Annotated in this window: 49 protein-coding genes and 3 tRNA genes (1 of these 52 running past the window's edge); 15 read left to right on the forward strand and 37 right to left on the reverse strand. The window is 59.4% G+C overall.

Annotated features, from left to right (window positions below; all coding sequences use genetic code 11):
- Positions 1–839: 839 nt before the first annotated feature.
- Entirely contained in the window at positions 840–1,385 is a 546-nt protein-coding gene (locus C0V97_RS10180) for a TetR/AcrR family transcriptional regulator (protein WP_158625352.1), read from the reverse strand.
- A 209-nt stretch (positions 1,386–1,594) separates the two neighbouring features.
- Here C0V97_RS10180 and C0V97_RS10185 point away from each other — a divergent pair, with 209 nt between their 5' ends.
- Complete coding sequence (locus C0V97_RS10185; RefSeq protein ID WP_127102491.1) at positions 1,595–3,199, forward strand: Hint domain-containing protein; 1,605 nt, start codon at positions 1,595–1,597, stop codon at positions 3,197–3,199.
- A 1,750-nt stretch (positions 3,200–4,949) separates the two neighbouring features.
- Here the strand turns inward: C0V97_RS10185 and C0V97_RS10190 are convergent.
- From C0V97_RS10190 to gatC, 5 genes are all read right to left on the reverse strand, one after another.
- A complete protein-coding gene (locus tag C0V97_RS10190) occupies positions 4,950–5,618 on the reverse strand; it encodes a hypothetical protein (RefSeq protein WP_127102492.1) in 669 nt (222 codons plus the stop codon).
- A gap of 1,260 nt (positions 5,619–6,878) precedes the next feature.
- A tRNA-Ser gene (locus C0V97_RS10195) sits at positions 6,879–6,971 on the reverse strand.
- An 88-nt stretch (positions 6,972–7,059) separates the two neighbouring features.
- The gene (gatB, locus tag C0V97_RS10200; RefSeq protein WP_127102493.1) at positions 7,060–8,517 is read right to left on the reverse strand and encodes an Asp-tRNA(Asn)/Glu-tRNA(Gln) amidotransferase subunit GatB; all 1,458 of its coding nucleotides are present in this window, start codon (positions 8,515–8,517) and stop codon (positions 7,060–7,062) included.
- A complete protein-coding gene (gene gatA / locus C0V97_RS10205; protein WP_127102494.1) occupies positions 8,514–9,992 on the reverse strand; it encodes an Asp-tRNA(Asn)/Glu-tRNA(Gln) amidotransferase subunit GatA in 1,479 nt (492 codons plus the stop codon). The genes gatB and gatA overlap by 4 nt, the downstream gene beginning before the upstream one ends.
- A complete protein-coding gene (gene gatC / locus C0V97_RS10210) occupies positions 9,992–10,279 on the reverse strand; it encodes an Asp-tRNA(Asn)/Glu-tRNA(Gln) amidotransferase subunit GatC (RefSeq protein ID WP_127102495.1) in 288 nt (95 codons plus the stop codon). Before gatC ends, gatA begins: the two co-directional genes overlap by 1 nt.
- A 74-nt stretch (positions 10,280–10,353) precedes the next feature.
- Here gatC and ruvX point away from each other — a divergent pair, with 74 nt between their 5' ends.
- Entirely contained in the window at positions 10,354–10,821 is a 468-nt protein-coding gene (gene ruvX / locus C0V97_RS10215) for a Holliday junction resolvase RuvX (protein ID WP_127102496.1), read from the forward strand.
- On the opposite strand, the gene C0V97_RS10220 is transcribed toward ruvX, so the two are convergent.
- The 8 genes from C0V97_RS10220 to C0V97_RS10255 form a co-directional block, all read right to left on the reverse strand.
- The gene (locus C0V97_RS10220) at positions 10,779–11,873 is read right to left on the reverse strand and encodes a LacI family DNA-binding transcriptional regulator (RefSeq protein WP_199751820.1); all 1,095 of its coding nucleotides are present in this window, start codon (positions 11,871–11,873) and stop codon (positions 10,779–10,781) included. The two genes, ruvX and C0V97_RS10220, sit on opposite strands and share 43 nt — an antisense overlap.
- Before the next feature lie 58 nt (positions 11,874–11,931).
- Positions 11,932–12,957: a rhamnose ABC transporter substrate-binding protein gene (locus C0V97_RS10225; RefSeq protein ID WP_199751823.1), complete on the reverse strand. Its 1,026-nt coding sequence runs from the start codon at positions 12,955–12,957 to the stop codon at positions 11,932–11,934.
- A 108-nt stretch (positions 12,958–13,065) separates the two neighbouring features.
- Complete coding sequence (locus C0V97_RS10230) at positions 13,066–14,127, reverse strand: ABC transporter permease (protein ID WP_127102497.1); 1,062 nt, start codon at positions 14,125–14,127, stop codon at positions 13,066–13,068.
- On the reverse strand, positions 14,124–16,928 hold the full coding sequence (locus tag C0V97_RS10235) for an ATP-binding cassette domain-containing protein (RefSeq protein ID WP_199751826.1): 2,805 nt from the start codon (positions 16,926–16,928) through the stop codon (positions 14,124–14,126). The genes C0V97_RS10230 and C0V97_RS10235 overlap by 4 nt, the downstream gene beginning before the upstream one ends.
- 980 nt (positions 16,929–17,908) lie before the next feature.
- The gene (locus C0V97_RS10240) at positions 17,909–18,679 is read right to left on the reverse strand and encodes a CDP-diacylglycerol diphosphatase (RefSeq protein ID WP_127102498.1); all 771 of its coding nucleotides are present in this window, start codon (positions 18,677–18,679) and stop codon (positions 17,909–17,911) included.
- Entirely contained in the window at positions 18,673–20,166 is a 1,494-nt protein-coding gene (locus tag C0V97_RS10245) for a Ppx/GppA family phosphatase (protein WP_233582098.1), read from the reverse strand. Before C0V97_RS10245 ends, C0V97_RS10240 begins: the two co-directional genes overlap by 7 nt.
- A 13-nt stretch (positions 20,167–20,179) precedes the next feature.
- Complete coding sequence (locus C0V97_RS10250) at positions 20,180–22,474, reverse strand: RNA degradosome polyphosphate kinase (RefSeq protein ID WP_127102500.1); 2,295 nt, start codon at positions 22,472–22,474, stop codon at positions 20,180–20,182.
- A 101-nt stretch (positions 22,475–22,575) separates the two neighbouring features.
- A complete protein-coding gene (locus tag C0V97_RS10255; RefSeq protein ID WP_127102501.1) occupies positions 22,576–23,307 on the reverse strand; it encodes an HdaA/DnaA family protein in 732 nt (243 codons plus the stop codon).
- Positions 23,308–23,402: 95 nt separating this feature from the next.
- Here C0V97_RS10255 and purM point away from each other — a divergent pair, with 95 nt between their 5' ends.
- Both purM and purN read left to right on the forward strand, forming a co-directional pair.
- Entirely contained in the window at positions 23,403–24,461 is a 1,059-nt protein-coding gene (gene purM / locus C0V97_RS10260; protein WP_127102502.1) for a phosphoribosylformylglycinamidine cyclo-ligase, read from the forward strand.
- Complete coding sequence (gene purN / locus C0V97_RS10265) at positions 24,458–25,030, forward strand: phosphoribosylglycinamide formyltransferase (RefSeq protein WP_127102503.1); 573 nt, start codon at positions 24,458–24,460, stop codon at positions 25,028–25,030. The genes purM and purN overlap by 4 nt, the downstream gene beginning before the upstream one ends.
- A gap of 59 nt (positions 25,031–25,089) precedes the next feature.
- Here purN and C0V97_RS10270 read toward each other — a convergent pair whose 3' ends face one another.
- The 3 genes from C0V97_RS10270 to C0V97_RS10280 all read right to left on the reverse strand — a co-directional run bounded on the left by C0V97_RS10270 (position 25,090) and on the right by C0V97_RS10280 (position 28,509).
- Entirely contained in the window at positions 25,090–26,481 is a 1,392-nt protein-coding gene (locus tag C0V97_RS10270) for a DUF2142 domain-containing protein (RefSeq protein ID WP_127102504.1), read from the reverse strand.
- A gap of 56 nt (positions 26,482–26,537) precedes the next feature.
- Positions 26,538–27,524 carry a glycosyltransferase gene (locus tag C0V97_RS10275; protein WP_127102505.1) on the reverse strand — a complete coding sequence of 329 codons (987 nt, stop codon included), beginning with the start codon at positions 27,522–27,524 and terminating at the stop codon, positions 26,538–26,540.
- Positions 27,525–27,678: 154 nt separating this feature from the next.
- The gene (locus tag C0V97_RS10280; protein ID WP_127102506.1) at positions 27,679–28,509 is read right to left on the reverse strand and encodes a sugar phosphate isomerase/epimerase; all 831 of its coding nucleotides are present in this window, start codon (positions 28,507–28,509) and stop codon (positions 27,679–27,681) included.
- A gap of 307 nt (positions 28,510–28,816) precedes the next feature.
- Between C0V97_RS10280 and C0V97_RS10285 the strand changes: the two genes are divergently transcribed.
- Positions 28,817–30,292: a sugar porter family MFS transporter gene (locus tag C0V97_RS10285; protein WP_127102507.1), complete on the forward strand. Its 1,476-nt coding sequence runs from the start codon at positions 28,817–28,819 to the stop codon at positions 30,290–30,292.
- Here C0V97_RS10285 and C0V97_RS10290 read toward each other — a convergent pair.
- The gene (locus C0V97_RS10290; RefSeq protein WP_127102508.1) at positions 30,252–30,845 is read right to left on the reverse strand and encodes an AAA family ATPase; all 594 of its coding nucleotides are present in this window, start codon (positions 30,843–30,845) and stop codon (positions 30,252–30,254) included. The two genes, C0V97_RS10285 and C0V97_RS10290, sit on opposite strands and share 41 nt — an antisense overlap.
- Positions 30,846–31,028: 183 nt before the next feature.
- Here C0V97_RS10290 and C0V97_RS10295 point away from each other — a divergent pair, with 183 nt between their 5' ends.
- Positions 31,029–31,973: a DMT family transporter gene (locus C0V97_RS10295; RefSeq protein ID WP_127102509.1), complete on the forward strand. Its 945-nt coding sequence runs from the start codon at positions 31,029–31,031 to the stop codon at positions 31,971–31,973.
- A 76-nt stretch (positions 31,974–32,049) separates the two neighbouring features.
- Here C0V97_RS10295 and C0V97_RS10300 read toward each other — a convergent pair whose 3' ends face one another.
- Together C0V97_RS10300 and ndk are read right to left on the reverse strand one after the other, a co-directional pair.
- Complete coding sequence (locus tag C0V97_RS10300; protein ID WP_127102510.1) at positions 32,050–32,535, reverse strand: hypothetical protein; 486 nt, start codon at positions 32,533–32,535, stop codon at positions 32,050–32,052.
- 296 nt (positions 32,536–32,831) lie between these two features.
- Positions 32,832–33,254, reverse strand: coding sequence for a nucleoside-diphosphate kinase (ndk, locus tag C0V97_RS10305; RefSeq protein ID WP_127102511.1), 423 nt, complete (start codon positions 33,252–33,254; stop codon positions 32,832–32,834).
- 117 nt (positions 33,255–33,371) lie between these two features.
- On the opposite strand from ndk, the gene C0V97_RS10310 reads away from it, so the two are divergent.
- Together C0V97_RS10310 and C0V97_RS10315 are read left to right on the forward strand one after the other, a co-directional pair.
- Complete coding sequence (locus tag C0V97_RS10310) at positions 33,372–35,264, forward strand: ABC-F family ATP-binding cassette domain-containing protein (protein WP_127102512.1); 1,893 nt, start codon at positions 33,372–33,374, stop codon at positions 35,262–35,264.
- Positions 35,265–35,305: 41 nt separating this feature from the next.
- Positions 35,306–36,427, forward strand: a complete 1,122-nt coding sequence (locus C0V97_RS10315; RefSeq protein WP_233582099.1) for an AI-2E family transporter — start codon at positions 35,306–35,308, stop codon at positions 36,425–36,427.
- Positions 36,428–36,493: 66 nt separating this feature from the next.
- Here C0V97_RS10315 and mqo read toward each other — a convergent pair whose 3' ends face one another.
- Both mqo and C0V97_RS10325 read right to left on the reverse strand, forming a co-directional pair.
- Positions 36,494–37,972 (reverse strand): malate dehydrogenase (quinone), encoded by a 1,479-nt coding sequence (mqo, locus tag C0V97_RS10320; RefSeq protein WP_127102601.1) that lies wholly within the window; start codon positions 37,970–37,972, stop codon positions 36,494–36,496.
- A 157-nt stretch (positions 37,973–38,129) separates the two neighbouring features.
- Positions 38,130–39,026: an N-formylglutamate amidohydrolase gene (locus C0V97_RS10325; protein ID WP_127102513.1), complete on the reverse strand. Its 897-nt coding sequence runs from the start codon at positions 39,024–39,026 to the stop codon at positions 38,130–38,132.
- Positions 39,027–39,111: 85 nt separating this feature from the next.
- On the opposite strand from C0V97_RS10325, the gene C0V97_RS10330 reads away from it, so the two are divergent.
- The 3 genes from C0V97_RS10330 to C0V97_RS10340 all read left to right on the forward strand — a co-directional run bounded on the left by C0V97_RS10330 (position 39,112) and on the right by C0V97_RS10340 (position 41,611).
- Positions 39,112–39,186 (forward strand) — tRNA-Val (locus C0V97_RS10330).
- Between the two features lie 792 nt (positions 39,187–39,978).
- Positions 39,979–40,191, forward strand: a complete 213-nt coding sequence (locus C0V97_RS10335; RefSeq protein WP_127102514.1) for a hypothetical protein — start codon at positions 39,979–39,981, stop codon at positions 40,189–40,191.
- A gap of 448 nt (positions 40,192–40,639) precedes the next feature.
- Positions 40,640–41,611, forward strand: coding sequence for a bifunctional enoyl-CoA hydratase/phosphate acetyltransferase (locus C0V97_RS10340; RefSeq protein ID WP_127102515.1), 972 nt, complete (start codon positions 40,640–40,642; stop codon positions 41,609–41,611).
- 86 nt (positions 41,612–41,697) lie between these two features.
- Here C0V97_RS10340 and C0V97_RS10345 read toward each other — a convergent pair whose 3' ends face one another.
- Positions 41,698–41,985, reverse strand: a complete 288-nt coding sequence (locus C0V97_RS10345; protein WP_127102516.1) for a hypothetical protein — start codon at positions 41,983–41,985, stop codon at positions 41,698–41,700.
- A gap of 214 nt (positions 41,986–42,199) precedes the next feature.
- Complete coding sequence (locus C0V97_RS10350) at positions 42,200–43,408, reverse strand: mechanosensitive ion channel family protein (protein WP_127102517.1); 1,209 nt, start codon at positions 43,406–43,408, stop codon at positions 42,200–42,202.
- Between the two features lie 188 nt (positions 43,409–43,596).
- Here C0V97_RS10350 and C0V97_RS10355 point away from each other — a divergent pair.
- A tRNA-Met gene (locus C0V97_RS10355) sits at positions 43,597–43,671 on the forward strand.
- Between the two features lie 54 nt (positions 43,672–43,725).
- A complete protein-coding gene (locus C0V97_RS10360; RefSeq protein WP_127102518.1) occupies positions 43,726–44,589 on the forward strand; it encodes a glycosyltransferase family 2 protein in 864 nt (287 codons plus the stop codon).
- Between the two features lie 16 nt (positions 44,590–44,605).
- Here the strand turns inward: C0V97_RS10360 and C0V97_RS10365 are convergent, their stop codons facing one another.
- Together C0V97_RS10365 and prmC are read right to left on the reverse strand one after the other, a co-directional pair.
- Entirely contained in the window at positions 44,606–45,010 is a 405-nt protein-coding gene (locus tag C0V97_RS10365; protein ID WP_127102519.1) for a DUF4167 domain-containing protein, read from the reverse strand.
- A gap of 253 nt (positions 45,011–45,263) precedes the next feature.
- Positions 45,264–46,145 carry a peptide chain release factor N(5)-glutamine methyltransferase gene (gene prmC / locus C0V97_RS10370; RefSeq protein ID WP_127102520.1) on the reverse strand — a complete coding sequence of 294 codons (882 nt, stop codon included), beginning with the start codon at positions 46,143–46,145 and terminating at the stop codon, positions 45,264–45,266.
- Positions 46,146–46,177: 32 nt separating this feature from the next.
- On the opposite strand from prmC, the gene C0V97_RS10375 reads away from it, so the two are divergent.
- The gene (locus C0V97_RS10375; RefSeq protein ID WP_127102521.1) at positions 46,178–46,618 is read left to right on the forward strand and encodes a hypothetical protein; all 441 of its coding nucleotides are present in this window, start codon (positions 46,178–46,180) and stop codon (positions 46,616–46,618) included.
- A gap of 20 nt (positions 46,619–46,638) precedes the next feature.
- Here the strand turns inward: C0V97_RS10375 and prfA are convergent, their stop codons facing one another.
- The 6 genes from prfA to C0V97_RS10405 form a co-directional block, all read right to left on the reverse strand.
- Positions 46,639–47,703 carry a peptide chain release factor 1 gene (gene prfA / locus C0V97_RS10380; RefSeq protein ID WP_127102522.1) on the reverse strand — a complete coding sequence of 355 codons (1,065 nt, stop codon included), beginning with the start codon at positions 47,701–47,703 and terminating at the stop codon, positions 46,639–46,641.
- Positions 47,704–47,705: 2 nt separating this feature from the next.
- Positions 47,706–48,950, reverse strand: coding sequence for a histidine--tRNA ligase (gene hisS / locus C0V97_RS10385; RefSeq protein WP_127102523.1), 1,245 nt, complete (start codon positions 48,948–48,950; stop codon positions 47,706–47,708).
- Between the two features lie 4 nt (positions 48,951–48,954).
- Positions 48,955–50,109 (reverse strand): flavodoxin-dependent (E)-4-hydroxy-3-methylbut-2-enyl-diphosphate synthase, encoded by a 1,155-nt coding sequence (gene ispG / locus C0V97_RS10390; RefSeq protein WP_127102524.1) that lies wholly within the window; start codon positions 50,107–50,109, stop codon positions 48,955–48,957.
- 146 nt (positions 50,110–50,255) lie between these two features.
- The gene (locus tag C0V97_RS10395) at positions 50,256–51,641 is read right to left on the reverse strand and encodes a helix-turn-helix domain-containing protein (RefSeq protein ID WP_127102525.1); all 1,386 of its coding nucleotides are present in this window, start codon (positions 51,639–51,641) and stop codon (positions 50,256–50,258) included.
- A 2-nt stretch (positions 51,642–51,643) separates the two neighbouring features.
- The gene (locus C0V97_RS10400; RefSeq protein ID WP_127102526.1) at positions 51,644–52,732 is read right to left on the reverse strand and encodes a nitronate monooxygenase family protein; all 1,089 of its coding nucleotides are present in this window, start codon (positions 52,730–52,732) and stop codon (positions 51,644–51,646) included.
- 2 nt (positions 52,733–52,734) lie between these two features.
- Positions 52,735–53,982, reverse strand: coding sequence for an aspartate kinase (locus C0V97_RS10405; protein ID WP_127102527.1), 1,248 nt, complete (start codon positions 53,980–53,982; stop codon positions 52,735–52,737).
- 157 nt (positions 53,983–54,139) lie between these two features.
- On the opposite strand from C0V97_RS10405, the gene ubiG reads away from it, so the two are divergent.
- The gene (gene ubiG, locus C0V97_RS10410) at positions 54,140–54,889 is read left to right on the forward strand and encodes a bifunctional 2-polyprenyl-6-hydroxyphenol methylase/3-demethylubiquinol 3-O-methyltransferase UbiG (protein WP_127102528.1); all 750 of its coding nucleotides are present in this window, start codon (positions 54,140–54,142) and stop codon (positions 54,887–54,889) included.
- A 94-nt stretch (positions 54,890–54,983) separates the two neighbouring features.
- Here ubiG and C0V97_RS10415 read toward each other — a convergent pair whose 3' ends face one another.
- The 5 genes in view from C0V97_RS10415 to C0V97_RS10435 are tightly spaced (at most 37 nt apart) and all read right to left on the reverse strand, a layout consistent with a single transcriptional unit that may run on beyond the window.
- Positions 54,984–56,246, reverse strand: coding sequence for a lactonase family protein (locus tag C0V97_RS10415; protein WP_127102529.1), 1,263 nt, complete (start codon positions 56,244–56,246; stop codon positions 54,984–54,986).
- 35 nt (positions 56,247–56,281) lie between these two features.
- On the reverse strand, positions 56,282–56,755 hold the full coding sequence (locus C0V97_RS10420; protein ID WP_233582101.1) for a DUF2147 domain-containing protein: 474 nt from the start codon (positions 56,753–56,755) through the stop codon (positions 56,282–56,284).
- A gap of 37 nt (positions 56,756–56,792) precedes the next feature.
- Complete coding sequence (locus C0V97_RS10425) at positions 56,793–57,230, reverse strand: DUF1178 family protein (protein ID WP_127102531.1); 438 nt, start codon at positions 57,228–57,230, stop codon at positions 56,793–56,795.
- Entirely contained in the window at positions 57,227–57,487 is a 261-nt protein-coding gene (gene grxC, locus C0V97_RS10430; protein ID WP_127102532.1) for a glutaredoxin 3, read from the reverse strand. Before grxC ends, C0V97_RS10425 begins: the two co-directional genes overlap by 4 nt.
- Before the next feature lie 9 nt (positions 57,488–57,496).
- Positions 57,497–57,671: the 3' portion of a ComF family protein gene (locus C0V97_RS10435; protein WP_127102533.1), read on the reverse strand. It continues 605 nt past the right edge of the window; only the last 175 of its 780 coding nucleotides appear in the window; its start codon lies beyond the right edge, outside the window; its stop codon occupies positions 57,497–57,499.

The raw sequence follows: 57,671 nt of genomic DNA on the forward strand, positions 1-57,671 counted from the left end.
GTTTTTCACAATATTCGGGGCATTCCTATCCTATCCCGTATTTCATTTCCTTCTATGGTTTTCTGCAAAGAGAAGAGCGCGCGCTGCGCCTGAACAGAAAATGAGATATTACGTAAAAGACACAAATAACGTTTTCGCCAACACAAAGGGCGAGAAATCGTTTATACTTCGCCTAGCCATCAGTATATGCGTCATATCTATGTTGTCTTACTTGCTATTCTTTCGCAAGATAGACAATAATTATCACATTCTTTTAATGTCATCATATGTATTTGTAACTGGATTTCTGTTCGTTGTTTTTACCAACGCTTGTTTTGATAGTGAAAGCAAGGAATTCAAATCTCGATCTTTCCTGTTTATACCATTACTACCTCTAGCAATACTGCCGGTGTTAATGTTTGTGAATTCAGCGTATCTGACCATGATCGGGCTCAGACCACGCCCGGACACTAAATTTTTCCTCAACGAAGAAGCTGCCCATATTGTGCGTCTTACCTATCACGCAGTAGATACTGCCGACGACGAATGCACAATCGAAGTCGACGGGCAAAAGGAATCGTATTTCCCTAAGCTGCACGCCATACTTTACGGGATAGGCGATTTTACTTTTTTCGAAACAGATGCATCAAACCTTCCTGGTTCGATGACTATTCGTCTGCCTACGAAGGATCTTTACTCAATAAACGGACTAAGGTCGGTGTCATGTCGAAAATAGACCGCCCGGCCGGGCAGATATCCTCGCGGATACTGGGGGCGGTTCCTATACCAGGTCGCGTTGACAAAAGATCTGATCCAATGTCTGTAGACATATCGCAAGGCCTTCACAGCGAATACGCCTTCTATAGACGTCCCTCAGCGAGGCTTTGAATATCGGCGTAAATCTCGTTCCACTCTTCGGTATCCATGTCGAATAGCCCGAGAAACTTCATATAGAACATACCCTCGCTTGCGATGAAGGCGAGACGCGCCTTCTTATTGTCCTGCGTATTTGCGGCAAGCGTCTCATATCTCTGCCGGTACCATTGGCGCGCTCTACCGTTGGACTGTTCCTGTGCGAGAAGACCGGCGAGAACACTGCATATCTTGCTATCTGGCTCCGAAAGCAGATTCCTGGCTGTCTCGACATGCGCCCTTATCTTGTCACTCTCCGTGCCATTTTCGCCAGCCATACTAGCGAAGGCGGTCTCTTCACGGGAAAACCATCTGTCGACGAGCGCCTCCGTCAATTCTTCTTTCGAACCAAAGCAGGATTGCACGCCCCCCTTGGTGATTCCTGCCTCTTTCGCGACGGCTCCTATCGAGAAGGCGCCAATGCCTGCTGTCACGATGACCCGCTCAGCCGCCTCAAGGACCTCGTTCCTGTCTATGGTTTTCGGGCGTCCCACGATTGCTCCTTGCAATTAAAATACGATCGTATTAGAACTCTCTCAACAATCTCCTGATCCTTCCCGGCCCGCGAGCTCAGTGCCGGTATCGAGCCAAGAGGAAATCCACGTTTCATCATTCGATCGAATCGAATGATGAAACGTGGAGAGAAGAAACGCGAATAAAAATCAGGTCATCCCCAACAAGCATTTTCGTGATGGAGTAAGCCATGCCCTATCTGAATGTCACTCCCGGCGTCCCTGCACCTTATAAGGACGGGGGCGGCATGTACATGCTGAATGGCGGTACAATTACTGTTGACACAGATCAGGGCCTTCTTGGTCTTCGTGATACGACCTCAACAAATTATGGCCATGTGGCCTCCGTGGCAGGGAATATTTATGTCCATTTCGACGAGCGCGCATTCTACGCCAATCCTGTAAACAAGATATTCAAGCTCGAAATAGAAAATACGAAACCAGTCGATAACGTCACAATCAATTATCTGCTCTCCGGAACGGAGAAATCCGTAACTGCCCAGTGGAACGGAACAAAGACGATCATTACCTTTGTTCTGAGTGATGGACGTGGTCATTCAGTCACATTGACTATCGGCACCCGCTTCAACTCACTGGGCCTCCCAGTTGGCAAGACAGTCTCTTTCCCGACTGACAACAATAGCGGCACAATTAAAATTGTCTGCTATGCTCGGGGGACCCGGATAGAAACACCGACCGGTGAGCGCCTCATCGAAGATCTCCGCATTGGAGACGAGGTCATTACATTTAAAGGTCAAGGCAGAACGCCAGCTACCATTACGTGGGTCGGAACGCGTCGTGTGATCGCCACAAAAGAAGCTGAAAAACTCGTTTGCGTACGCAAGGATGCACTTCAATCCGGAATACCGAACAGGGATCTTCTGATCACACCGGAGCATTGCCTCTTCATTGATGGCAAGCTCTTTCCTGTGCGCACGCTCGTCAATGGTCGTTCAATCGCGATTAGTAATGAGCCAGATTTTGAGGTTTTCCATCTTGAGCTGGAAGAGCACTCGATTATTTTCGCTAATGGTACGCGCTCCGAAAGCTTCCTTGATACAGGAAATAAACATCTCATGTTTGGCGAGAATGCGAGATCGTTGACTCTGGGCAACTCAGAAACGGCGTGCCGAATCTCTGCGGCGCCCATCTGCACTGCGCCGGAACAAATCAAACCTGTGCACGACGCTCTTGCCATGCGCGCCACTATGCAGGGCTACGCTCCACCCGAGGCTCCGCCTCCTTTCACTCTCTATCCTGACCTTCACCTTGTTTTGGATGACCACACGAAAATAGCGCCTGCCAGAGTAAAGGATAGGCAATATATATTCTTTGTCCCCAGTACCGTCGAAACGTTCTGGATCGGATCAAATACTTTCACACCCAGCCAGTCTTATGGACCATGGAATGACGATCGGAGAATACTTGGCGTTCTCGTGGGAAGCATCAACCTTTTTACCAGCACAACGCATATCAATTACATCGACCATCTCAACCATCCTGAAAAAGAGGGCTGGCATACCATCGAAAACGCGGCATATCGTTGGACGGACGGTCATGCCAAGCTGGATATTGGTAAAGATCTTTTGGGTGAGAGGATGATAGACGCGATGATGGTCATCTCAGTCGAAATTGTTGCGACGGGTGCTTATCTTGCGCGCCCAAGGCCCGCAGAACGCAACCTAATCCGCTCCCCTCATTCGAGAGGTTTTCAGACACAACAAGCGTCGCCTGCTGCCGTTGCATCCCTTGGGAATCTGGGCATCCATCATGAGAGCCTGAATAGGTCACGTTGACGAGAGACCTATTGGTTTAGGACAAGATCTGTCTCAGTTCCTGACTGAAAGTGGTAGGCAGTCGGCACGGAATGTTCAAAAAAATAGATATTATTATGATTGTGATGACTTCCGGCAACGCTGCGCGCAGCAAGCGGATCTGCGCTCGAATCATCGATCAAACGTGCATCGAGTTCCCTGCAAAGCAGAGTGGCTCGTTGAGGCGCTGAGCGACGGGGGCAAGGCTGCATCAACGGCGTCGCCGAGCAGAACGGGCACCCGCTGGAAAACCTGCCCGGCCGTCCATATCATGGCGTGTAAGATACGGCGATGACCGTCGTTACCTCGGCATCCCTGTAGGCACCATCTCCCAGTACGAGAGTGGCCGGACATATCTACTTGAGGACCATCTCGAGAAACCAGCGCTTTTTGGTTGGCAAGATTTGGAGAGCAGGAATGTCCGCTGGACGAACGGAAAGGCCCTGATCCCACTTGGGCTAGAGAACATAATAGTCATGGCCTTCTCGCCATAAAGGTCATTGAGGCTGGCCCGTATGTCATTCCTCATAAAACATGCCCACGGGAGAACATTAGAGCTGCCTCATCATGATCAAGACACACTGACGACCCAACGCCGCCCCCTCCGCCCTTCGATCACGGGCCGAGGGGGGCGTTCAATACAACGCACGCCGTCTTGCAGAGCCCGGAAAATTCTCCAGCAACTGCTGCCGCTTGAAGCTGGAGACGGTCGGGGCTACGGACGCACACCTTCAATCGTTTCGACGCCCTAAAAATCCTTCCGACGCACCGATCATTTTACAAATTGCAAGTAACCCATTGATTCCGGGGAGCCATTCGGAGTGTTTTTACAAAGTTAAGTTATCGTCTTTGTTGAATAAATGTATTCCCGCCCGGACCTCCATGTTTCCTTCGCAGACACCTGATTGTCACCCTCACGGGGGGTGTTTGGAAGCGTTATCCCCTCAGGCGTTTCGTCTCGGCAGGACGATGTATACTCCCTGGGGCCTATCCCGAGATATGTGCAGTTCAGCATTACGTCCCATCGAGTAATGCGTCAGGATGTCACGAAGATCGTGGTCTGACGTTCGCGACGCTCATGGTTCAGGCACTATCAGGGTGCAGTCACCGCGCATTGTGACTGGGGAAATCACACTCTTACACGGGTCGATCGTTTGAGGCGCAGAATCGGGTGACGCTGTCCTACGATCGAACAAATCGGGACTGATCGCTGCGAGTGTGAAGGGGAGCACTTTGTGATAACGTTCGATCATCCGTCCCGTAAATCGGATATCTGCTCTGTCTCATCGAATTATCGCACCTCATATCAGGCTTTGCCTTCCCATTTCAGGTAAGCGCCGCATCACGCAGATATCTCCCTATAGCAATAGCGTCGGACATCACGTCGCATTGTATAGATTCGTCAGAGCGCGGCTAAGAAAGTAAATTGGTCGCCGGAATAACCACTAAAAATGCAGACGAGCAAGATATCGATGCCCCCCCCCCCGATAACCATGCGAATTATATTTCGCGATTGGACACCTTGGGAATATCTGAAACCTCTCAAGGCGCGACAAACAGCGCGCGGAAACGGCGCAAACCGTCGACACATCATCACGAAGATCGGGCATTCATCTTGGGAGATAGGATCAAGAAAAATGTGAAAGTCGTTAATGCGTCCTCCGTACTGTCTTGAGACCGCATTAGAGGGGCTGTGTGCAATTACGCTTTCCGTCACTTATTGGCCCGCCCCCTACCCGAGAGAGGCAAGCAGTCTGAGATAGAGGTTCTCGAGTGGGTTCACGCCGCGCCCCGACTTCATACGGGACACATCGCGAACAAGCTCTGCCCAGACTGGCGAGATATCGTCGGCTTTACCATATGGGGCAAAATGATCGATGTATCCGCAGAGATAGTCTCTTCTACGTAAAACCCTCGCGGTCAGTATGCGCTTTGTCGTCGAGCGCACAATCATGAGGCCTGCCGGGCCAATACTCCTGATCGCCTCTGCCAAATCCTTGACATCACGTGATGAGATGCTGTCGTTAGTTTTGTAGACGCAGATAACCTCACGATCCGCTAATCGCTCTAAGAACTTACGCACGAGATAATCGATTTTCTGCTTTTCACCTATGTAGATTTCCTGACGCTCGGCCTCACTTTGCAGCCAGCGCTTATCTTTTGAGATCATTTGCGAGTGAAATCGGAATCCGTAGCGTGAATCGAGTACGACGTTATCCCAATAGGGAGTAAGATTTTCGTAAGCATATAATCCTTCAAATCGATGCCGCAGGCCTTCGATCAGCACTCTTGGGGGAGACGTGGCCCACCTCAAAAGGCCACCGTCTTCGTTGCCTAAAGATCGCTTCAGGAAACCGAATTCACAGTTGTCACCTATGCTCTCGAACTTCGAGATATCCATAACAGTCTCCACGAAGCCTTACGGGACTTGGTACCTATCAACGAGGTTGCAGGTTTCGCAGAACGATTGACGTCATCTGCGTAAGTCAGAGGTGAACCACTCCGAAATTAGCGGAGATAGGTTCGCACAGATTAAGTAGCCAAGAGGATATGGTCCATAGCAGCGCAAAACCAGCGTTTGGCCCCAAAAGAGCGTGGTGTTACAGATCGGGTCAAGGATGCGGCAGCTGATGAACCAGTCGACCTATTCATGGATAGCGTATCCCACCTTATCAGGCGATCGCCATGGGTCGCGCCGGTCGATCACCTCTACATTACGCAAGGCATTGATGATTTATAGCAAGACGTTGTCATATCTTGCGCGGAGACTACGGGCCGGAGGCTCTACCTGTCTTCGGCCGAGCTTTCAGTACATTGTGGGCGGCGACTTTTGGGTATCCACCATCCGCCGCGCCGAGGTCAGCTGTGATGTCATCACGATACTGCTGACATCAGGCATTCCGCTTGCCATTAACTTCGGAGTGCTTCGAGAAACGCTTAGGGTCCCTAGCCTTACGTCCTTTTCGCGCTCGCTTCCGAGCGATCCGAGATCTGGCGTTTGTTATCGGCGAGCAGCTGTCAGTGAGTTGATGGTGCAATGTCTCTGACTGTTTCCGGGGCTCCTCTAGGAGAGAGCATCAGCGCCAGCGTCCCGCGGCAGCAAGGCCAACGGAACGCGATGAATTAGAACAACCGGAGATGCGAATGCGCTGATCGTCTCACGGCTACGGGAAGAGGACATGATCAAAGGTGGCAGATCGTAACACGCTATGAAAGATGTCCAAGGTTCACCTACTCAAGCTGATCCCCCCATCCCCTTCATGTTCTGGCTTCGAACCTATAGTCGGTAGAATTATCGGTATGAGCCTCAAAATCGCGATCGGTCGGGTGTCAAATAGGCCATCGCGACTGGACGGTCCGGAGAATAACCCATTCTTTTCGCCCGAAAACTGTTTCGGGGGAGGCCTTCTGGTCGTCCCAAAAAATCGGCTTATCTAGTAAAGACCTAGCGGTAGCGCGATTTTAGGATTCTTTTAATTCTTAGGCGACGAGCGTTCCAACAATCCGCCTTCAGACGATCTATTCCTGCTCCATAGCTGGCAGGAAATCGCATTTATCCAGCCCTGTTAAGGCATCGAATAACGTTAATCGTCAGGCCGCAGCCTCGAGGCCAGCCGACTCACTATCGACGAATACAAGCGATTATGTCGTTATTGGAAAATGGCGGAGGGGATGGGATTCGAACCCACGGTACGGCTTGACACCGTACAACGGTTTAGCAAACCGCCGCCTTCAGCCTCTCGGCCACCCCTCCGCCTAGAGGGACGCAGTTTTCACGGCGTTTGCAGAACTGCTTCTAGGGGGATTTGAACCGCACGTCAAACCCCCCTTCGGCAGATTTTTTACTCGGCGAGAAGCTTGACCAGAAGCTCGTTCACCATGGCCGGATTGGCCTTGCCTTTCATGGCTTTCATGGTCTGTCCCACGAAGAATCCGAACAGCTTGTCCTTGCCGCTCTTGTACTCTGCTAGCTTGTCGGCATGGGTCTGAAGGATACCGCGAATCTCGGCTTCGATGGCCCCCGTATCCGTGACCTGACGCAGCCCCTTGCGCTCGACGATGGCCGAGGCGGACTCGCCCGTCTCGAACATATCCTCGAGCACTTCCTTGGCAATCTTGCCGTTGATGGTCGAATCCGTGATCAGCGCCAGAAGCTCGCGCAGCCCGTCAGCCTTGACCGGGCTCGTCTCGATGCTCGCCCCGGTGCGATTGAGGGCCCCAAAGAAGTCACCCAGCATCCAGTTCACGGCCAGACGGGCATCGCTGCCCTGCGCCACGGTCTCATAAAAATCTGCAATCGCTTGCTCGGCCACGAGCACACCGGACTCATAGCGGGACACGCCATAGGTCTTTTCCAGACGTTCGCGTTTGGCCTCGGGCAATTCCGGCAGAGCCGCCTTGAGGCTGTCCACCCAGTCCTGCTCGATCAGCAGCGGCAGCAGATCCGGATCAGGGAAGTAGCGGTAATCATGGGCGTCTTCCTTGGATCGCAACGAGCGCGTCTCACCACGAACATGGTCGAAAAGCCGCGTCTCCTGATCGACCGTGCCTCCGGCCTCCCAGATCTCGACCTGGCGCTGCGCCTCGATCTCGATGGACTGCATCACGTAGCGGATCGAGTTCACGTTCTTGATCTCGCAGCGCGTGCGATAGTCTTCACCCGCCTTGCGCACCGAGACGTTCACGTCGGCGCGCATCGAGCCCTCTTCCATGTTCCCGTCGCAGGTGCCGAGATAGCGCAGGATCTGGCGCAGCTTGCGCAGATAGGCGCCAGCCTCTTCCGGCGAGCGGATATCCGGTTCGCTCACGATTTCCATGAGCGCGACGCCGGCACGGTTTAGATCGATGAAGGAGCGCGTCGGATCCTGATCATGGATCGACTTGCCTGCGTCCTGTTCGAGGTGCAGACGCGTCACGCCGATATGGCGCACGCTGCCATCGGCGAGCTCGATCTCGACCTTGCCCTCGCCCACGATCGGGTGCGCGAACTGGCTGATCTGGTACCCCTGTGGCAGATCGGCATAGAAATAGTTCTTGCGGTCGAACCGGCTCATCAGATGGATCTCGGCATTCAGCCCCAGCCCCGTTCGCACGGCCTGCGCGACGCATTCGGCATTGATGACCGGCAACATGCCCGGAAAGCCCGCATCGATCAGGCTGACATGGGTATTCGGCTCACCGCCATATTCGGCCGAGGCGCCGGAAAACAGCTTGGCGTGGCTGATAACCTGTGCGTGGACCTCGAGACCGACGACGATCTCCCAGGTGCCTGTGGTGCCTTCGATGTGATAGCTGCTCATGCGAACGCTCCCGCATGCAGGGCGGGTCTGTGCGTGAAGCCCGCTGCCTTTTCCATGACACGTCCGGCGGCGAACAATGTCTCTTCCTCGAAATAGCGCCCGATCAGCTGCAGACCGAGCGGCAGACCGTCATGGTCGAGCCCGGCGGGCAGCGACAAGGCCGGAACGCCGGCCATGCTGGCGGGAACCGTGAAGATGTCGTTCAGATAGATCTGCACCGGGTCCGTCGGGCGCTCGGAATGGGCGAAGGCCGCAGAGGGCGCCGTGGGCGTCAGCAGCACATCGACCGTGTCGAAGGCGTTCAGGAAGTCACGCTGGATGAGCGTGCGAACCTTTTGGGCGCGCAGATAATAGGCATCGTAATAGCCCGAAGACAGCACATACGTCCCCATCAGGATACGACGTCGCACCTCCTCGCCAAACCCGGCATGGCGCGTCGCCTCATACAACTCGTCGAGCGAGGCCGCATCCACACGCTCGCCAAAACGCACACCGTCATAGCGGGCCAGATTGGACGAAGCCTCTGCCAGAGCCACGATATAATAGGTCGGCAGACCGTATTTCGTGTGCGGCAGAGAGACATCAACGATCTCGGCCCCTGCGTCCCGCAGCCAGGCAATGCCCTGATCCCAAAGGGCTGCAATGTCCTCGGGCAAACTGTCCGGGCGATACTCGCGCGGAATACCGACCTTCAGCCCCTTCACGCCGCGCTCGAGTGCGTCCTCGTAACGCGGAACGGGGCGATCGACGGACGTACTGTCCTTGGGGTCGAAACCGGCCATGGATTCGAGCAGGATGGCACAATCTTCCATGGTGCGCGCCATCGGCCCGGCCTGATCGAGCGAACTCGCGAAGGCAATGGTGCCAAAGCGCGAGCAGCGGCCATAGGTCGGCTTGATACCCGTGATGCCACAATAGGAAGCAGGCTGGCGAATGGAGCCGCCCGTATCGGTGCCCGTCGTGCCAAGGGCGAGCCCCGCCGCCACCGCCGCAGCCGAGCCACCAGAGGAGCCACCCGGCACCAGGCTCACATCCGAGCCCCTGCGACGCCAGGGATTGGTCACCGGACCGAAAGCGGAGGTCATGTTCGTCGAGCCCATGGCGAACTCGTCGAGATTGGTCTTGCCCAAAAAGATGGCGCCGTCGGCCAGCAGATTCGACGTGACCGTGCTCTCATAGGGAGGCACGAAATCGCGCAGAATATTGCTCGAGGCCGTTGTGCGGACACCGTTGGTGCAAAACAGATCCTTGATACCGAGCGGCAGGCCGCACAGCGATGGGGCATCGCCAGTGGCCAGAAGCGCATCGGCAGCGCGTGCGCCAGCACGTGCCTGATCCTCGGTCACGGTCACAAAGCTGTTGATGTCGCCATCGAGCTTCTTGATCGCGCCCAGGAAATGATCGGTCAGGTCGATCGCCGAGAGGCGGCGCTCACGCAGCGCCTTGCGTGCGGAGGCCAGGGTCAGATCATGCATCACTCGACAACCTTCGGCACAGTGAAATAAGGGCCGACAGAGTCGGGGGCGTTGGACAACACGGCGTCGCGCTTGTCGCCATCGGTCACGACATCATCCCGCAGGCGCGGCGTAGCCAGGCCGGTGCCGATCATGGGCGGCACGTCGGTGATATCGACCTCGTTCAGTTGCTCGACCCAGCCCAGGATGCCGCTGAGCTCCTGGCGCATCGCCTCGCATTCCTGATCACTGAGGCCAATTCGGGCCAGTTTTGCTATGCGCCTGACTGTGCGCGTTTCCAACGACATAAAGGATCGACTTTCCTGAAAGTGAGCGGATAATCCCGAGTGTCCAGAATTTCGCGAGATCATAACGCCTTCCCATGACTCTGTTCAATCCATACGCCCTGCGCGACGCCCTCCCCTCAGGTGCTCGGTTGCTCGGGCTCGATCCAGGCCAGAAGACGATCGGCCTCGCCTTGAGCGATGTCACGCTCATGCTTGCCTCGCCTTATCTGAGCCTCAAGCGGAAGAAATTCGGGGAAACCGCCGAGGAGATCGGGCGCATCGTGCGCAAGGAAGGGATCGGGGGGCTGATCTGCGGACTGCCGCTTTCACTGGATGGCAGTTTCGGCCCTGCGGCCCGCTCGGCCCAGGACTGGATGACGGAGCTCTCCACCCGCCTTGACCTTCCCGCCTGTTGCTGGGATGAGCGGCTCTCCTCGAGCGCGGTCAATCGCTTCCTGATTCAGGAGGCCGATATGACGCGCAAACGTCGTGCCGAAGTCGTGGACAAGATGGCCGCAGCTTACACGCTGCAATCCTGGCTGGATGCGACCAAACCCGAATGAGCCTGCCTCACCCGGGCGCCCTCCGGGGAGAAAGGCTTTACAGGCGCGCCGCAAGAATCGCGAAGGACGAGCTCAGGGGCGAAGATGCGCGTCTGCGGCGGCGCGGCCGGCGTCTCCATTGCCTGATCCAACAGGGTGAGCGCGGCCTCGGCAATTGCCTCGACCGGCTGGCGAACCACGGTCAAACGAGGCTGAAAGCAATCGGCCCATTCGAAATCATCAAACCCGACCACCGCCATCTGCTCGGGCACCGTCAGCCCATAGTCGCGGATCGCCTGCATCACCCCGATCATCGCATGATTATTTCCTGCCATGATCGCGCTGGGCGGCTTCGGCGCAGCCAACAGCGCGCAGGTGGCGCGTCGTGCGGCCGCAACATCGCTTGTCCCGGTCACGATAAGTCCCGTCACAGGGGCGTCCGCCGCCTGCGCACAGGCCCGAAATGCCGCCACACGCTGCGTGGTTGAAGCAATGAGGGGCTGCCCTGCCACGAGAGCGATGCGCTCGTGCCCACGACGGCGCAGATGATCATACAAGAGAGTGATCCCAAGAGCATTATCGCATCCGGCCTGGCTGAACGCCGGAGCAATCAGCCTGTCGACCAGAACGCTCGGTATCTTGTTGCGGGCAAGATAATCCAGCGTGGGCCAGGGAGCACTGACGCCCGCAGGGGCCAGCAGGATTCCGTCGACGCGTCGACGATGGAAGGATCTGATGATCTCGATCTCGCGCGCGGGGTCCTCGGCCGTATCGGCCAGAAAGACCATCTTGCCCCGCGCCGATAGCCCGCGGACGATCGCCCCCACCAGATCGATGAAATAGGGATTGGAAACCGCCGCCAGCGCCACGCCAATCGTGTTGGTCTGCCCGCCACCACGCGCGAGCTGCCTGGCGAGGCTGTTGGGCACATAGCCGGTTTCGGCTATGGCCGCCTCAACGGCGGCGCGCGTTTCCGGTTGGACATGGCGCGTATTGTTGACGACATGAGAGACCGTCGAAACCGCCACGTTCGCCCGGCGGGCCACATCCGACATCTTAACCAGAGCGGTCACTCCCTTCCAAAGGCGTGCCCCGTCCCGATACCGCAGGACCGGGGCCGCGCTCCCCGTCTCAGAAGGGGAATTCATCCACAGTGGCGGGCGTTGCTACCTTGGGCGGACCAAGCAGGACGAGCCCGTCTTTCCCGACCGTGTACGAGCCGAGATGCCCCGCCGTAAAGGTCGCACCGGCCTCTGGCTTGAACCTGCATTGCGCGAGACCCTGAGCCGCGTAATAGGAGAGATAGCCAAGGTCAGGCACGTTCCACCACACATCGGCCAGTGAACCGTCCTTGACGTATTTCTTGACGAGGCTCACCGGACCGAGGCCGGAAAGCTTGATCTTTCCTGAAAGCCCGGCCTGATCGAGGGCGCGTGCAGCCGCAGGCAGTCCGATCCCCGCCGGGACGATGATGCCCTTGAGATTGGGAAAGGCCTGAACCAGAGCGAGAGTCTGCTGCTGGTTGATCTGCTCGCTCTCCTGCCCGTAGGCGACCTGGACCAGCTTCATCTTCGCAAATTTCGGGTCGCTCGCGATGGTCTGCTTCATGTTCGCGATCCAGCGATTCTGGTTCGTCGCGGTCGGAGTGGAAGACAGGATGGCAAATTCACCATCGTAATTGATCGCCTTGCCGAGGCTTTCGAGCATGCTCTGACCCAGGAGTTCCGATTGCGCCTGATTGATGAAAATCGAGCGTGCCTTGGGTGCCACGTCGGAATCGTAGGTGAGAACCCAGACATTCTGGGCCTGGGCGCGCCTTATCGCTGGCGCCAGGGCGTTGGCGTCATTCCCCGAGATCACGATGGCATCCACGCCCTGCGTCACCATGTTATTGATGAACGCGATCTGCGCCTCTGCAGTCGCCTCCGAAGGCGCCTGCAGCACGATCTTGCCGCCGATCTCCTTCTGCGCCTTTTGCGCGCCCGTATTGGCGGACTGGAAAAAGGGATCAGTATCAAGCTTGGGAATATACCCGACCGTCACCGGGCCCTTGCGGCACTCGGCGGCTTGTGCCGTGGCCCCAAGCGCGAGGGTCAGAGCGGCGACACCCGAGAGGCAGGCCATACGTGAAGCGGTACGGAAAGAGAAAAGAGACATGATCTTCTGAACCTTGTCAGAGCGGGAACGAGAGAGAGAAATGTCCTGAACGGGCCTAGAGACGGGCGACTGATCAATGCGCTCTGAAGGCCCTGCACCGGGCCCGACCTAAGATGCGGGCTCTGGCAGTACCACCTCGGGTGGCGGCGGTGGGGCCCGGCGCCGTGCCGCATCGAGACGCGTCTGAAATACGCCCCCAAGCAGCAGCGACAGGATCAGGAGCAGCCCGATGGAAATGCCCTGGGCATTCCCCCCTACCCCTTCCAGACCCAGCACATCGCGCAGCAGGGCCACGAGAATCACCGCCCAGATCCCGCCCGACAGGCGACCGCGCCCACCAAAGACGCTGATCCCGCCCAGGAGGGCCATGGTGATGATCTCTAGCTCGAAACCCTGTGCGTTATTGGCGCGCGCATTGGAGAGGCGCGCCGTGAAAACGATCCCGGCAATGGCACAGACCAGACCGGAGAGCGTGAACAGCCACAGCCTCAGCCGGTCACTGCGAATGCCCGAATAGCGGGCCACCTCGGGACTGCCGCCGATTGCATAGATGCGCCGCCCTATAGCTGTACGATGCAGGACGATCGCGAATATTGGCGCGAGAATCAGAAAGGGCAGGATCGTCTGTGGAATGGCGGCGGTGAACAGAGGCGCGATGCCGAAATCCGTCAATGCATCGGGCAGTTCATTCACTGAGTCCGCCCCCAGAAGCACATAGCCCAGCCCACGATACAGCCCCATCGTTCCCAACGTGACCAGCAGCGATGCCAGGCCAAGCCGGGTGACCAGCCAGCCATTGAGCGCCCCGCAAAGGGCGCCAGCCAGAAGCACAACCGGTATAGCGTCCATGAGTGGCCAGCCTGATTGAAGCAGCACGCCCAGAATACAGCTCGTCAACGCCAGGATGCTGGCCACGGACAGGTCGATCTCGCGCACGATCATCAACAGCGCCATAGGCAGGACGATCAGGGCTTTTTCGGAAACCAGGGCGATGGCCTGGGACAGATTGAAGCTGGTCGCAAAGCGCGGCACGAAAACCACCGCAAGGAGGAGCGCGATCAGGGTAATAATGCCAAGCCCCGTATCCCAACTCGCAAAATCGCGCAGAGAGATTTTTGGGGAGCGTACAGCTCCGGCTTTCCTGCCCTGCAGGGAAAGGGACGCACTCATGATACGGCTCCGATCTGTGCGGATGTCGGGAGTGAGGACGACGCGCGTGGGGTCTGTTTTCTGTCGGGTCCCTGTTGGGCTGCGCGGTGCGTGACCGTACGAGTGGCCCGCCGGGAGACGAAGGCATCGAGCGCGATGGCCAGCACGATGACAAGGCCGTAAACCCCCTGCAGCCAGAGCGGATTGACGCGAACCAGTGTCAGACCGTTCTGTATGGCGAGGAGCAGGAGTGCGCCGAGAATGACACCTGTGATCGTGCCGACACCGCCCCTGATCGCTGTGCCGCCTACGACGACAGCAGCCACCACGGTCAGCTCGTACCCATAGGCGACGCGTGCGTCGACGACGGCATAACGTGACGCCCAGAGAGCGCCATCGAGACCTGCCAGGAGTCCCGAGGCGATGAAGGCCATCAGCACGAGGCGTTCGCGCCGGATACCGATCAGACTGGCCCCATCCGGGTTGGAGCCGACGGCGAAAAGCTCGCGGCCCGTTGAGCTGCGTTTCAGGAGGAAAGCCAGAGCGGCCATGACCAGCGCCGCCAGAACGAGAATACCCGGAACACCGAGAACATGGGCACCCGTCATATCGAGCCAGGATTGCGGCACCTGCTCGGAGCTGATCTGGCGCCCCCCGGCAATCAGGCTGTTCACGCCGCGATAAAGCGAGAGTGTTCCCAGCGTCACCACAATCGAGGGAACCTTGCCATAGGCCACGACCAGACCATTGGCGAGACCGCAGCCGGCCCCGACCAGACAGGCAATCATCACCGCCAGAGCTACGGGCATATGGGGGAAAAGCCGGAGCGAGTCTGCCGCCATATAGGCCGAAAGCCCGATGACCGACGCCACGGAAAGATCGATATTACGCGTAATCATCACGAGCATCATGCCAGCCGATGCGATCATCAGCAGGGCCAGATCCATCCCCACCGTCTCTATATTGGCGAGTTGCAGCATACGCGGGTTGATCAGCGCAGCGGGAATGATCACCGCCAGAATGGCTGCGAGCAGCCCGAGCTCACGCCCCAGCAGCCAATGCCGCCCCGCAGGACGTGGGTTCGTGGCTGGGTCGCGTCGTGCGGCGACAATGGCTGCGCTGTCTTCTATCGCATATTCTGCCAGGGGCTCGCGGCTCTCTGCTGCGCCGGGAATTCGTGGCAGGGGGATATCGGGTTCCGATATGACCGGCCGCGCGGCCCCAGCATCCGTCGCAGCAAGAAGAACGGCCTCCTGCGTGGCGAGCTCGCGTGGCATGATGGTAGAGAGATGCCCCTCGCGGAACACCGCAACATCATGGCACATGCCCAGCAATTCGGACATGTCGGATGAGATCAGAATGATAGCCATGCCCTGACGGGCCAGATCGGCAATCAGGGCATGCACCTCGCTCTTGGCGTTGATGTCAATGCCCTGGGTCGGCTCGTCCAGAATCAGGACACGCGGCCCGGTTGCAAGCCATTTGGCCAGCACGACCTTTTGCTGATTGCCACCCGACAAAGTGCGCACGGGCTGATCATAGGAAGAAAAGCGCAGTCGCATGCGCTCCAGAGGGTGCGCGACAAGATCGAGTGTCTTATCCCTACTCACCAATCCGTTTCGCGTGGTCTGAGGCAGAACCGAAAGCGCTGCATTGTCGAGAATGGAAAAATCCATGACCAGGCTCTGGCCGAGCCGGTCCTCCGAAACATAGGCGATCCCTGCCTTCATCGCCTCGCTTGCGCTTGCGAAAGTGATTTCGCGACCCTCCAGCACGATGTGACCCGCATTGGCGCGGTCGATCCCGAACAGCACGCGTGCAACCTCGGTCCGCCCCGCCCCAACCAACCCGCCAAAACCCAGAATCTGCCCCTTGCGCAGACCAAACGACACATCGGTGAAGACACCCTGACGGCATAGACCGTCGACGCGCAGGATCTCGTCCTGACCAGGAGGTGAAAGCGGAGGGTAGAGATTTTGCAATTCGCGCCCGATCATGAGCTGGACGGCGGTGTCCGGGCCGATCGTTGCGACCGGTCCCTCCCCGACCTGATGCCCGTCACGCAGCACCACGATGCGATCGGCAATACGATAGACTTCCTCCATACGATGACCGACGAACATCATCGCCACGCCCTGACGCTTGAGGTCATCCACGACTGCGAAAAGCTTCTCGACCTCGCCACGAGAGAGTGAGGCCGTGGGCTCATCCATGATGAGCACCTTGGCATTCACCGATAAGGCGCGCGCGATCTCGACGAGCTGCTGCTCCGAGGAGCGCAAAAGACCCAGAAGACGGTCAGGCGGCGCGTCCAGCCCTACGATTTTCAGCAGGCGCGCGGCCTCGCTGTCGATACGGGTGCGATCGAGCGTGTGCAACGCGGTGCGCGGCATATGCCCGATGGCGATATTCTCGGCGATCGTCAGATCTGGAAACAGCCCGGGATGCTGGTGCATGACTGCCAGCCCGCGGGCCAAGGCGTCCTGCGGAGAACGCAGGACGATATCCTCATCCCCGATCCGCACACTCCCCGTATCAGGCCGGTGAACGCCGGCCAGCATCTTGACGCAGGTACTCTTGCCGGCGCCGTTTTCACCCAGCAGGGCGACCACTTCTCCGCGGTAGAGGGAAAAATCCGCATGGGCGAGGGCGATCACCCCACCAAAGACCTTGCTCACCCCAGAGAGCGCCGCAGCCACCTCAGGTATCCGAGCGCCTCCCGCTTCCTGCTGGGAATCATATATGCCCTGAGGAGAGATACCGGGCGGTGTCCCCGCCCTATCTCCCATCTCAGAATTGGCTCCAACCTCGACGTCAGCCATCACGAAACTCCGATCAGAGGCCGATCCCGGCACACAGGGCGAAAGCCGTTCCTGCACCGAACAGAATTGGACGCTACGGAGATCGAAGCGCTTGCGCAAGCGCTTGCCTGAAAGAATCACAACTATTTGTTTCTCGTTATCATCGATACGTTATTTTCTGGAGCTCGCGGCGCGTATGGATCACTGAGGAAGTCTGAACCATCAGCGCCACTCGGTGAGGAGAAACATGCCCTGTGCGCTCTACCGCGCGCTGCAGCCGGGATGTGCCCTCGGGGAAGAAGATAACGCTCTTTGCGTCGCTCATCGGCTCAGGCCGAGCGCCGCGCCATGGAAAATAGAAACTATGATAAATATTTATAATCAGTAACTTATATGGTTTATATAATAATAGACTTCAAGTTGAGCATCCGAGAGCGCTTCGGGCAGCCTCAGTCTCGCGTGCACGGCCTGTAACTGGCTCAGGTACCCGAAAAGCCAGCCATTCCAGATGGAGTCACGAGCGAGACCTAAAGCGGAGAGAGCCGTTATCCCCTTCCGGGCACGCGTCTCCTGAGCTGCATGATGCCGACCAAAGAGCCTCGCTGAGTGCGGTTAGGACGCCATATCTAACAAAAGAATGTTATGATTCTGAGACGCACGCATCTCAGCGTATGCCTGTGTGTAGAACGCGAGCAAAAGCCATGCTCGACAGGTTACCAAGCCGTTCTCTGTCGTGACCTCACCAGATCATCGCGAGACGGCATTCAACAAGACGCAACGAGCACGATTACTCCGCAGAACATCAGGCCTGGTCAGGCACTCTGGGAAACGATGCTGGGGTAACGACGGGCCTCGCCAACAGAAAGACTGAAGACAAGCCCCTTCGCCATGCCGGGCTCTTCGGCATCGGGGCATGAGCACCCAAGCCGGGAGCGAATATCAGGGAAATAGAGACCGTTAGTCGGCCTTTTCTCACGCGATGGGTGAGCTACCCTTGGAGCCTATAGCTGGTTATGCGAAGACGCGTATGCGTCGTTCGCAGAAGCGGCGATGCCATGACAGGCATGGTCCTGAACCTCCTCGCCGGAAGCACGGTCATCCCCTTGCGCCACGTCATCGAGGAGCGCGAAGCCTGAGCCCAGCGGGGCGAGGACAAGCGTATGATCACCCATATCCCGCTCGGGATGAGCCAGCGTAGCTGCCAGGATCCGGAAAGGCGATCCGTTCAGTGTCGCCAGATAGAGTGCGCGGTAGCGATGCCCATTGAACGCCTCAGGCAGATCCGACCAGGACGGCCCGATCTGAGCCGCGTCCCGGTCCAGCAAAGCGCGCATGCGGGGCTCGAGACAATCAAGATGGATATGCAATTGATTCTGTGAGCGCCCCTTCTGCGAGTTGATTGCGAGAGAAAGCCGGGATTCAGGGATCGTCTGATGATAATCCCGCCCGACGCGCTCGCGATAGGCCCAGGCCGAAGCAAAGTAATTGGGCTGGTCGGACCTTAGCAGTGCCGGGCTTTCCATCCCCGTGACCTTTTCGGTCGGGATCAGCAGATACTGCCCCTTCCCCTCGATCGAATGCAGGAGTGCAATGCCGCGCTTGTCGTCATAGACCGCACAGGGCTTGAGACCATGCGCGCATTTCTGATGAACGAGCTTCCAAAGCACATCCGGATCGTGATCCTTGTGAATGACGACCCCGGAAGATGCAGCATGGGCACTGCCGGCACCCAACATGCATGACAGGGCCAGACCCAGGAGGCTCTTCAGCACGAACGTGTCGCCGCAGCGAGAGTCATGCTCTGTCCCAGTCTCTCGAGGCGGCGCTTTACTCCGCCACCGGCAGCAAAGCTGCTCTGTGAATCATGGCTCAGCCAGAGCACGCCATCCTCGATACTGAGTGAGGTGTTCTTGAGCAATGCGGCAGTACCACCACAGATTGTATAGGCCAGACGCAGCGCGAAACCGAGCTGGACGGCACGATCGCAATCATCGGGTGCGAGAAGCCGTCGCGAAACCTCCATCAGTGGATCCGCGGGATCGGCCTCGTAGCGCACGGCTAGAGTAAGGGCCACGAAGGCGCGTGCCTGATGATCGAACCCGACACCATGCATGCGCATCACGCGCAGATAGGTCTGGGCGGCGCGATATTCCGGGTGGTCGAAGGAGCCAATATCGGACATGCGGCACGCCATGTCGCGCAGGGCGGTTTCGGAGGGTGTTTCATGCGCGAAAAGCGGGGCGGTCCAGCGTACGAGATCGCCCGGCAATTCCATGCTGCGGCTCAGACGCTGCGAGGTCTCATCAGCCAGGGCACGGCAGGGATCGAGCGCAGCCACTGCCTGCCCAACCTTGCGCATGTACCAGCCTTCGCGCAGGCCATCGACGCTGAAGACGATCTGGGATGGCTGCACGATGCGCATCAAGCGACGCAGCACGGTAGCCGAAAACGGGACATCATCGAGGCGTTTGCGGGGAAAGCCCGGGACCTTCTCCAGCATCTTGCGCGGCGTATCGATCAGCCAGGTGACCATCTCCCGCGCCTCGTCAGCACCCAGCGTGTAAAGGTGAACGATGTTGAGCGGATAATGTGTGCGCGCGATCTGCAGCCGTGCCAGTGCGCGGAAAGCCCCACCTACAAGATAAAGCGGCTTGCCCTTGAGCGCTGGCAGCCAGTCGACATCGTCCAGATCGGCCTCGACAACCTCACGCGCGCGCTTGAGATCACCACCCGAGCGGTCGGACAGGCGTATCACGCCGAGCGGCTTGGTGCAGGCCTCGTGATGCCGCCCCCCGGCCACGCGGATGAGTTCGAGAGAGCCACCGCCAATATCGGCCACGACGCCATCGGCATCCGGCAAGCCGCATAGCACACCCGTGGCGGCGTAATCAGCCTCTTCCTCACCCGAAAGAATGCGGATGGGCACATCCGGCATGCATTCATGCAGGGTCTCGACAAATTCACGACCGTTACTGGCATCGCGTACTGCCGCGGTCGCCAGCACCTCGAAAGGATGAGCGTCCATGGCGCGAGCGATCGCGTTGAAGCGGCTCATCACGTCGCGAGCAAGGCGCAACCCTTCCTCATTCAGACGGCCCGTCTGCTCCAGACCGCGCCCAAGACGCAGTGTCGCCTTCTCGTTGAAGATCGGGATGGGGTTGCGGGTGACACCCTCGAATACAACCAGTCGAACCGAGTTCGATCCAAGATCGACAATGGCCGCGCGATGATGGCCTTGCGGTGCGTCAGAACCCGTCACTCTACCCGTTTCCTCAATCTTCGCGGATGCGATCGGGCCGTTCACGACGACCCGCATCCTTGTCCTGCGGTTTTTCCCTGGCCGCCGAGCCACGCCCGGAAAGCGAGGGATTGTGCATGAAATACTCATGCGCCGAGAAGGGATTAGCCCCGGCAGACACACGATGCCAATCCCCCCGCGAGGAAAGCACCCAGCTTTGAAGCGTGTCACGTAAATCCATGGTCATGATCTGACCCAGGATCTGGGCGTGGACGGTAGAGTTGAAGATCGGAACCATGGCCTCGACCCGGCGGTCCATGTTGCGTCCCATCCAGTCGGCGGAGGAAATGAACAGCTTCGCCTTGTGCGATGGCATGCGGTGCCCATTGCCAAAGGCAAAAATGCGCGCATGTTCCAGAAAACGACCGACAATCGAGCGTATCTCGATATTCTCCGAAAGACCCGGCACGCCTGGGCGCAGACAGCAAATGCCACGCACAATGCCGACGATCTTCACCCCGGCGCGCGAGGCGCGATACAGCATGTCAATAAGCGAGGGGTCGACCAGCGAGTTCATCTTCAGCCAGATCTTTGCGGGACGCCCTGCCTTTGCATGAGCGATCTCGCCATCGATCAGATCCATCAGCGTTTCGCGCAGCGTGATGGGCGCAAAGGCCAGTGCCTCCATGTCCACCGGGGTCGCATAGCCTGTCATATAGTTGAACAGCTTGGCCGAATCGCTGGCCAGTTGGGGGTCGCAGGTAAAGAATGACAAATCGGTATAGATACGCGCGGTAATCGGATGATAATTCCCCGTGCCGAAATGCGCGTAGGAACGCAGCCCCCCCGCCTCACGACGAACGACGAGGCTGAGCTTCGCGTGGGTCTTGAGATGGGTAAAGCCAAAAACGACCTGTACCCCCGCCGATTCGAGGGACCGGGCCAGACGGATATTGGCCTCTTCATCGAAGCGCGCGCGCAGCTCGACCATGGCCGTGACCGATTTGCCGAGTTCTGCCGCCTCGATCAGCGCGCGCACGATCGGACTATCGCGTGACGTGCGATAGAGGGTTTGCTTGATGGCGACGACATTGGGATCGAGCGCTGCCTGCTTGAGGAATTGCACCACCACATCGAAGCTCTCGAAGGGGTGATGGACCACAATATCCTTGGCGCGGATGGCCGCGAAGCAGTCACCGTCGTAATCGCGAATACGCTCGGGGAAGCGCGCCTTATAGGGCTTGAACAGCAGATCAGGGCGATCCGAAACAATCATCTGCTTCAGATCGACCACGCCGATCATGTCGGGCTGCACGACGACGTCATCCTTGGCGACATCGAGTTCCTCGGCGAACTCTCGTCCCATGCTCTCGGGTATGGAGGCGTCGAGTGCGAGATGGATGCCCACGCCGCGTCGGCGCTGCTTGAGCGCGGTCTCGTAGGAAAGAACCAGATCCTCCGCCTCGTCCTCGAACTCCACATCGGAATCGCGGATGATGCGCAATACTCCGCCCTCAGCAATCTCCATGCCGGGAAACAGACGATCTATGTGCAGGCGAATGACATCTTCCAACGCCACGAAACGCACATCGGGGCGGATTTCGGGCTCCTCTCTATGCGGTGCAGGGAGACGAATGAAGCGGTCGATCTGTTGCGGCAGAAGGATGAGCGCATCCATCGAAAAACCGGGAATGGTCGGGTCGATCAGTCGGAGCGCCAGCGCCATGCCCAGATTGGGGATGAACGGCATGGGGTGAGAAGGGTCGATGGCAAGCGGGGTGAGAACCGGATAGATTTCGTCCTCGAACTTGGCCGCAATGCTTTTGCGTTCGGCCTCGGTGAGTTCCTCTCGCGTGCAGAGCCTGAGCCCCGCCTGAGCCAACTCCCCACGGAGCAGACGCCAGATGCGCTGCTGGGCCGCGAAAAGCTTGGCGGCGCTGCGACGCACGCTGGTGAGCTGGCGCGCAGGTGTCAGCCCGTCTGCCGAGGGTGCGACCAGCCCTTCCCGCACCTGACCAACGAGACCGGCGACACGCACTGAATAAAATTCATCGAGATTACTGGCACTGATCGACAGGAAACGCAGCCGCTCCAGCAAAGGATGACGGCTGTTTTCAGCCTCCTCGATCACGCGCTGGTTAAAATCGAGCCAGGATAATTCGCGGTTGATGAAGCGCGCCGGTGAGGTGACGATTCCCGGATCGGGGATACGCGCCACCGCCCGCGTAGCGCGAGAGGCACGAGGGCGCCTGTTTCCGGCTGGTCGGGCAGCCTTGAGAGGGGCTGCCTTTGGATCCTTGACCGAATCCTTTTCCGAAGACGACGTCACGCGATGCGTTTCCTGTTTCTATCCAATGAGTAACCGCAGCATCGACGCAGAAGACACCCCGCGTCAAACCCCTTCACCTAATCATCATAAACACAAGCCGGTCATGAGAGGCTTTCATCTTCTGCGAAGAGCAATCCAGACAGAGCCTCGCGTGCCAACCCGATTGTCAGGGGCTTCTTATGCGCGAGGGTCGCGCGGTCCAGACACTCCACCGCCTCGACCATGGCATCTCCGGTTCGAGGCAGATGACACATCAGCCAGTCCAAAATCGGCTTGGAAACCACCATCTGCCGTTCTGCGATCAGGCGGAGCAGCAGGGCGAAACGCAGAGTATCTTCAGGAGGCATGATCGGGACGAGCGTTACCGCCCGCAAACGGCTGGCCAGGTCGGGCAGGATGATCGGCATGCGGTTGGGCGGCAATCGGGACGCCATCAGTACCGTGATGCGATGCTCGCGCGCCAGATTGAGCAGGTGAAGAACCGCGCGTTCCGATGTTACCCGCTCCAGATGATCGAGGGCGAGCGCCAAGGGTGCGTTCGCCGCGATTTCCGCCAGATCCGATACATCGAGACCCGCGGCATCGAGCACGCGCGCCTGACGACGGGCGGCCCATATATGCAGCAGGTGCGACTTCCCACAGGTATCCGCCCCGTGGATTAGCAGCCGCCGGTCCGGCCAGCCTGTCTGGTTCAGCCAATGGCGCGCCTGTGCATTTGAAGCCGCCGGAACGAAATGGCGCTCGGCGACGCTGGCGGGTGGCCGCAGCGCAAGAGCAAGCTGCAAGGCACTGGCCTTTGGCAGCAATCCGTCATTTCCCGCCTCTTTGTCCATCCAATAGCCGTTCCGGTCCTTTCCGAGCCGGGTCGGCTCCATTAGAAGGACTGATGATAACGCAACCGGCCAGGTTTTTCGAGCGAGGCGACAGCATGACCGACCCAATCTCTCCTTCAGCTAGCTATCGGGACTCCGGGGTCGATATCGAGGCGGGCGATGCGCTGGTCGAGGCGATCAAGCCCGCCGCAAAATCCACCGATCGTCCCGGTACGATGGGGGGGCTTGGTGGTTTCGGCGCGTTGTTCGACCTCAAGGCAGCCGGGTTCACCGATCCGGTCCTGGTCAGTTGCACCGATGGCGTCGGCACCAAGCTGATGGTCGCCATCGAGAGCGGGCAGCATGACACGGTCGGTATCGACCTCGTGGCAATGTGCGTGAACGATCTCGTGGTGCAGGGTGCACAGCCCCTGTTCTTTCTCGACTATCTCGCGACCGGAAAACTCTCGGTGGAGGACGCCGCGCGCGTGATCAAGGGCATCGCCCAGGCCTGCCGCGATACGGATTGCGCCCTGGTCGGCGGTGAAACTGCAGAGATGCCCGGTATGTACGAGGCGGGGCATTACGATCTCGCCGGGTTCAGCGTCGGGGCTGCCGAGCGCTCCGCCTTGCTCCCTGCGGGGATTGCAGAGGGCGACACGCTGATCGCGCTGCCCGCGAGCGGTGTGCATTCCAACGGTTACTCCCTGGTGCGCAGCATCAAGGCGATGAGTGGTCTGGAATGGAACAGCGAAGCCCCGTTCGAGCCAGGCAGCACGCTGGCAGAGGCGCTGCTGCGCCCAACGGCGCTCTATGTCCGCACGGTCATGGCCTTGCATCATGCCGGTCTGCTTCATGGCTGCGCCCATATCACCGGCGGTGGCCTGCCCGGAAACCTGCCCCGCGTTCTGCCCGAGGGTCTGGGCGTACAGATCGAGGCCGATACATGGCCCGTGCCGCCGGTATTCCGCTGGCTTGCCACGACAGGCAATGTCGCCCATGACGAAATGCTCAAGGTCTTCAATTGCGGCATCGGCATGGTGCTGATCACGCCGGAGCCCGACAAAGTCCTAGCGCTCCTCGCCGAGCGCGGCGAGAAAGGTTACCGGATCGGCGATGTCACCGCCAATGGTCCGCGCTATGCCCTGGATGGCAAGGTCGATTTCGCCCTATGAACAAAACGCCTATTGCCGTTCTCATCAGTGGGCGCGGCAGCAACATGAACGCGCTGATCGAGGCATGCGCGCGGTCAGAATACCCGGCGCGCATCGCTCTGGTGCTGAGCAACAATCCCGACGCAGCGGGGCTCGAAACGGCGCGTCAGGCGGGACTGGCGACATTGGCGATCGATCACCGCCTTTTTCCGAAGGATCGCACGGGACATGAAAAGGCCATTGATGAGGCGCTGACCAGGGCCGGCGTGAAGGTGGTCTGTCTTGCTGGCTACATGCGTGTCCTGACCCCCTATCTGGTGGGGCGCTGGAGTGGTCACATGCTCAATATCCATCCAAGCCTCCTCCCCCTCTACCCTGGCCTCGACACTCATGAACGGGCACTCGCAGCGGGCGATTCCCGTCATGGCTGCACCGTTCATCTGGTTACGGATGGGGTTGACGAAGGCCCAATCCTTCAGCAGGCGGAAGTTCCGATCCTGTCTGGGGATACTGCCGATAGCCTGGCAAAGCGTGTGCTCGAACAGGAGCATCAGCTTTATCCGGCAGCGCTCGCGGCCTTCCTGTCCTGAAACAACCGTATCACGAATAAGCCCGGTCTATTGCCGGGCTTATTTATGCGCGCTGCGTATCACCAATATCGCGCGGCAAGAACGCAGGTCAGCGCCAGTGTGTCTGCGGCCAGAAACAATGCCGTCACTGCCATAATGCCCTGATGCATCAGGCGGGATGCGCCTATCTGCCCCGCACGTGCTGCTCGAGGAAAAGCGACGACGAGAAAGGGCGCGATGGGCAGGAAATATCGCCCCTGTATCCCATCGACAACCGGTGCCCCCACCGGCGTCCAGATTACGTAGATCGAGAAATACACAGCTCCGACAGCCAGCAACATCGCGAGAATCGTCACGCTTACACTTGTGAGTGATTGAAGCGCCGCACGCTCCCGCAAGCCAGGCAACAAACTAACGGCAACGGCGAGGACTACAGCGAGATAGATCAGACGGTAATATCCGTGAGGGAGAACGATATCCAACCAACCGAGGACGCCAAAGAACTCATGGATCGTATGGCCAAGATTGCTGCGCAGTGACCGCACAGCCAGCCGAGGGAGATCAAAAGGATGGCTTAGAATCCACGCGATCTGACCGCTATCGGATACGCCAGTCCGATCAGTAAACTCGATTTTTGTAGGTTTCAGCGCGAGCCGGTTCCATATCTCAAAGGCCGCGACACTACATGCAAACGGAATGCCTCGAACAAGCCGCGCATTTGGCAGGCTAAGTCCCAGCGGTACCAGGCTACAAAGCAAGAGTGGCGGCTTACTAATCGTCAAGATGCCGAAGAGAATACCGATCCCGACCCAAGCGCGAATTCCACCGGGATTATCCCGGTCAAAACGGGTGATGAGAGCCGCTGTCAGTACCGAGAGCCCGATCAGAACGCCATCCTGGGAGCAGGAGCCACCCAGGGCAAGCGCCATCGGCAGGCTAGAGAGCACGATCAACAGCAATGTGCCGCGCCGCGCCAAGGCTATACCGAGGGCGCAAAGCGCCAGCATCGACGCCATATTGGCGAGCCGGACAAGATAGAGGGTGTCGATGATCCTGAAATGCGCATGACGTCCTATCCAAGTGACGAACGCGGCCGGAAGATAGGTGACAGGCGCGTAGATGACGGTGTTAGGAAACGAGAACCAGCTTCTCTGATCGGCCCAGCGCCTCTCGGAAAGAGCCAGAAACTCAGTCATCGGCATTTTCATGGCGGTATTGGAGTGCAGATCGCCGAGCAATTCCAACTCACTCGGAAAATTCTCAGCCAGATAGCCACCAGCCTCCCGCGTGCCTTTCTTGAACCCGACAATCCCGCCTTGGGAGATCTGGGTGATGCGCGCGAAATGATTGCGTTCATCTGGCACCTGCCCCGGCGGAGTCAGCAGAATGCAGGCCATTCCCATAAGCGCAGCAAAGAACAGATAAAGGATCGCCGGTGAAACCAGCGGCAGGGTTTTCAGGCGCGCGAACACGCGATCAAAACTCTGCTGAAGGGCGGAGAATCAAAGATGCCTGCACCGTCATGACATCACGCATCCAAGCAGGGCGGAGCCTGCAAGGCGAGATAGGCGAGACGCTTGTTTTCCTGACGGCCAAGAGTGACGCTGTTCAGGATCAGGCCGCAAACCAGAGACAGGGCGGCCAGAAGCTCGAGCCCCATCGCAAGCACCGCCGAGGGAAGATGCGGCACGGAGTGTGTCTCGACAAAATCAAGCACCGATCGCATCCCGACCAGCATTCCGATCACCGCAAGAACGACCCCGATCATCCCGAAGAACAGGAACGGACGCTCCTGCTTGAGCAGATTGACGATCGTCCCCAGGATCCTGAAGCCGTCGCGATAGGTGTTCAACTTCGAGAACGAGCCCTCAGGACGTTCGATATAGCGCGTCTCGACCTCGCCCATGGACATATTGAGCTGAAGCGTATGAACGGTGAACTCCGTTTCGGTTTCGAACCCGGCTGACAGCGCAGGGAAGGATTTGACGAAACGCCGGCTGAACACCCGGTAGCCGGAGAGCATATCGGACTGCCCTCGCCCGAAAAGATTGACCACGAGCCCGGTGAGCACCTTGTTGCCCAGTACATGGCCAGGACGATAGGCTGCCGCTTCTTCATGGATGCGCACGCCCATCACCGTGTCGTGACCATTCTCCAGCGCGAGGCGTACCATTTTTGGTGCGGCCTGGGCCTCATAGGTTCCATCGCCATCAATCAGCACATAGAAATCGGCCTCGATATCCGCAAACATGCGGCGTATGACATGGCCCTTACCCTGAAGGCGCTCACGCCGCGTAATCGCCCCCGCCGCGCGGGCCAGTTCCATCGTCCGGTCGGTCGAATTATTGTCATAGACGTAGATCGCGGCGTCAGGAAGGGCGGTACGCATGTCACGTACCACCCCGGCAATCGTCACTTCCTCATTATAGCAGGGAATGAGCACGGCGATCCGGTGGGCGGACAGTGACAAGGGACTGCCTACTGCGGAATCCGGGCGTGGGGTTTCGGCCTGCATCACTCTCTCTATGAAACGATCCTGATACCGGGCTCCTAGCATCTCGACACAGGCGACGCCAGATCATCCCGCTCGCGACCCCGGCCCCATCCCGGTAGGAGGATCAGCAATATGCCGATCATGACATCAAGAATGCGGCGCGTATCCCGCTCTCCTATCCGACAGGACTCATATGGCTGCGCAGAATCGTCTGAAGTCTGGGCAAGAGATCCTGGGGGTCCTGCTCCCAAAGCGCCGGACTGATCAACTCGATCGACCAAGGCCCCTCATACCCACTGGAGCGCACGGCCTCGGACCATGCCGGAAGATCGATTTCACCCTGCCCTGGCAGACAGGAACGCAGCACGGTTTCATCCCACGCCTCCCCCGCAGCAGGACGACGCCCATCGCAGAAATGCACACCGAAAATCCGCGCAGGATCGAGCCGCGCAACGTCTTCGGGAGTCGCGCCAACTGCATGGAAATGCCAGAAATCAACGACCACGCCGATATTGGGCGCGCCGACGCGATCGAAGACTTCCTGCGCCTGGCTGAGGGTTCGAAACTGCGTGAAAGCGGGTAATTCGATCATGAAGCGAATGCCATGGTCGCGCCCGATCGCGGCGATAGCCCCTATATTGCGGACCATGATGTCCATGATCCGCTCTCGCGGCAGATGATCGATACCATTTCGGGGAAGCACCATCACGGTTGCTGCACCGAGCGCTTCGGCCTCGCGCGAGATCTTCCTTGCCTCCTGTAAAAGCGCCTCAAACTCTGAAGAGTCATGACGCTCGATGTGGTCGAGCGCGCTGACATAACTGACGCGCAGCCCTGCTGCGTTCACATGTTGCCGCACATCTTCCAGAGTGCCGCCACAGGCGAGGTAACGGGCCAGTTTGGGATAGAAGATTTCGAGATCGTCAAAACCTGCCTGAGCGGCGACACGGATATCGGTGATCAGATTATTATGAAAACTGGAAATACCATGAAGGGCCGTACGCATGACGTCTTGTCCTTTGAGCTTCGTTTCGGGGAGGAGTGCCCCTTTGGGACGTACTTCTCGAACCACTCAGAACGTGACCGGTCACGCTGCTCTGGCCCATGCAGGTCTTGATGGAAAACCATCGAAATCGCCATTCGCTTTCCGCGCCCAAGCCCTAGGCTCAGAAAGTTACATGAATGTCATATTCGAGGTTATCCATGTCTCACAGGGCATTTCTTCTTATTCAGCCGCGGTCGCGCATTGCGCCGGGGTGCTTCGATGATCCCTCCCCAAGGCTTCCCTCTGCCTGTTACCGGAGGGTATGGCCATGAACCGAATCAGTGCGCTCATAGGCGTGTCATCCGAGCGTCATGACGTCTCTTACGTTCTGCGGATCTGTGCCGTCGCTGCGCTTGGCGGAATCTTGTTCGGCTATGATACTTCCGTCATCTCGGGGGCCATCGGCCCGATCAGGGCGCATTTCCAGCTCAGTGACGCCGCCACGGGCTGGGCCGTGTCCAGTGTAATCCTTGGCTGTATCATCGGTGCTTTCTCCTCTGGCTGGCTTGCCCACACGCTGGGGCGCCGCATGGCTCTGTTTGTCTGCGCAATCCTGTTTTCGGTTCAGTCGATTGGAGCCGCCCTCGCACCGGATTTTCTGCAATTCGTGCTCTACCGTATTCTGGGCGGGCTGGCGGTAGGCATCGCCTCCGCCGTGTCGCCCATGTATATGTCTGAGGTCTCTCCCAAGGATATGCGCGGAAGAGCGCTTTCTATGGAGCAATTCGCCATCGTTCTTGGGGCCCTGCTCGTTTACGTCGTGAACTACCTCATTGCCGCCCGCGCCAGCACCGCCTGGCTCGAGACGATGGGCTGGCGCTGGATGCTTGGCTCAGAGATCGTGCCGTGCCTGATCTTCTGCGCGACAATCTTCCTCATTCCCGAGTCACCGCGGTGGCACATGATCCGCGGGCGTGAGGATCACGCTTTCCGCACGCTCAGCCGCATCTCGAATGACGCCCATGCGCGCTCACTCATGGCGGAGATAAGGGAGTCCATGTCCCGACATGGCGGAAAGGGCCATGCACTCGGTACGATTCTGAAAGACAAGCGCGCACGCTGGATCGTGTTTGTGGGCGCGATGGTCGCCGGGTTACAGCAATTCACAGGCATCAATATCGTCGTCTATTACGCCCCAATGCTGCTGAGCGCGACAAGCGGTAGCCTGCAGAATGCCCTGTTCCAGACGATCTGGATTGGTGTCGCCAATCTCGTCGGGGGAATGATCGGTGCCTGGATCGTCGACAGGAAGGGCCGTCGGCCGCTCATTCTCTGGGGCTCCCTTGGCATGACCCTTGGGCTGCTTGTGTCCTCGGTCGCGCTATACACTCAGGATACCGGCCTTCTGGCCCTGTTCGGTCTGCTCTTCTACATGTTGATGTTTGGACTCTCCTGGGGGCCCGTCGCGTGGATTCTCGTATCGGAGATCTTTCCCAATCGCATCCGTTCGGCCGGGATGAGCCTTGCTGTCGCCTCGAACTGGGTGATGAACTTCGTGGTAGCTCAGGGCTTCCCGATGCTCGCGGGCAACAGAACTTTGAATGAAGCCTTTCACGGCGCTTTTTCGATGTGGCTGTTTGCCTTGCTTTGCCTCGGATCCATGATTTTCGTTCTGCGCTATGTTCCCGAAACCCGTGGTGTGTCTCTCGAAAAGATCGAGGAAACCATGCTCGGTAATCCCAACGCTTCGGCATCACGGCCCCTCAAGGCCCAGAGCGGCATCGGTCATCCGGATCCCGTCTGACGCGCGCGATCCTGCCCGCGCTAACGAGCCCTTCGCCCTCGCAGAACTTTCTGAAGGCGCGAGGGCTCATGAGCATGATTTTGGGAAGATTCAGCGATTCGAAAAGGCGGCGATAGCGCGTTCTGTTATCGCGTGTCGCGCCGAGAATATGCCGGATCATGGCGAGCCTTACGGGTTCTCTGACCCGCCCGGGAAAAGCCCCGGGCCGCACGCCAGGGCGGAAGCAACGCCGGATATAGCGTCCCACACTGAGCCAACTCGGGCAGTCCAGAAGAATAACGCCTGTGGCGCGATCGAGCCGCTCCTGCAGACAGGAGGAATAATTGCCCTCAATGACCCAACCAGGATTGGCTAGAAGCCGGGCATGATCACCATGAAAATCCTGAATGCTCCGCAAGTTCTCGAAGCCGCCCGGCTCATAGCGAATCAGGTCGAGAGAATATACAGGGATGCCGCGCGCTCGGCTGATAAGACATCCCAGTGTCGACTTGCCACTATTCGAAGGACCGATGATGGCGATACGCGCGCCGAGCGCCTCAAGACAATTCGTCAAAACTAGAATCCCTCCGGCTCTACCCCTGAACGCTCCGCTCGCTTACCTGACGAAGTCAAGCACAGTGATCACCAACCCTTTACCGCTCTGAACCCATGGGCGTCCGGATGCATGATGACCGCTCCTGTGTCACAATATGGGCTCTACCCACCTTATGCGACGCTGCCATCACAGGAGACCATCATGAATCGTCACCACGAACGGGGAATGGGTCTCGCGGAGTGGTCGCTCCTCCTGGTACTGGCCTTGCTTTGGGGCGGGTCTTTCTTTTTTTTCAAGGTTCTCGTCGCCTCGATCCCACCTTTCACGGTGGTTCTGGGGCGTGTGGGTCTGGCGGCAATGGCGCTCAATCTCCTTCTGCTCGTTCGGCGCGATCCGCTTCAGATCGACCGGTCCTGGTGGGGACAGCTTGCCCTGCTCGGCACACTCAATAATGTCATCCCTTTCACCGCTATCGCCTTTGGCGAGACGCGTATATCCAGCGGTGTCGCTGCAATTCTCAACGCATCCACCCCCGTCTTCACCATAATCGTTGCGCATTTCCTCACACATGACGAGAAGCTGCGTTGGGGCAAGATCGTCGGAATCATCACGGGATTCTGCGGCGTAGCGGTGCTGATCGGTCCAGCCCTATTCAACACGAACGCCCAGCACCCTCTTATCGGCGAGCTCGCTTGTCTGGCTGCGGCTTTAAGCTACGGATTTGGGGGGGTCTACGCACGCCGTTTCAGAAAACTGGCCCCCATAAAAATCGCAACCGGACAGCTCAGCGCCAGCGCGCTGGTCGTGCTGCCTTTTTCTCTCATCATCGACCGCCCCTGGACACTGCCGACACCCAGCGCCTCGGTCGCCTGGGCCTTCGCCGGGATCGCCTTCCTCAGCACAGCGCTCGCATTCATTCTCTATTTTCGGCTTCTCAGCACGACCGGGGCGACCAATCTGTCCCTCGTGACCTTTCTTCTGCCCGTCATGGCCTTGCTTCTCGGCACAGCGTTTCTTGGCGAGACCATTCGCTGGTATGCCATTGCTGGACTCATCCTGATCGGATCGGGCCTGGCCGCGATCGATGGGCGTCCATGGCGCGCAATCACCGGACGAACAACCTCCGTCAGCACCCCGCCCGTATAAGGCCGATCCTGCCATGCGCGCCCGTTGCTTCATTTGACGCGTGATGAGAGTACCAGGCAGGAATGTCAGGCAGATCTCAACCGCGTACGAGTTCCAGCTTCAGCGCCAGCAACGCAACCTGATCCGGCGAATGCCTGTGAAGATGCAACTGTTTTCCGCGCTCGATCCAATACATCCCGCACGCTGACTCTGCACTTGAGCCGGTCGATGACCCCGGTAGACAATCGATTTCCGTCACGGCTTCCGGCTCGGAGAGCACAATCTTCCTGATCGCCACACAGGGGATGGGCCGACCATCGGCATCGACGACGGGAAGCTGGGGAAACTCGAAGAGAAGAGTCTGGCTTGCGGGTAAAAGTATATAACAACATTCGTCACCGGACATCCCCAGCCGGTCAAGATGCCGGCCGAACTCATCCGTAACAGTGATGCACGGGTCCTCTATTACTGAAGTGTCATTCCGCCTATGGCTATTTTTCGTTGGAAACTGGATGATATTCCCAGTATCCGAGTTTTCTATAGACGAATTTTCTTGATCCATTTTGGCAAAATAATGTATCATTCTATAGTCTCTACCCCATCACTACGAACTGGCAACATTAGCTGGTCAATTCTAGCACTACCGTTACCCGAGTGCTTCGCGGATGACCGGTCTGGTAGATAATTTTCTTCCTACTATAAACTTTGGGCGTTAATAGTAAGTATTTCCTGACGATAGCATCCGAAAACACGGCGCGAATATCGCCTTTGAGGATCGATCATGATCGGAAAGTTCATGATGACGGGTGGTTTGGGATGAGCAGAATACGAAAAAGGCGGCCCGAAGGCCGCCTTTCAACGCCGTGAGGTCACGCAGCCTTACGGCAGGATCTCCGTCTCGGCGAAGAAGAATGCGATCTCGTTCTTCGCATTCTCAAGGCTGTCGGAGCCATGCACGGAATTGGCTTCAATGCTCTCGGCATACAGCTTGCGCACGGTACCATCAGCAGCCTGAGCCGGGTTGGTGGCGCCCATGACTTCGCGATGATGCGCAACAGCGTTGTCGCCCTGCAGCACCTGCACCACCACCGGCTCTGCCAGCATGGAGGAAACGAGGCTGCCGTAGAACGGACGCTCGGCGTGAACGGCGTAGAATGCCTTGGCCTGATCTTCCGTCAGCTTGATACGCTTCTGGGCGACAATGCGCAGACCGGCTTCCTCGAAGACGGCATTGATCTTGCCGGTCAGGTTGCGACGGGTTGCGTCAGGCTTGATGATCGAAAGGGTGCGTTCCAGAGCCATGGGGCATCTCCAGCATTAAAAAAGAAAAGCGTTGGACGCCCCTCCCCTAGAGCAAAACGACAACTCCTGATAGTCCGCTTGGCATCAAAACACGTCCATCCTGCCTGAGGAAATCCCGTGAGCCTGCTGACCATCACCGATCTGACACTGCGCATCGCCGGGCGTGTGCTGCTCGACACGGCCTCGCTCAGTATCGATCCCGGACGCAAGGTCGGCCTGGTCGGGCGAAATGGTGCGGGGAAGTCCACCCTCCTCGCTGCAATTGCGGGCGACATCCACCCCGATGGGGGGGCGATCCAGCTCTCAAACCGGGCGACGATGGGGCGCGTCAAGCAGGAAACGCCCGAAGGCGATGCCTCGCTGATCGAGACCGTCCTGGCAGGCGATCTCGAACGCGCGCGTCTGCTGCACGAGGCCGAGACGACAACTGATCACGCCACAATGGCAGACATCCATGAGCGTCTCCTGGCGATTGACGCCCATTCCGCCCCGTCGCGCGCAGCAAGCATCCTGTCGGGGCTCGGTTTCGATCATGCGGCCCAACTCCGACCGGTCTCCTCCTTTTCGGGAGGATGGCGCATGCGCGTCGCACTGGCCACCGCCCTCTTCCTCAATCCGGATCTCCTCCTGCTCGACGAGCCGACGAACCATCTCGATATCGAAGCGACAATCTGGCTGGAAAACTGGCTGAAGAGTTTTCCCGGCGCGGCTATCGTAGTCAGCCATGACCGGTCCCTGCTCGACAGCGTGGTCGACTCGATTGCCCATCTCGACAAGGGAAAGCTCAGCCTGACACCAGGCGGCTATAACGAGTTCGTCCGTATCCGCACCGAGCAGGCGTTACAGCAGAACCGCGCGGCGGAACGTCTTGCTGCCCAGCGCGCCCATATGCAGTCCTTCGTCGACCGGTTTCGGGCGAAGGCGACGAAGGCGCGGCAGGCGCAGGCGCGCCTCAAGGCCCTGGCACGCCTGCCTCAGATCGACTCAGTCGTTGAGGACAGCCCGACGCGTTTTTCCTTTCCAGAGCCTGCGCCCCTGCCGCCCCCGATGCTCATGCTTGACAGGGTAACGGTAGGCTATGAGGGCAAGTCCGTCCTCTCCAACCTGTCCTGCCGCCTCGATCTGGATGACCGCATCGCCCTCCTCGGTCAGAACGGTAAGGGGAAATCAACGTTTGCCAAGCTTCTGGCAGGACGGCTCGAACCGATGAGCGGATCGATGCAGCATTCGCCGCGCCTGCGTATCGGGTATTTCGCCCAGCATCAGGGAGACGAACTGATCCCGGGAGACACCCCGATCGACCATATGAGCCGCGCCATGCCAGAGGCGCCCCCCGTCGCGGTTCGGGCCCAACTCGACCGGTTCGGGCTTGATGCTGGCAAGGCTGAATCCCGTGTGCGGGATCTCTCGGGTGGTGAGAAGGCGCGTCTGCTCCTTGCGCTCGCGACACGCAATGCCCCGCATCTGCTTCTGCTTGACGAACCGACCAACCATCTCGACCTCGATGCCCGCGACGCGTTGATACGCGCCTTGTGTGACTTCGAAGGCGCCGTCGTGCTGATCAGTCATGACGCCCATCTGGTTGAATCGGTAGCCGATCGCCTTTGGCTCGTGGATGACGGCACCATCACCCCGTTCGATGACGACATGGACGGTTACCGAAACTGGCTTGTGGAACGCGCACGAAAAGCCGCAAGCGACACCAGGACAGAGGGCGACTCCGAGAATGCTGGCCGCAAGGAAGTACGACGCGACCGGGCCGAGCAACGCAAGGCGCTCGCGCCGCTGCGCAAGGAAGCAAAAGCAGCCGAGCACCTCATGGAGCAGCTCGGCAAGGAACGCTTGAAGATCGAGGCGCGGCTTGCCGACCCTGCCTTGTACGAAAAGAGCGATTCCGGCGAAATTACCAAACTCAACACCCGACTTGGGGCGCTGAAGCTCGAAGAATCTGCCGCAGAGGAGCGATGGCTGGCGGCCGAAGCCGAGATCGAGGCCGCGAACCAGAACTGACGAATATCGTTACAGTGTCATCAATGTATCGAGAGCGGGAAATGATGTCCGAATCCCAAGCCAAAGACGCCCCGACCGCCGGGCGCGAATTACTGCAGATCTTTCGTATCCTGCGCTTCACGCTCATCATCACTGTCGTCGTCCTTGCGGTATGGCTCATTGGCGACGTTCTGATGGTTGTGTTCGCCTCCACGCTCTTTGCGGTTATTTTGCACGGGCTTGCGCGTCTGCTGCGGGACAAGGCCCGCATGCCCTATCAGCTCGCTGTCGGTTTGGTGGCGCTACTGATCCTTGTGGCGATTGCCGCCCTTTTCTTCTTCAGCGGCCCCCAGATCGGCGATCAGTTCGTCAAGCTCAAACAGGCGCTCATCACCCAGTACGGCCAAGTGCGCGACCAGATGGGTACGAGCGCCTGGGGCCAATTTGCGCTCGATCATCTGCCCAAGTCGCTCGGTGGCAATGAGCAGAGCAGCGGCCCCTCTCTAGGAGCCGGAATCGCCAATTCGGTCACTGGCCTTCTCAGCAGCGCCTTTGGTCTGCTGGGCACCATCGCCGTGATCCTGATCGCGGGGCTTTATTTCGCCATGTCTCCCGCCATCTATGTGGATGGCATGTTGCGCCTCGTGCCTGAGAGCCATCGCCCGATGGCGCGCAATCTCATGCTGACCGCTGGAGCGACACTCTGGTCCTGGACCATGGGGCAGGCTTTCGACATGCTCGTGGTCGGCCTCGCCTCCGGTATTGGCCTGGCATGCCTCGGGGTACCTCTTGCCATGGCGCTCGGTGTCGTGGCCGGGCTTTGCAACTTCATTCCCTATATCGGCGCCATTCTGGGTGCGATCCCTGCCGTGCTGATCGCCCTTTCGCAGGGAACACGCACGGGGCTCATGGTGGCCGGACTCTACTGCGTTATCCAGTTTCTGGAAGGCAATGTGCTGGCCCCGTTCATCCAGCGTCATGCCGTGCACATGCCGCCCGCGCTCGCCATTCTCTCTCAGACCGTCTTCGGGACGATCCTTGGAGTGCCGGGGCTGATCCTGGCCTCACCGCTTACAGCCGCGCTGCTTTCGATCGGCGATCACGCCACAGCACCGCTGGAAGAGGAAATGCGCACTGGCAAGGCCATGGGCGATGCGCCCCTAGCCCCTGCAGCAGCTGAATAGCATATGTCGGGCACTCTCCTGGCGGCGGATTGCCGCGCCGCCGGGACAAAGCCCCCTAGACGTCCATCAAATTCCCAGGATAGCGCCTGTCCGCTCCCGGATTTCACGACAGGCCGTTTCGTCCTTGCGTAGATCAAGCCCATAACCTGGGATGACAGCCCTAAGGCGGTCCTGCCATTCAGGCAGCCGGTCAGCGAAATTTTTCTGCACCACCTGCAACGCGACTGAAGCCGCGATGGAGGCACCTGGAGAAGCGCCGAGCACGGCAGCCAGAGTGTGATCGGCGGTGCTAAGCACTTCGGTGCCGAATTTCAGGGTACCCCGGCCATTTTCCTTCTTGATGATCTGAACCCTTTGTCCAGCCACCGCGACGCGCCAGTCATCGGAACGGGCCGCAGGATAGAACGCGCGGAGCGCATCAAAGCGGGCCGTTTTCTTCTGGAGAACCTGACCGATAAGATACCGTACGAGATCCCGGTTATCGACCATGACATCGAACATGGCCTTGGCATTATCGGTGGTGATCGAACGGGGAAGATCGCTCCAACGACCCGACTTGAGAAACTTGGTGGTAAAGCCCGCATAGGGACCGAATAGCAGATAGGGCCTCCCGCCGATGATACGCGTATCAAGATGGGGCACCGACATGGGGGGAGAGCCAACGGCCGCCTTGCCGTATACCTTGGCCGAATGGCGCTGGCAGAGATCGAGGTTATCGGCGTGCAGAAACAAACCGCTGACGGGAAAACCGGCATAGCCATGCGCCTCTGGCAGATCCGCTCCCTTGAGCAACTCAAGAGCTGCGCCCCCTGCGCCCACGAACACGAAGCCGGCTGAAACTGTCGTGGTCTGCCCTGTCTCGAGATCCTGCACGCTGACGCGCCAGCGCCCACCAGCTTCTCGGTCGAGGGACGTCACCTTGTGACGGTAATGCAGATCGACCCCGCTCTCCTGCTCCAGCCTGCTGAACAACGTGCGGGTCAGGGTCCCGAAATCCACGTCGGTTCCCTGCTCGACGCGTGTTGCGGCCAGCGGTGTCCCGGACGAACGACGGGCCATCATGAGCGGCGCCCATTGAGCGATCTCTTCAGGGTTTTCGGTATAGCGCATGGTGTCGAAACAGTGATGACTGACCATCGCCTCGTAACGCGCCTTGAGAAAAGCGACGTTTTCCCCCCCTTGCACAAAGCTCATATGAGGACAGCGACGTATGAAGCTCTGCGGGTGCCCTATCCATCCCGTCTGGGTCAGATGAGCCCAAAGCTGACGCGACAGATCGAACTCCGTGTTGACGTCAAGCGCCTTGGCAATATCGATACTGCCATCCTTGCGGCGGGTGGTATAATTAAGCTCGCAATAGGCTGCATGTCCGGTCCCGGCGTTGTTCCAAGCCTCGGAGCTTTCCTTCGCGCAGGAGTCGAGGGCCTCGAACATCGATATGCTCAGACCAGGATCAAGAGACCGGATCAGGGCGGCAAAACTGGCGCTCATGACGCCAGCACCGATCAGCACGATATCGGGTCGCTCTTGGCAGGTCATGGTCATGAGGCAGCTCTTCCAGTCAGGGGACAGATGGTCGACGCTTGCGAGACGCGTCGTATCGGCACGCGTGCGTCGGGTCTCTTCAAACACAGCTTCATAGCATCAATCGAGCCCCCCCGGCCGTGAATCAGCCGGAGTTGATCAGATAGCGGGTCGAAAATCACAGATTGGGCGATACGCAAGCCGGTGATTTCACAAGTTTCTGCGCCAACAGAACGAGATCGGGCAGAAGAGCCTCGATTGTTATCTGCACCGCCGCAAAACCCGGCGAGGGCTCCAGGGTCAGCTCGTCCAGATACAGATTACGGCCGATCTCAACCTGGATGACATGCACATTGTCCGACGGGCAACCGTGTCGCGCCGTGATATAGCCGCCCGCATAGGGACGATTGCGACCGACGCTGAGATTTCGCGCGGAAAGCATCCCCGCAAGCCCGTCAACGATCTCCCCCCCGCAGCTTGTTCCGTGCAGATCACCCAGAACAATGTCGGGCAGACGCAAATGCGGCAGCGTGGGCATGGAATGCAGATCGAGCATCAGACAAACACCGAACCGCGCCCTGCACCGAGCGATCAGCGCTTCGAGCGCCTCATGGTAGGGTAGCCAGCATGTCGCTATGCGCGCATGAGCCTCGGACAGAGGCAGTTGATGACGATAGATCCCTTTACCCGGCCCTGCGATGCGCGCCATCATTCCGAGACCGCTCCTGACCTTGGCTGTGTTGGTCAGGGCCCCTTGCGGGAGGCGTTCGCGAAACATCCCGGGGTCCAGCTCCCAGGCGTAGCGATTAACGTCGCAATAGGCGCGCGGAAACTCGGCACATATAAGCGGAATGCCCAATTGAGGGGCCGCCCTGAAAAGCAGATCAACATAAGCATCCTCACTGCGACGAAGCGACAGCAGATCGAGGCGGGACTGACGGAGGAAGAGCGCAGGATAGCGGCGTCCCGAATGCGGCGAAGCGAGGATAAGAGGGGCTACCGGCTGCGCGCTCTCCTGCAAAGAAAAAGCTGAGGAAAGACAAGGCTCTGCATCCAGAGAGGGGCCGAAAATCATTTTTTTTCCGCTTTGGTGATTTTTTTAGAAAACCCATCTTGCCAGCCCCGTCAACGCCCGCTAAAACGCCGCTCACGGACCGGATGGGCGCATAGCTCAGCGGTAGAGCACTACCTTGACATGGTAGGGGTCACAGGTTCAATCCCTGTTGCGCCCACCATCCGGTCCGCTGAATACCCCCGACAATCCAACGCCTAATGACGGTCGCCTCCAAAGCGAAACCGGCATATTGCCTCGCACTTCGCGCTGCTGCCTCGACCACAGGACGCTGCGCAAAGAGGTCCGGGTCGCCACCCGCCCCCGGCCGATTGGATGGCCTCAGCGCAGACTTCAAAAAGCGGCCACCCCAGGATCTGTCAGCTTGGATCCGCGTAATATGCCTCCCTCCCCCCTGCTGCGGGGAACGCTTCGTCCGCCCTGCAATGACATCTTTCCAGATTGACCGTTACGTTTGGTTACGGTCGAATATTGGCGCTCCCTTGCGTGCGACGTCCTCCATCCACGGCCGCCCGATAGCGGTCTAAGCTGTCCGAGCGACACCGCCGGATGATTTCTACTCCGAGATTCCTGCCCTCGCGCTCGCTCGCTTGCAGCGTGACGGGATCGGCGCGTCAGAAAAGCTCGAAGCGTGCGGAACAGCCCAGATGAGCGCAGCCATACCGAAGATTAATGAAACCGCACCTAGGGGAATCAAATTAACGTCAACGTTCCGTTTGCCATGCCATGATCCAGGGTCGCGCTTTAACGACCAGCCCAGTCCTCTTTCCGGAGGCGAATCGTTTCGTTCCATCTCGGGCATTCTGGACGCGCCGTAACGCTTGAAATCCGTAGAGTTCCCGCGTCACGAGAAAAAATTTTGTTCGCGGATTGCTCTTGCTTCTTAAGCGTTAATGAACGTTAAATAACCTTAACACCTCTTTGTGAGGTACGTGACATTTTGTAAGGGAGCCTCATGTTCAGGAATACGATTCTCATTCTCGTCGCGCTCGGCGTCTGGGCGCTTTCCTCAGGCATAAGTGCATGTGCGCTTCCCGGCACTACGCAGTTGACGGACATGCTCGACTTGCTGGGCGAGGTCGTGTTCGCGCTTGGCCTGGTAACGGTCTTCGCGCGGCTCGCGATCGGCATGGCGCGCGCACCGGCGCAGCGTCGGCCGATTCGCTAACTTCCGTCGGGGCCAAATGATGGGCCGCGATCGCGCCGAAGCGTGAAGATGTAAGGGAAACACGCCTGGACGGCGAGTGACATCTTTCAACCCTCAAGCGCATTTTCCTCGGCTTCAGGAGTGATCGACCAAGGTTCACCGGTCGAGAAGTGCCTATTCGTCCCATCGAACGCTTACGAATGTCGCAAGGTGCCTGCCGCTCCGCCCGCCTCAAGAAAACCTGATCCGGGCGGGGAGCGCTTGATCTGTTAAGGATGGCTTGCGACGCTTCCCGAGCCAGCGCTTTCGCGCTGGCTGTCTTGCGGGCTACCAGTCCATATTCGGAGAGCGACGTCATCGGCCCTGTGGAAAATTCACGGCATCGATGTTCTCAGCCCCAGTCAGCGTCGCTTCACGCTTAGTGACCTGAAGAGGGGAAACTGATGCAAGCACGGAGAAACGCGCGCTCATGGCCCAGCCTCGCCCCCCTTCTGAAATCCTCTCCTCCGTTTTCCCCGACAAGCATAAGCTGATGCGCAACCTGGTGCAGAGGGCTGCGGAGCTCGGCCCGGTACCTTATGCCATTGTTTGGCCCTGCAGCGGCCACGCTCTCGGGGGCGCCGTGGAGGCGGCACGGTTTGGCATCATCATTCCCATCCTCGTGGGAGACGGGGATACGATCGCGCGTGTTGCAGAGGAATCGGGACTCGATATCTCAGGAATGCGCATCGAGCAGGCCGATGATCCGGCCAAGGCCGTCTCACGTGCGATCGCCCTGATCCATGAGGGTGAGGCGAGAGGTTTGACCAAGGGCAGTCTGCACACGGACACGTTTATGGCCGGGGTGATCCGGCAGGAAAGCGGCCTGCGCACGAAACGCCGAATGAGCCATGTTTTCTGCATCGCGGTCCCCGATTATCCCGACCTGATCCTCGTTTCGGATGCGGCCATCAATATCGTGCCCGACCTCATCACCAAGCGCGATATCACCCAAAATGCCATCGATCTGCATCATGCGCTCGGCCTGGGAACGCCACGTGTGGCCCTGCTTTCCGCCGTCGAGACGATCAACACAAAAATCCAGGGTACGCTGGATGCCGCAAGCCTGTGCAAGATGGCTGATCGCAAGGAAATTACGGGCGGAATACTCGATGGCCCTCTCGCCATGGATGCCGCTGTCAGCCTCGACTCCGCTCAAACCAAGGGAATCGACTCCCCCGTTGTGGGCAAGGCTCAGATCCTCATCGCCCCCGATCTCGAATCCGGGAATATATTGGTGAAAGCGCTCGCCTTTCTGGGCAAGTCCGCGACCTCGGGTATCGTGATGGGTGCCAAGGTGCCGGTCCTGCTCACGAGCCGTGCCGATGATGCCACGGCCCGCCTCGCCTCCGCAGCAATAGGCGCGCTTTACGCGCGGGCGCTTGCCGAGCAGGCGGCCTGAGAGCGCCGCAGCCGGAGAGGCCATGGGCAACCTTTCGACTTATGCCGCCGGATACGCGAATGTTGGGTGCCCTTCGAAGCCTCTCCTCAAAGACGGCCGGCGAGCCATTCCTCCTGAGGAGGCGTGAAGCCGTGCCATGCGGCGGCACCCATCTCCATGCTGTTATGCGGAACGTATTTCATGACCATCAGTCTCGCCCCCTGAGGTGCCAGTTTGGCCAGCACATCTCGCAGGTCCGAGATGATCAGATTGGAAGAGATGATCCAGAAATTGTCGATTTCGTGAAATCCCTCCGTAAAGCTAACGAGCTTCTGCTCGAGAGCCTCGTAGGTCATGCCGGGTATCTTCTCATAGGCAACAAGGTAGGTGGTCAACTTAGACAACTCCAACATTAACGGCCATAGCGGCTAAAAAACGGTTTTTGACTGCGCTGCGGCTTTAGGTCGTCAAAAAATATGACAGTGACGTGAAATATTTGCCATAGACGTGCCGCTATCAGCGTATTTCTCCCCAGACAGGAGGCACGAAGAATGACCATTTTCGAAACCCATTACCGCTCGTTCCGCGTCTGGCTGCGCCAGTTCACGGTCAAAGATCAGCGCCTCCCCGAGGCATGACGCTGCCTGGGCCCATGTAGGAACCCGGAGGTGGTCTATCGATCACCGGTGAGATCGCCTCAGCATTGGGCCAAGCCTCCTCACCCGGACGGGGCGGAACCATAGCAAAGCGCGAACGCGGGAGCGCCTCCGGACATTCCGCCCGCATGCGCATGATGATTTTTTCGCGAATGTCGCATCGCAAATCCCAGCTCTGCAGGGCATTGCGGGCGCTGGCGATAATACGAATCTTGAGGGTCTGCGCGTCACAATCGGCCACCTGACAATCGAAGACCTTCCCGTCCCACAGCGGACAGGTCTTGATGATCTCATTCAAAAATCCGCGTATCGTCTCGATCGGGGCCTCATAATCGACGTACAGAAACACCACCCCGATGATCGCCGCAGAATTATGCGTCCAGTTCTCGAAGCGGTTCTCCAAAAAATAGGAAATCGGGACAATATGACGCCGCCAGTCCCACACGCGCAGCACGACATAGGTCGATGTGATTTCCTCAACCCATGCCCAGTCGCCGTTGATAATGATCAGATCCTCCATACGGATCGGCTGGGTGATGGCGATCTGCACGCCCGCCAGCAGGTTGGTCAGCAATCCGCGCGCCGAAAGGCCCACAATCAGCGAGGCCGCTCCAGCTGAAGCGAAGAGCGACACGCCATACTGTCGCACTGAGTCGAACGTCATCAGCGCAGTGGCCACCGTGACGATACCCACCAGAATTTCGGTGAGCCGACGAAGCACCCTGATCTGGGTCTGATGCGTGCGGATCATGATGTCATCGCTATGGTCGCGCGAGGTGATCCGCTGCAGATAGGCCTCGGTCATGATCCGGAAGGCCACGATTGCCGCGTAGCCGACCATCAGGATACCGATAAAGAGCAGCAGCTTCTGAAGGAGCTGCGTGGTTTCCCAGGTGAAGCCCGAAGCCGCTGGCAAGGCGGAGAGCAATACGGCCAGAACCACCATCACGCGCACCGGCCGACGCATGGCCAGGATGATCTTGCGCAGAACCGCATCCTCCCGGTTGCCGAAGATGCGCAGGATGATCACTGATACGAGCTTGCTGGCGTAAAAGGCGACGGTCGCCAGCGCGAAGAGCATAAGAATGGAGACGAGCTGCGCAGGCAGCCAGTCGAAATAGGAACGCAGGGCGAAAAGTGAGCTCAGAAACTGCTGCTTCAAACTGGAGATCCGGATCCTTGGGAGGGATGGGTCGTACCGGGCTCATGCCCGGGCATCATGGGATAACCCCTTGGGATACAATGCCACAGAGTATGGACTGCGTAAAAACACGAAGCACCAAAAAACCTCGCAGGGGAGTGTTGACACATCGTCCCAACCCTTTTAATTCCACGCCCACCGGTCGCGATGGCGGCGTAGCTCAGCGGTAGAGCAGGGGAATCATAATCCCTTGGTCGGCGGTTCAAATCCGTCCGCCGCTACCATCCGACCGGTATTCCCACATAGACATAAACCGTTTCGCTGCGTAGACATCGCTCATGAGAGCGCCCTTCGCCGTGGTCACAATGGTCTATAACGAGCCCGTGTTTCTGCCGGTCTGGCTGCGCCATTATGCGTCCCAGGTGGGGATGGCGGCGTGTCATGTCATCGATCATGGTTCGGATGACGGCTCGACCAGCGCCCTCCCCTGCAACGTCCTGCGCCTTCCGCGTTCCCCCCAGGACGATGCACGGCGCACCCGGATGATCGGTCTGTTCTGCGCCAGTCTGCTGGAGTGGTATGAGGCCGTCATTTACTGCGACGTCGATGAGATCCTCGTCGCCGACCCCGCCCTATATGGCTCTCTTACCGAGCTTAGTCAGGCGCGCCCGGCGCCCTGCCTGACCGCGACTGGCTTCGATCTGCTGCATCGCGTCACGGTAGAGCCGGCGCTTGATTTCAGCGCGCCCATTCTTGCACAGCGCAGCGCTCTGCGCTTCTCCGCGGCCATGTGCAAGCCGTGCCTGATCAGGGAACCCGTCACATGGTCGCCGGGCTTTCATAGTATCCGTGAGGACCTGCCAAACCCTAACCCCGCGCTGATGCTGTTCCACCTGCGCTATTGCGATGTCGATGAAGGGCTGAAACGCCTCGCGCGCACACGGACGCAACCCTGGTGCAGCGAGGATGCGGGCGCGCATCAGCGTATGCTTGATGAGCCCTGGCGAGAAATGCTCGGAAACATGGCCGGGCTTCCGTTCCAGCCCGCTACCCTCGGTGAGGAAGACCCCGCCCTCAGGCCCTGGCGTGAGCGGCTCATCCGCGAAGGCAAGGAACGGGCACACGACCCGTATCCTATCGATCTTGGATTGTCCGGCGACAGGCTATGGGCCGTGCCGGAGCGCTTCAAGACACAATTCTAGAGGCTCGGAAACCGCCTTATTCAGCAGTTTCCTCAACAGCTTCCTCGCTCTCATTTTCGGCCGCACCCTCATCCTGGCGTCGGTCGTCCTGATCATGCTGCGCGCGTGCACGTTGCTGATGACGCTCCTGGCGCTCCATCTGGCTCTGCTGAGCGGCCTGGGTCATGGCGTTGAGAATGCGGAAATAATGCTCGGCGTGCTGAAAATAGGCTTCAGCCAGGATGCGATCACCCGTCCCGGTCGCGTCACGACCAAGCTGCAGATACTTCTCGAAAAGCTGCTGGGCCGTGCCACGCACGCGCATATCCGGACCGTTGCTGTCGAACACGTGGTTGCGGTTCAGGGGCGTCTGGCCATTCGAATGACGCGACCCGCCACCGCTCGGACGATGGTGACGGCTTCTCATACGTTTCATGTTCATGGATCCGCGTAGCACTTTCGTATTCGCAATCCCGACCCGCTTGCAGCGGGATGCGGCGCGATTGCAGGGAATGAATGACCCTTGGTTTGTCTCTAGCTGGCCGGATGACATGATCAGGCCATAAATCCGCTCAGCCTGATCATACTGATCACTGCACGATTGCGGAAAACAGTTCGTCTTGTCGGTGCATGCACCAGTGACCGCGACGGACCGATCAAAGGAAACTAGCAAGTTTGGCGCGACCTGCCAATCATTATTCGTGACCCGGACTCAGAGTGCTGTCCTTCCTCTCGAAGCATAAGGCCCTGATAACGCCGCCAAGATCAGAGCGGGCCTCACACAGCTTCAGCCCCTTCTCCTGTGCGATCCTCGTGACATCCCTCTCCTGCCCCTGGCCAATCTCGAAGATCACCAAACCGCGCGGAGACAGATAGTCAGATGCCTCAGTCAGAATTGCGCGATAGGCGTCCAGACCATCATTCCCTCCGGCCAGAGCGCGAGTTGGCTCATAATCCCGTACCTCCGGCATCAGTCCGGCGATCTCGCCAACCGGGATGTAGGGCGGGTTGCTCAGAATGAGATCAAATTGCCCCTTCAGAGCGGCAAACCAGCTTCCTGCAAGAAACACACTGCGCGTCTCGAGCCTGTTGCGCGCGGCATTACGCGAAGCGAGACATGCTGCCTCAGGCGCGAGATCGATGCCCACGCCAAAAGCCTCCGGATATTCGCTCAAGGCAGCCAGCAACAGACATCCGGTTCCCGTGCCAAGATCGAGTATCGTCCTGACAGCCCCCCGGTTCGGTCGCAGAGCGAGCAGAGCCTCGATAAGGGCCTCGCTATCCCCACGCGGGATGAGCGTTGCTTCAGAAACACCCAGCGTCAGGCTCCAGAACCCCGTCTCTCCCTCGATCATGGCCATGGGCTCCCGCCGGCAACGCCGTGTCACAGCGGAAACGAGCCGCCCTCGAGCGTCCTCCGGAATGGTATCACGCGTCAGAAGTCCCGCTGCATCGCAACCGAGCGCCCAGCAGGCCAGACGACGCGCTTCCATCCTGGCGGACTCGATTCCGGCCTGAGTGAGCGCCCGCGCCATGTCGTCGAGCACTTGTTTGAGCGAGACTGGATTTGCGCTCACCTGTTTCTCCTGAATCGGCCTATAAAACAGCCATGAGAAAGATCGTCTTCCTGCTCGCCGGGCTGTTCGGCGCGCATCCTGCCCTGGCCCTTGCTGAAAGCTTCACAGTCACGGATGACCGGGCGCCCATCGAGATTTCCGAGGTGTCGCGTCTGTATATCGACGGAACTTTGGCGGCGACATTCCGGCTGGATGACAAGACCCCGAGCCTGACCAAAACAATCGAGATCCCGTTGGGCAGGATCAACCATCATTACGCGCTGTGCGGCCAGATTACGGTCATCAACCCCGAGGGACGGGCCGAAACGCATCAGGTCAGCAGTGAAGGCACGCTGAACCACCCCGAGGGGCATCACCTCCTCGCTCTGGGCGACGAAGGCTTCACCGATTTCTTTCTGCGTGATCCCAATGACCCGGAAATCGCCAAGCATCATCCCGGACATGCCGAAATCTGCGCCTCGCCTGTCAGTTGATCGACGCAGCGCAGCAAGGATCAATTCAGCCCTTCTGCTGCAAGCAGGGCTGTCTGCTCCTCCTGCGTCAGTGCATCGATGATCTCGTCGAATTCGCCCAGCATCACCCGGTCAATCTTGTGCAGGGTCAGATTGATGCGGTGATCCGTCACCCTCCCCTGCGGAAAGTTGTAAGTGCGTATCCGCTCCGAGCGATCGCCGGTGCCAACCTGTGATCTACGGTCGGCCGCGCGGCTGGCATGAGCCTGGGCGCGTTGCATCTCGTACAGGCGCGCGCGCAGGATCTTCATGGCTTTCGCCTTGTTCTTGTGCTGGCTTTTCTCTTCCTGCATCGCCACCACAATGCCGCTGGGCATGTGGGTGATACGAACGGCGCTTTCGGTCTTGTTGACGTGCTGCCCGCCGGCACCTGAAGCGCGATAGACATCGATACGCAGATCGCCCTCGTCAATCGCTACATCCACCTCTTCAGCCTCGGGCATGATGGCGACCGTCACTGTTGAGGTATGGATACGCCCCTGGCTCTCCGTGGCGGGAACGCGCTGCACACGATGCACCCCCGACTCATACTTCAATCGGGCAAAGACCGATCGACCAGACACGGTGGCGACGCCTTCCCGTAGCCCGGAAAGGTCGCTCTCGTCATATTCCATGATTTCGAAACGCCAGCCATGGAGATCGGCGAAGCGCTTATAGGCGCCGAAGAGTTCGGCCGCGAAAAGTGCAGCCTCATCTCCGCCCGCAGCGGGACGGATTTCCAAAATGGCGCTGCGCTCATCCGCCTCGTCACGCGGCAGCAAGGCAAGACGCACCTGCTGATGCAAACCACCGAGCTGGCGCTCGATGACCTCGATCTCACCCTGTGCAAGCTCCCGCATCTCGGGGTCGTCCAGCAGAGTCTGCGCCTCCTTATGCGCCGCCTCCGCCTGACGATAGGCAAGAATGGACGACACAACCGGCTCGAGTTCGGCAAATTCGCGCGACGCCCGCACGAAATCCTCACCCTGCATCTCGCCGCTGGACATCATCGCCTGCAGTTCATCCGACCGGGCGACAATACGCTCCAGCCTGTCGTCCAGTGCCACGGTTACTGTGCTTTCAGGAAATGATCCGCCAGAGCGTCCAGGGCAATTTCGGTCTGCTCGCGTTTACCGAGGTCGCGCACCGTCACGGCGCCACGGGCCAACTCATCCTCACCCACAAGCACCATATGGGCTGCACCGGATTTGACGACGCGCTCCATACGCTTCTTGAGCGATGAACGGGTCTCGATCTCGGCAGCAAAACCCGCATTCCGCAGGCTCTGCGCTGCCGCGATGGCGGCAGCCAACGTCGCCTCACCCGTCGGCAGGATCGCGACAGGGCGCGGCTGAGCAGGAGCGGACTCGATCAGCAGTGCGAGACGTTCGATACCGCCTGCCCAGCCAATCGCTGGCGTAGCCGGACCGCCCATCTGGGCCACAAGCCCCTCATAGCGGCCCCCGGCGAGAACCGTGCCCTGAGCCCCAAGGCGGTCGGTCACGAACTCGAACGCAGTATGACTATAGTAATCGAGGCCGCGCACGATATGTGGATTCTCGACAAAGCCAACACCGAACAGATCAAGCTTGCGACGCAGATCGTCCCAGAAGATTCGCGATGCCTCGTTCAGATAGGCGCCGAATTTCGGCGCTTCTTCCAGAAGCGCGCGGTCCTGCGGCGATTTGCTGTCGAGGATTCGCAACGGGTTGGCTTCGAGGCGGGCACGGCTCTCATCCGAGAGCGCCCCCTCATGCGCCTTGAAATACGCCACCAGAGCCTCACGCCATGCCTGTCGGCTGTCGAGATCCCCCAGCGTGTTGATTTCGAGGGTGACTGCGTCGCCCAGACCCAGCGCCTTGAGGATGGCATGCGCCATAGCGATGGTCTCGGCATCCATCAGAGGATCAGTTGCGCCCAGCAACTCGGCCCCGATCTGATGAAACTGACGAAAGCGCCCCTTTTGCGGGCGCTCGTAGCGGAACATCGGCCCGTTATAAAAGACGCGCTGCGGGAGGGCCTGGGTCAGACCGTTGGTCACGAAGGCGCGACAGATAGCCGCCGTTCCTTCCGGGCGCAGGGTAAGACTATCGCCGCCGCGATCCTCGAACGTGTACATCTCCTTGGTGACGACGTCCGAGGTGTCGCCCAGCGTGCGGGAGAACACGCGCGTGTCTTCGAAGATCGGTGTCGACCACTCTTCATAGCCATAACGGCGCGTGACTTCGCGCGCCGTCTCCACCACATGGGCATGGCGGCGCGCGGTATCGCCAATCAGGTCATGCGTGCCGCGAACCGGCTGCAACTGGCTCATCTTCTCAGACGCCCGCCAGCGCGGCCTCGGCCTTCTGGGCCTCGTCCTGCGCAGCCTTTTCAGCTTCGATCTTCGCCACGCGCTCTTCCACGAGGTCGACGATATGCTCGATCATATCCTGACCTTCGTTCAGTCGATGATCCTGCTTGCCGGCCGAATAGACCATGTGGCGGCCAGCGCCACCACCGGTCACACCCAGATCGGTCATAAGGGCCTCGCCCGGGCCATTCACCACGCAACCGATGATGGAAAGCGTCAGCGGCGTCTTGATGTGCTGCAGGCGGTCTTCCAGGGTCTGCACCGTTTCAACCACGTTGAAGCCCTGGCGCGCACAGGACGGGCAGGAAATGATCTTCACACCGCGATGGCGCAGGCCGAGGGATTTGAGAATGTCCCATCCAACCAGAACTTCCTCTTCCGGAGGGGCGGAAAGCGAGACGCGCATCGTATCGCCCACGCCCGCCCAGAGCAGATTGCCCAGACCGATGGAGGATTTTACGGTACCGGCACGCTTCGACCCGGCTTCGGTGATGCCGATATGCAGCGGGTGGTCGCATACTTCGGCGAGCTGCTGATAAGCCGCGACGGCCATGAAGACGTCCGATGCCTTCACGCTGATCTTGAATTCGTGAAAATCATGATCCTGCAGGATCTTGGCGTGTTCCAAAGCGCTCTCGACCAGCGCATCGGGGTTGGGCTCACCGTATTTCTCGAGCAGGTGCTTCTCGAGTGACCCGGCATTCACACCGATACGGATGGAGCAGCCATAGTCACGCGCCGCATTCACGACCTCACGCACACGCTCGGCGCTACCGATATTACCGGGGTTGATACGCAGGCAGGCCGCGCCGGCCTTGGCGGCCTCGATAGCCCGCTTGTAATGGAAATGGATGTCCGCAACGATCGGCACATTCACTTCGCGCACGATCTCGGCAAGCGCTGCGGTGCTTTCCTCGTCCGGACAGGAAACGCGCACGATATCGACGCCCGCGATCTCCGACAGGCGGATCTGCTCGATTGTCGCCTTGGCATCCGATGTGAGCGTGTTGGTCATGGTCTGGACCGAAATCGGCGCATCGCCGCCGACCGCTACCTTGCCAACATGAATCTGACGGGATTTGCGACGTTCGATATACTGGTAGGGGCGATATCCGCTCATAATCTCGTCTCCGTAACGGGTGGCGCGGCAAGGCCTGCCGTGCACCCCGGGGGCGCTGCCGGAACCCCGTTCCGTGTCACCACCCCTTGTCCATTGTCATGTTGGCCAGAGCATCCCGATTGATCGAGGGCGCTCTGCCCGTCTTGTTAGCGCGGTTGCGCCGTCTTTTCCAATTGGCTTCGATTGAGCCGGTCCGTCTCGGACTCATGCTCGGCTGCCGTAACCTTTGGTGCGGCACCCGTCTTTTTCAAGGCTGCAGGAGCACCCGTCGCGCGTGAGGTGTCGCCATTCTGCGTCTCATCGTGCTGCGGCAGAGCGCTCTGACCCGGCAGGCCCTGCGCCGGGCCGGAGGACACGTTGCCGGGCATCGGGGCCGCGACAACGCTGCCCTCCTGTCCCAACTGGCCCGAGCGGATCGCGTCAGCCGTAACCGTCAGATTGCGACGTACTGCGCCAACGCGCCCCAGTGCGGCCGTGGTGACATCGCCGGCACTCAGTGTCAGGCCGCCCGCGTTGCCAAGCGTCATATGGTAGGGGCCGTTCTCTTCCGGCCCCTGCCAGGTCTCGCCCGATTTCAGCACCCGACTGAAAACGGTCGCGTTATTCTTGTCCCGGATCGACACCCAGGCATCTGCGCCCGCATGAAGAACGATCATGTTCGCAGCGGGTGACGCTGCAGTCGTCGCCACGGGATTAGCGGTATCCGGAGTGGCAGCGGCCGCGGGTGCCGGGACAGCGGGCGTCGTCGCGTTCGAGGGAGTCATTCCGGTGCTCGGTAGCGGCGGAGCGACAGTAGCGGGCGCTGGGGTTAAGGCTGCGCTCTGCTGGCCATTCTGCTCAGCCGGTATGGCATGGGCTGGAAGCGGCACGGCACCGGGCTGATTCGCCGCGCCCTGAACGGCATTCCCGGCATTATCCGGACTGGCCGCGTTTCCCTGTCCAGTTCCCGCCTGCGCGGCATTCGTCTGGGCTGGGGCAAGCTGAGGGGACGGAGCAAGCCCCCGATCGGGCATGACCGCCGCAATCTGCGGCGACGTCGTGCCATGCTGCGTGACCCCAGGCATGATCTCCGCCACTGGCGGCATCTGATGGGTCGGGGCGGGATCAGCGCCAAAGAAGTGATAATAGCCGATATAGGTCCCGACCAGGACGGCCAGCCCCGCGCCGACCCAGAGCCCGACTGGCACGCCACGCTCGGAGACGGGCTCAGGAAAACTCAACTCGGGCTTGGCCGCCAGCGCGCCACGGGCATCCTGCCGGAAACGCGCCACGGCCTGATCGGGGTCCATACCCAGGGCGTGGGCATAGCTCCGAAGAAAGCCCAACGCGTAGGCGCTTCCCGGAAAAACAGACAGATTGCCTTCCTCGAGCGCGCGCAGGTAGGTCTCGCGGATACGTAGCCAGTTGGCCACATCTGGCAACGCCCAGCCGAGCTCATCGCGCCTGGCGCGCAAATCGGCCCCGAGGCCGCGTGCACCCTCGGCATTGCCGCCCTGCCATCCCGGAATACGGTCTGTCGTCTTCTCTGGCATGATTACCCGATTGCGGTCTCTGTGGGGTGAAGATGCCCGCAACGGGCCTCTCTTGCAACCAGCGCGTCCACGGCCTGCTCAACCAGATCGTGCAGGATCTCGGCAACCGGGCGTACGGCCTTCACCATACCTACCGACTGACCCGCCATGACCGAGCCCTCTTCCACGTCGCCCTCGATCACTGCACGACGCAGGGCGCCCGCCCAGAAATGCTCGATTTCGAGCTGGGCCTCTTCCTTGGTGAGTTCGCCGGAGGTGAAGCGCGTCAGCGTGGCCGCCTGGTGTGCCATGAAACGACGCGTTCCCGCGTTGCTCAAGCCGCGCACCGGAATGACGGGAAAACGCTCATCGATCTGGTTAGAGGTGACCGCATCACGGGCCGAGGCGCGCACAAAGGCCTTCTTGAAGGCTTCATGAGCGATACTTTCGCTGCTCGCTGCGAAGAGCGTTCCGAGCTGCGCGCCCGAGGCCCCCTGCTCGAGATAGCCCAGCACCGCATCGCCACGGGCCAGACCGCCCGCCACGAAAACCGGTACATCATGGATATGGGGCAGGATCTCCTGCGCCAGCACATTGAGGGACACCGGACCGACATGACCGCCAGCCTCCGACCCTTCGATCACGAGCGCTTCGATCCCCTGCTTGACCAGGCGCTTGCCGAGCGCGAGGGCCGGGGCGAAACCGATTGCCCGCGCGCCACCGTCGCGCACCTGCTTGATGGTCGCGCCGCTGGGCACGCCACCGGCCAGAACCACATGGCCAACCCTGGCCTCGACGCAAACATCGACGAGCTTATCCAGCTCGGGATGCATCGTGATCAGATTGACGCCAAAGGGCTTGTCGGTCAGGGCCTGGGTCGCGGCAATTTCCTCGGCCAGACGATCCGGGTTCATCGCACCGCAGGCGATCACACCAAAACCGCCAGCATTCGAAATGGCGGAGACCAGATTACGCTCGCTCACCCACGACATCGCGCCGCCGAGAATGGCGGTCGGGGCGCCCAGAAAGGCGCAGCCCGGTGCCCAGAGGCGCTCAAGCGTTGCGCGGGCTTTCTGACGAGCTTGCTGCTGAGCCTGATCAGTGTCGGTCATGCTCATTCCCCATCCAACCCGTAAGCCGTGTGCAGGGCGCGCATGGCGAGTTCCATGTATTCGGCGTCGATCAGCACCGAGATCTTGATCTCGCTGGTGGAGATCACCTGCACATTGATCCCGCGCTCGGCAAGGGTCTGGAACATGGTGCTGGCCATGCCGGAATGGGAGCGCATACCAATGCCCACGACGCTGATCTTGACCACGTCATTGGCGGTGTGGATCTCGCCATACTGGATATCGGCTCGCGCAGCCTCGAGCGCGGCGAGCGCGCGCGCCTGGTCGCCCTTGGGAACGGTGAAGGTCATGTTGGTCGAGCCATCGGAGCCGACGCTCTGGACGATCATGTCCACATTCACCCGCGCCTCGGTCAGGGGGCTGAAAATGGCGGCGGCGATGCCCGGACGGTCCGGAATGCGGCTGACTGAGATCTTTGCCTCGTCCAGAGAATAGGCGATCCCCGTGACCAGTTCCTTTTCCATCATCTCGTCCTCATCCACCACCAGCGATCCCGAGAGCTCCGTCTCGGGTTCAAAACTCGACAACACGCGCACGCGCACTTTTTCTTTCATGGCCAGACCGACTGAGCGCGTCTGGAGTACCTTGGCCCCTACCGAAGCCAGTTCGAGCATCTCCTCGAAGGTAATGCGATCCAGCTTCTTGGCCTTTTTTACGATACGCGGATCGGTGGTGTAGATTCCATCGACATCGGTATAGATATCGCAACGATCGGCCTTGATGGCCGCCGCCACGGCGACAGCCGAGGTATCGGAGCCACCACGACCCAGCGTGCTGATCCGCTTACCCGGCGCGACACCCTGGAACCCGGCAATGACCGGCACCTCGCCCCGCTCCATGCAGGCGATCAACGCCGCGCCTTCCACATCGCCAATACGGGCCTTGCCATGCGCCTCATCGGTACGGAAGGGGATCTGCCAGCCCTGCCAGGATCGGGCCGGAACGCCGAGCGCCTGGAGCGCAATGGCTGTGAGACCGCTCGTGACCTGCTCTCCACTGGCGACGACGGCATCGTATTCGCGTGCATCGGCCATCGGATCGAGCGCATTCACATACCCGACCATCTGATTGGTGACGCCCGCCATGGCCGAAACCACCACCGCGACCTGATGCCCCTTTTCACGCTCCTTGCGCACGCGCTCGGCAACGGCGCGAATGCGGTCCAGATCAGCGACAGAGGTACCGCCAAACTTCATGACGATCCGGGTTGGGCACGGGTCTGAAGACGTCATAATTGTGCACCTGGCTCCGTACGTAGCAGAAAGCGGTCAATCACAGAGCGCCGGGGAAGGATTTTCCAGCCTGCGATGTTGCGCAAGGAAAGGCCGGTCACATACTAAGTCCAGATCGCGCCGTCCAGATACTCTGGAACAACGGACCCATTTCTGTATGCCTGGAACCACAATGCCGGATCACGCAGCCTCTTCCGTCTCTGATCGCGAGATCGCCCATTTCGACCAGTTCGCCGCCACGTGGTGGGACCCCAAAGGCCCCATGAAGCCCCTGCACGATATGAACCCGATGCGTACGGAATGGGTCAACGCCCATCTTCGCCGACTGGAAGGGCTACGGGGCGGTCGGCTTTCTCTACTCGATATCGGCTGCGGTGCAGGCCTTGCGAGCGAGGCCTATGCGCGCATGGGGCATGACGTTCTTGGGCTCGACGCCTCTCCAGAGGGAATCCGCGCGGCTCAGGCGCATCTGGCTGAGCATCCGCTCCCCGATAATTCCGGCCCCCTCACCTATCGTAATGGCAGCGCCGAGGCGCTGGTGCGGGAGGGGCAGAGCTTCGATGCCATCTCGGCGCTTGAAGTGATTGAGCACGTCAATGACCCGCAGGAATTTCTCGGTCTACTGCGCAGCCTGACGCGTCCGGGCGGTCTGATCGCCGTGTCCACGCTCAATCGCACGCTGCTCTCGCTGGCCGTTGCCAAGATCGGAGCCGAATATATTGCGCGGCTCCTGCCCGTGGGCACACATGACTGGCAGAAATTCATCAAACCCGATGAGCTGCACAAAATGGGTCGCACGGTCGGTCTGCGCATGATCGACGTGGCCGGAATGAGCTATCGCCCGATGCACTGGCGCATCACACGCGATACAAGCATCAATTACATCACGATGTTCGTGAGGGATTGAGGGCCGTTCGGGATCGGAGGGGACAACCCAGCTGGTGTCCCCTTTCCCCTGCTGCGCATGAGGAGATGATCTCCCGCCACGCGCCGCATGACCCTCAGATTTCGGTATCCATGAAAGCAAAGGTGGTCGGGCTGCCCACCGGTGTGAAGTTCTCGGTAAATCCGAGCTGGCCGCTGGCCTTGTCGATGCGGAACGAGGTCACGGCATCGCTGCGCTGATTAGCGCAGAAGAGGAAGCTGCCCGAAGGGTCGAACATCATGGCGCGGCCGTAATCGGCATGCATCCAGGCTTCGTCCTGCAGGGTCAGGGTTCCATCCTCCCCAACCTTGAACACGGCCAGCGAGTCACCAAGTCGGTTCGACGCATAGACAAAACGGTCATCAGCTGAGATCAGGATCTCGGCGGCCAGAGTGCTGCCGCGGAAATGCGACGTGACCGTGCTGACCGATTGCAGGTTGTTGATCGCACCGGTCTGGGGATCGAAGGCGCTGACAACGATCTTCGAGTCCTGCTCGCACAGATTATACATCAGCTTGCCGGAGCGGTTGAACTGGAAGTGACGGGGAGCACTGCCCGGCGTCATGTCGTAATAGGGCGTCTTGGCCGGAACGAGCTTGCCGGTCTGGAGGTTGAGCGTCCAGACATAGACGCGATCGAGCCCTGCATCATCGGCGATTACGAACTTTCCGCTCGGATCGCTCTGAATCATGTGGGGATGCGAGCCCGAGTGATCCGAAACCGCGAAATTGCCCTGGGGGTTGTCAGCGGCGCGCTCGGGCTGGCGGGGTCCCGTATTATGCACCACATCGGTTGCCGGTCCGAGCGAGCCATCGGGACGGATGGGCAGTACAGCTACAGAGCCACCCATGTAATTCGCCACCAGAATGTATCGTCCCGAGTGGTGAACGCTCAGATGCGCGGGTACCGCGCCACCGGAGCTGACGGCATTCAGCTTCTTGAGCGAACCGGTCTTGCGATCCACCGCGAAGGCCGTGACCGAGCCGTCACCATCCTTGTTGAAATCGTCGATCTCGCTCAGCGCGTAGAGAAAGCGCTTGTCGTGAGACAGGGTGATGAAAGAGGGGCTGGCAATATCGGTAAAAGTCGTCACCGGAGTCAGAACGCCGGTCTGGCGATCCATCTCGAACACCGCAATACCTTCGCCATTGCCCGCGCCACCCGGAGGCGCATGCTTGGTGTAGCCGCCTACGAAGCAGATGGTCTTGGAGACCGGTTTGGGCGGCGGCGGCGGTGTGGCCGGTGCCTGATCCGTTGCGTCCTGTGCCAGCGCGTGGCCACAGCCCAGAAGTCCCAATGTACCCAACGCAAAGCCGCGACGGGAAAGCGAAGTCGTCATGTTCTGCTCTCAAGCTCCTCGAGCGATCCTCCCGCTCAGGGCAGTTTGCACTCCGGACCGATCGTGCCGTGATAACGGGTCCAGGTCTGCGTCTTGCCGAAGAGGGGGATTCCCAGAATGAACCCGCGCAGCTTGAGCACCTCAGACGACTCGGCATGGATACGGGCGTCGTAGGTCCGTCCGGTCTCCGGGTCGAGGATATGCCCCCGCCACACGTTCTCGTCCCTGATTAGTCGGAAATCGGTCAGCATGACCAGCCCACATTGTGAACGTCCCCACACATCCTTGGGAACAGGCCCGTCATATTGCATGCCGATCAGCCTTCCGCAGAGCGTATCGCCACAATGTCCAATCTGGAACACACCATCGTGATCCTGCGCCAGCCACAGCCCCTCCTCAGGAGCTGGCGGATTACCCGCAATCTGGGCAAAGGCATCTCGGGACGGAGAAGAGAGGGCAAGAAGGAGAAGCGAACACAGGACGAGGCACCGCACAACCGCTGGACGCACGACCGACAAACGTTCGACAGATCGGCCTGCGACGCGGTCAGTTATCCGAGCGATCGATCCACGGAACCGGGGTAAAGTCCACGCCTTCATCTTCGAGCCTTTCGCGTTCGGTATCGCTCATCGTGCCATAGATGCCGCGCGCCGGTTGCCGGTCACCATCCTGGTTCGCATCATGACGCCTCAACGCCTCTTCGGCAAATCGATCACCCACGTCTTCGCACTGCGCCTCAACCTCTTTCCGCAGCTGACGCAGGGCAAGGCGCAGCTGATCTACCGGAGAGAGCGGCGCAGGGTCTTTTCGCGCTATGGCGGGTCTGGCGAGCGCAGGCGCCATGAGGCTTTTGGATACTTCCGTCGCGCCACACTCGGGACAGGAGACGAGCCCGGTTTCCTTCTGTCGATCGAAAGCGTCACCCGAGGGGAACCACCCCTCAAATTCATGCCCCGTCGGGCAATGCAGGCGATAGCAGATCATTCCTGAGCGAGAATCCTGTCGAGTTCCCCGGTCGATTCCAGCTGCATCAGATCGGTGCAGCCCCCAAGGCAGCACCCATCGACGAAAATCTGCGGCACAGTGCGCCCCCCGCCCGAACGACTGATGGAGTCGAGGCGCGCCTGCGTGCCATGGGGAGCATCGATTTCGGTGAAAGGGAGTTTTTTCGAGGCAAGAATCTGCACCGCGCGTACGCAGTAAGGGCAGCCAGGTTGGGTATAGATCTCGATCTTCGCCACGTTGGGGGATCACTCCTCTGCGTCAATGATGTCTCCCCCTGGGTCAGAGGCCACGTGTTTCACTGCCCGGGCTGCAACGAGCAGGTCCACACGCCGCGCACCCGCCTGGAGGAGCCTTGATGCGCAGATGGAGGCGGTAGCGCCGGTGGTCAAGATATCATCGACCAGAACGACATGCCGCCCT

It is taken from the genome of Asaia sp. W19, assembly GCF_003994335.1.
Lineage (GTDB): Bacteria > Pseudomonadota > Alphaproteobacteria > Acetobacterales > Acetobacteraceae > Asaia.

What these genes read in the sequence shown, in the direction of transcription:
- C0V97_RS10185 (WP_127102491.1), top strand. Translation starts at nt 1,595, where the DNA reads ATGCCCTATCTGAATGTCACTCCCGGCGTCCCTGCACCTTATAAGGAC.
- C0V97_RS10340 (WP_127102515.1), top strand. Translation starts at nt 40,640, where the DNA reads ATGGCCCAGCCTCGCCCCCCTTCTGAAATCCTCTCCTCCGTTTTCCCC.
- mqo (WP_127102601.1), bottom strand. Translation starts at nt 37,972, where the DNA reads ATGACCATGACCTGCCAAGAGCGACCCGATATCGTGCTGATCGGTGCT.
- ndk (WP_127102511.1), bottom strand. Translation starts at nt 33,254, where the DNA reads ATGGCTCTGGAACGCACCCTTTCGATCATCAAGCCTGACGCAACCCGT.
- gatA (WP_127102494.1), bottom strand. Translation starts at nt 9,992, where the DNA reads ATGCATGATCTGACCCTGGCCTCCGCACGCAAGGCGCTGCGTGAGCGC.
- C0V97_RS10315 (WP_233582099.1), top strand. Translation starts at nt 35,306, where the DNA reads ATGATGTCCGAATCCCAAGCCAAAGACGCCCCGACCGCCGGGCGCGAA.
- C0V97_RS10425 (WP_127102531.1), bottom strand. Translation starts at nt 57,230, where the DNA reads ATGATCTGCTATCGCCTGCATTGCCCGACGGGGCATGAATTTGAGGGG.
- C0V97_RS10225 (WP_199751823.1), bottom strand. Translation starts at nt 12,957, where the DNA reads ATGTCTCTTTTCTCTTTCCGTACCGCTTCACGTATGGCCTGCCTCTCG.
- C0V97_RS10255 (WP_127102501.1), bottom strand. Translation starts at nt 23,307, where the DNA reads ATGGACAAAGAGGCGGGAAATGACGGATTGCTGCCAAAGGCCAGTGCC.
- C0V97_RS10360 (WP_127102518.1), top strand. Translation starts at nt 43,726, where the DNA reads ATGAGAGCGCCCTTCGCCGTGGTCACAATGGTCTATAACGAGCCCGTG.
- hisS (WP_127102523.1), bottom strand. Translation starts at nt 48,950, where the DNA reads ATGAGCCAGTTGCAGCCGGTTCGCGGCACGCATGACCTGATTGGCGAT.
- C0V97_RS10280 (WP_127102506.1), bottom strand. Translation starts at nt 28,509, where the DNA reads ATGCGTACGGCCCTTCATGGTATTTCCAGTTTTCATAATAATCTGATC.
- C0V97_RS10365 (WP_127102519.1), bottom strand. Translation starts at nt 45,010, where the DNA reads ATGAACATGAAACGTATGAGAAGCCGTCACCATCGTCCGAGCGGTGGC.
- C0V97_RS10395 (WP_127102525.1), bottom strand. Translation starts at nt 51,641, where the DNA reads ATGCCAGAGAAGACGACAGACCGTATTCCGGGATGGCAGGGCGGCAAT.
- C0V97_RS10415 (WP_127102529.1), bottom strand. Translation starts at nt 56,246, where the DNA reads ATGACGACTTCGCTTTCCCGTCGCGGCTTTGCGTTGGGTACATTGGGA.
- ispG (WP_127102524.1), bottom strand. Translation starts at nt 50,109, where the DNA reads ATGAGCGGATATCGCCCCTACCAGTATATCGAACGTCGCAAATCCCGT.
- ruvX (WP_127102496.1), top strand. Translation starts at nt 10,354, where the DNA reads ATGACTCTGTTCAATCCATACGCCCTGCGCGACGCCCTCCCCTCAGGT.
- gatB (WP_127102493.1), bottom strand. Translation starts at nt 8,517, where the DNA reads ATGAGCAGCTATCACATCGAAGGCACCACAGGCACCTGGGAGATCGTC.
- C0V97_RS10295 (WP_127102509.1), top strand. Translation starts at nt 31,029, where the DNA reads ATGAATCGTCACCACGAACGGGGAATGGGTCTCGCGGAGTGGTCGCTC.
- C0V97_RS10325 (WP_127102513.1), bottom strand. Translation starts at nt 39,026, where the DNA reads ATGATTTTCGGCCCCTCTCTGGATGCAGAGCCTTGTCTTTCCTCAGCT.
- C0V97_RS10300 (WP_127102510.1), bottom strand. Translation starts at nt 32,535, where the DNA reads ATGATACATTATTTTGCCAAAATGGATCAAGAAAATTCGTCTATAGAA.
- C0V97_RS10335 (WP_127102514.1), top strand. Translation starts at nt 39,979, where the DNA reads ATGTTCAGGAATACGATTCTCATTCTCGTCGCGCTCGGCGTCTGGGCG.
- C0V97_RS10275 (WP_127102505.1), bottom strand. Translation starts at nt 27,524, where the DNA reads ATGCAGGCCGAAACCCCACGCCCGGATTCCGCAGTAGGCAGTCCCTTG.
- C0V97_RS10285 (WP_127102507.1), top strand. Translation starts at nt 28,817, where the DNA reads ATGAACCGAATCAGTGCGCTCATAGGCGTGTCATCCGAGCGTCATGAC.
- C0V97_RS10400 (WP_127102526.1), bottom strand. Translation starts at nt 52,732, where the DNA reads ATGACCGACACTGATCAGGCTCAGCAGCAAGCTCGTCAGAAAGCCCGC.
- purM (WP_127102502.1), top strand. Translation starts at nt 23,403, where the DNA reads ATGACCGACCCAATCTCTCCTTCAGCTAGCTATCGGGACTCCGGGGTC.
- ubiG (WP_127102528.1), top strand. Translation starts at nt 54,140, where the DNA reads ATGCCTGGAACCACAATGCCGGATCACGCAGCCTCTTCCGTCTCTGAT.
- gatC (WP_127102495.1), bottom strand. Translation starts at nt 10,279, where the DNA reads ATGTCGTTGGAAACGCGCACAGTCAGGCGCATAGCAAAACTGGCCCGA.
- C0V97_RS10230 (WP_127102497.1), bottom strand. Translation starts at nt 14,127, where the DNA reads ATGAGTGCGTCCCTTTCCCTGCAGGGCAGGAAAGCCGGAGCTGTACGC.
- C0V97_RS10190 (WP_127102492.1), bottom strand. Translation starts at nt 5,618, where the DNA reads ATGGATATCTCGAAGTTCGAGAGCATAGGTGACAACTGTGAATTCGGT.
- C0V97_RS10405 (WP_127102527.1), bottom strand. Translation starts at nt 53,982, where the DNA reads ATGACGTCTTCAGACCCGTGCCCAACCCGGATCGTCATGAAGTTTGGC.
- C0V97_RS10235 (WP_199751826.1), bottom strand. Translation starts at nt 16,928, where the DNA reads ATGGCTGACGTCGAGGTTGGAGCCAATTCTGAGATGGGAGATAGGGCG.
- purN (WP_127102503.1), top strand. Translation starts at nt 24,458, where the DNA reads ATGAACAAAACGCCTATTGCCGTTCTCATCAGTGGGCGCGGCAGCAAC.
- C0V97_RS10375 (WP_127102521.1), top strand. Translation starts at nt 46,178, where the DNA reads ATGAGAAAGATCGTCTTCCTGCTCGCCGGGCTGTTCGGCGCGCATCCT.